Origin of the sequence: Mesorhizobium sp. M0991, from assembly GCF_040318915.1 — a bacterium.
Lineage (GTDB): Bacteria > Pseudomonadota > Alphaproteobacteria > Rhizobiales > Rhizobiaceae > Mesorhizobium.
The window spans coordinates 1-55,803 of sequence record NZ_JAMYNE010000008.1 but is presented as its reverse complement, the minus strand read 5'-3'; the positions used below and the strand labels follow the sequence as shown (position 1 = coordinate 55,803).

At 61.7% G+C, this 55,803-nt stretch carries 56 protein-coding genes, 1 tRNA gene and 2 pseudogenes (1 of these 59 only partly in view); 32 read left to right on the top strand and 27 right to left on the bottom strand.

Annotated elements, in window-relative coordinates; all coding sequences use genetic code 11:
- Positions 1-446 carry the 3' portion of an EF-hand domain-containing protein gene (locus tag NKH70_RS14205; RefSeq protein ID WP_352914571.1) on the top strand. Its footprint begins 34 nt before the window's first position, so 446 of the gene's 480 nt are visible here — the last part of the coding sequence; its start codon lies beyond the left edge, outside the window; it ends in the stop codon at positions 444-446.
- 52 nt (positions 447-498) lie between these two features.
- On the opposite strand, the gene NKH70_RS14200 is transcribed toward NKH70_RS14205, so the two are convergent.
- Both NKH70_RS14200 and pepN read right to left on the bottom strand, forming a co-directional pair.
- The gene (locus NKH70_RS14200; protein WP_352914574.1) at positions 499-2,826 is read right to left on the bottom strand and encodes a PAS domain-containing sensor histidine kinase; all 2,328 of its coding nucleotides are present in this window, start codon (positions 2,824-2,826) and stop codon (positions 499-501) included.
- A 181-nt stretch (positions 2,827-3,007) separates the two neighbouring features.
- Complete coding sequence (pepN, locus tag NKH70_RS14195; RefSeq protein WP_352914576.1) at positions 3,008-5,653, bottom strand: aminopeptidase N; 2,646 nt, start codon at positions 5,651-5,653, stop codon at positions 3,008-3,010.
- A 154-nt stretch (positions 5,654-5,807) separates the two neighbouring features.
- On the opposite strand from pepN, the gene NKH70_RS14190 reads away from it, so the two are divergent.
- Both NKH70_RS14190 and NKH70_RS14185 read left to right on the top strand, forming a co-directional pair.
- The gene (locus NKH70_RS14190; protein WP_352914662.1) at positions 5,808-6,032 is read left to right on the top strand and encodes a hypothetical protein; all 225 of its coding nucleotides are present in this window, start codon (positions 5,808-5,810) and stop codon (positions 6,030-6,032) included.
- Positions 5,999-7,006 (top strand): DMT family transporter, encoded by a 1,008-nt coding sequence (locus NKH70_RS14185; RefSeq protein WP_352914579.1) that lies wholly within the window; start codon positions 5,999-6,001, stop codon positions 7,004-7,006. The genes NKH70_RS14190 and NKH70_RS14185 overlap by 34 nt, the downstream gene beginning before the upstream one ends.
- On the opposite strand, the gene NKH70_RS14180 is transcribed toward NKH70_RS14185, so the two are convergent.
- From NKH70_RS14180 to NKH70_RS14170, 3 genes are all read right to left on the bottom strand, one after another.
- Positions 7,007-7,825 (bottom strand): helix-turn-helix domain-containing protein, encoded by an 819-nt coding sequence (locus NKH70_RS14180; protein WP_352914581.1) that lies wholly within the window; start codon positions 7,823-7,825, stop codon positions 7,007-7,009.
- A 105-nt stretch (positions 7,826-7,930) separates the two neighbouring features.
- The gene (locus NKH70_RS14175; protein ID WP_352914583.1) at positions 7,931-8,812 is read right to left on the bottom strand and encodes a uracil-DNA glycosylase; all 882 of its coding nucleotides are present in this window, start codon (positions 8,810-8,812) and stop codon (positions 7,931-7,933) included.
- 37 nt (positions 8,813-8,849) lie between these two features.
- Positions 8,850-9,494, bottom strand: coding sequence for a hypothetical protein (locus NKH70_RS14170; protein WP_292660026.1), 645 nt, complete (start codon positions 9,492-9,494; stop codon positions 8,850-8,852).
- 240 nt (positions 9,495-9,734) lie between these two features.
- Between NKH70_RS14170 and NKH70_RS14165 the strand changes: the two genes are divergently transcribed.
- Together NKH70_RS14165 and NKH70_RS14160 are read left to right on the top strand one after the other, a co-directional pair.
- Positions 9,735-11,414 carry an electron transfer flavoprotein-ubiquinone oxidoreductase gene (locus NKH70_RS14165; RefSeq protein WP_352717426.1) on the top strand — a complete coding sequence of 560 codons (1,680 nt, stop codon included), beginning with the start codon at positions 9,735-9,737 and terminating at the stop codon, positions 11,412-11,414.
- Positions 11,415-11,524: 110 nt separating this feature from the next.
- Positions 11,525-12,121, top strand: coding sequence for a DUF922 domain-containing protein (locus NKH70_RS14160; protein WP_352717428.1), 597 nt, complete (start codon positions 11,525-11,527; stop codon positions 12,119-12,121).
- Between the two features lie 30 nt (positions 12,122-12,151).
- Here the strand turns inward: NKH70_RS14160 and NKH70_RS14155 are convergent, their stop codons facing one another.
- The 5 genes from NKH70_RS14155 to NKH70_RS14135 form a co-directional block, all read right to left on the bottom strand.
- Positions 12,152-13,189: an endonuclease/exonuclease/phosphatase family protein gene (locus tag NKH70_RS14155; RefSeq protein ID WP_352914587.1), complete on the bottom strand. Its 1,038-nt coding sequence runs from the start codon at positions 13,187-13,189 to the stop codon at positions 12,152-12,154.
- 80 nt (positions 13,190-13,269) lie between these two features.
- The gene (locus NKH70_RS14150; protein WP_352717431.1) at positions 13,270-14,772 is read right to left on the bottom strand and encodes an AMP nucleosidase; all 1,503 of its coding nucleotides are present in this window, start codon (positions 14,770-14,772) and stop codon (positions 13,270-13,272) included.
- Positions 14,773-14,959: 187 nt separating this feature from the next.
- On the bottom strand, positions 14,960-15,154 hold the full coding sequence (locus NKH70_RS14145; RefSeq protein WP_352914590.1) for a hypothetical protein: 195 nt from the start codon (positions 15,152-15,154) through the stop codon (positions 14,960-14,962).
- A 30-nt stretch (positions 15,155-15,184) separates the two neighbouring features.
- Positions 15,185-15,337 (bottom strand): hypothetical protein, encoded by a 153-nt coding sequence (locus NKH70_RS14140; RefSeq protein ID WP_353025481.1) that lies wholly within the window; start codon positions 15,335-15,337, stop codon positions 15,185-15,187.
- Positions 15,338-15,545: 208 nt separating this feature from the next.
- Positions 15,546-15,890: a DUF2147 domain-containing protein gene (locus NKH70_RS14135; protein ID WP_352717433.1), complete on the bottom strand. Its 345-nt coding sequence runs from the start codon at positions 15,888-15,890 to the stop codon at positions 15,546-15,548.
- Positions 15,891-16,349: 459 nt separating this feature from the next.
- Here NKH70_RS14135 and NKH70_RS14130 point away from each other — a divergent pair, with 459 nt between their 5' ends.
- Positions 16,350-16,616 (top strand): SEL1-like repeat protein, encoded by a 267-nt coding sequence (locus NKH70_RS14130; protein WP_352490873.1) that lies wholly within the window; start codon positions 16,350-16,352, stop codon positions 16,614-16,616.
- A 387-nt stretch (positions 16,617-17,003) separates the two neighbouring features.
- Entirely contained in the window at positions 17,004-18,125 is a 1,122-nt protein-coding gene (locus NKH70_RS14125) for a branched-chain amino acid ABC transporter substrate-binding protein (RefSeq protein WP_352914593.1), read from the top strand.
- 98 nt (positions 18,126-18,223) lie between these two features.
- Here the strand turns inward: NKH70_RS14125 and NKH70_RS14120 are convergent, their stop codons facing one another.
- From NKH70_RS14120 to NKH70_RS14075, 10 genes are all read right to left on the bottom strand, one after another.
- On the bottom strand, positions 18,224-20,212 hold the full coding sequence (locus NKH70_RS14120; protein ID WP_352914596.1) for an acetyl/propionyl/methylcrotonyl-CoA carboxylase subunit alpha: 1,989 nt from the start codon (positions 20,210-20,212) through the stop codon (positions 18,224-18,226).
- A 112-nt stretch (positions 20,213-20,324) separates the two neighbouring features.
- Positions 20,325-20,699 (bottom strand): hypothetical protein, encoded by a 375-nt coding sequence (locus NKH70_RS14115; protein ID WP_352717438.1) that lies wholly within the window; start codon positions 20,697-20,699, stop codon positions 20,325-20,327.
- Between the two features lie 411 nt (positions 20,700-21,110).
- Positions 21,111-21,395: a hypothetical protein gene (locus NKH70_RS14110; protein ID WP_352717440.1), complete on the bottom strand. Its 285-nt coding sequence runs from the start codon at positions 21,393-21,395 to the stop codon at positions 21,111-21,113.
- A gap of 205 nt (positions 21,396-21,600) precedes the next feature.
- A complete protein-coding gene (locus tag NKH70_RS14105) occupies positions 21,601-22,131 on the bottom strand; it encodes an O-acetyl-ADP-ribose deacetylase (protein WP_352717441.1) in 531 nt (176 codons plus the stop codon).
- Position 22,132: 1 nt separating this feature from the next.
- A complete protein-coding gene (locus NKH70_RS14100; protein ID WP_352717443.1) occupies positions 22,133-23,740 on the bottom strand; it encodes a carboxyl transferase domain-containing protein in 1,608 nt (535 codons plus the stop codon).
- A gap of 4 nt (positions 23,741-23,744) precedes the next feature.
- On the bottom strand, positions 23,745-24,128 hold the full coding sequence (locus NKH70_RS14095) for a type II toxin-antitoxin system VapC family toxin (RefSeq protein ID WP_352665924.1): 384 nt from the start codon (positions 24,126-24,128) through the stop codon (positions 23,745-23,747).
- Positions 24,125-24,517: an AbrB/MazE/SpoVT family DNA-binding domain-containing protein gene (locus tag NKH70_RS14090; protein ID WP_352914601.1), complete on the bottom strand. Its 393-nt coding sequence runs from the start codon at positions 24,515-24,517 to the stop codon at positions 24,125-24,127. Before NKH70_RS14090 ends, NKH70_RS14095 begins: the two co-directional genes overlap by 4 nt.
- Positions 24,518-24,599: 82 nt before the next feature.
- On the bottom strand, positions 24,600-25,763 hold the full coding sequence (locus NKH70_RS14085) for an isovaleryl-CoA dehydrogenase (protein ID WP_352717446.1): 1,164 nt from the start codon (positions 25,761-25,763) through the stop codon (positions 24,600-24,602).
- Between the two features lie 48 nt (positions 25,764-25,811).
- Positions 25,812-26,474: a TetR/AcrR family transcriptional regulator gene (locus NKH70_RS14080; RefSeq protein WP_352717448.1), complete on the bottom strand. Its 663-nt coding sequence runs from the start codon at positions 26,472-26,474 to the stop codon at positions 25,812-25,814.
- A 149-nt stretch (positions 26,475-26,623) separates the two neighbouring features.
- A complete protein-coding gene (locus NKH70_RS14075; protein WP_352914603.1) occupies positions 26,624-26,902 on the bottom strand; it encodes an acylphosphatase in 279 nt (92 codons plus the stop codon).
- A gap of 199 nt (positions 26,903-27,101) precedes the next feature.
- Here NKH70_RS14075 and NKH70_RS14070 point away from each other — a divergent pair, with 199 nt between their 5' ends.
- Positions 27,102-27,602 carry a MarR family winged helix-turn-helix transcriptional regulator gene (locus NKH70_RS14070; protein ID WP_352914606.1) on the top strand — a complete coding sequence of 167 codons (501 nt, stop codon included), beginning with the start codon at positions 27,102-27,104 and terminating at the stop codon, positions 27,600-27,602.
- 32 nt (positions 27,603-27,634) lie between these two features.
- Here NKH70_RS14070 and NKH70_RS14065 read toward each other — a convergent pair whose 3' ends face one another.
- On the bottom strand, positions 27,635-28,741 hold the full coding sequence (locus NKH70_RS14065) for a pyridoxal phosphate-dependent aminotransferase (protein WP_352914609.1): 1,107 nt from the start codon (positions 28,739-28,741) through the stop codon (positions 27,635-27,637).
- A 121-nt stretch (positions 28,742-28,862) separates the two neighbouring features.
- Between NKH70_RS14065 and NKH70_RS14060 the strand changes: the two genes are divergently transcribed.
- A complete protein-coding gene (locus NKH70_RS14060; protein ID WP_353025477.1) occupies positions 28,863-30,515 on the top strand; it encodes a tetratricopeptide repeat-containing sulfotransferase family protein in 1,653 nt (550 codons plus the stop codon).
- A gap of 63 nt (positions 30,516-30,578) precedes the next feature.
- On the top strand, positions 30,579-32,231 hold the full coding sequence (locus NKH70_RS14055; protein WP_353025476.1) for a tetratricopeptide repeat-containing sulfotransferase family protein: 1,653 nt from the start codon (positions 30,579-30,581) through the stop codon (positions 32,229-32,231).
- Between the two features lie 268 nt (positions 32,232-32,499).
- Here the strand turns inward: NKH70_RS14055 and NKH70_RS14050 are convergent, their stop codons facing one another.
- Positions 32,500-33,651 (bottom strand): porin, encoded by a 1,152-nt coding sequence (locus tag NKH70_RS14050; protein WP_292660091.1) that lies wholly within the window; start codon positions 33,649-33,651, stop codon positions 32,500-32,502.
- A 449-nt stretch (positions 33,652-34,100) separates the two neighbouring features.
- Between NKH70_RS14050 and NKH70_RS14045 the strand changes: the two genes are divergently transcribed.
- From NKH70_RS14045 to NKH70_RS14030, 4 genes are all read left to right on the top strand, one after another.
- A tRNA-Ser gene (locus tag NKH70_RS14045) sits at positions 34,101-34,191 on the top strand.
- Positions 34,192-34,410: 219 nt separating this feature from the next.
- The gene (locus tag NKH70_RS14040; protein WP_352717666.1) at positions 34,411-34,653 is read left to right on the top strand and encodes a GIY-YIG nuclease family protein; all 243 of its coding nucleotides are present in this window, start codon (positions 34,411-34,413) and stop codon (positions 34,651-34,653) included.
- A gap of 134 nt (positions 34,654-34,787) precedes the next feature.
- Entirely contained in the window at positions 34,788-35,966 is a 1,179-nt protein-coding gene (locus NKH70_RS14035) for a porin (protein WP_352717455.1), read from the top strand.
- Between the two features lie 239 nt (positions 35,967-36,205).
- Positions 36,206-37,264 carry a tyrosine-type recombinase/integrase gene (locus NKH70_RS14030; RefSeq protein WP_502908357.1) on the top strand — a complete coding sequence of 353 codons (1,059 nt, stop codon included), beginning with the start codon at positions 36,206-36,208 and terminating at the stop codon, positions 37,262-37,264.
- Between the two features lie 319 nt (positions 37,265-37,583).
- Here NKH70_RS14030 and NKH70_RS14025 read toward each other — a convergent pair whose 3' ends face one another.
- Positions 37,584-38,477: an alpha/beta fold hydrolase gene (locus tag NKH70_RS14025; protein ID WP_352914616.1), complete on the bottom strand. Its 894-nt coding sequence runs from the start codon at positions 38,475-38,477 to the stop codon at positions 37,584-37,586.
- 158 nt (positions 38,478-38,635) lie between these two features.
- Positions 38,636-40,669: a lytic transglycosylase domain-containing protein gene (locus NKH70_RS14020; RefSeq protein WP_352914660.1), complete on the bottom strand. Its 2,034-nt coding sequence runs from the start codon at positions 40,667-40,669 to the stop codon at positions 38,636-38,638.
- 327 nt (positions 40,670-40,996) lie between these two features.
- Here NKH70_RS14020 and dapA point away from each other — a divergent pair, with 327 nt between their 5' ends.
- From dapA to NKH70_RS13995, 5 genes are all read left to right on the top strand, one after another.
- A complete protein-coding gene (gene dapA / locus NKH70_RS14015; protein ID WP_352914617.1) occupies positions 40,997-41,878 on the top strand; it encodes a 4-hydroxy-tetrahydrodipicolinate synthase in 882 nt (293 codons plus the stop codon).
- 25 nt (positions 41,879-41,903) lie between these two features.
- The gene (gene smpB, locus NKH70_RS14010; RefSeq protein ID WP_023768487.1) at positions 41,904-42,383 is read left to right on the top strand and encodes an SsrA-binding protein SmpB; all 480 of its coding nucleotides are present in this window, start codon (positions 41,904-41,906) and stop codon (positions 42,381-42,383) included.
- 106 nt (positions 42,384-42,489) lie between these two features.
- Positions 42,490-43,218: a GH25 family lysozyme gene (locus NKH70_RS14005; protein WP_352914619.1), complete on the top strand. Its 729-nt coding sequence runs from the start codon at positions 42,490-42,492 to the stop codon at positions 43,216-43,218.
- 168 nt (positions 43,219-43,386) lie between these two features.
- Entirely contained in the window at positions 43,387-43,614 is a 228-nt protein-coding gene (locus NKH70_RS14000; RefSeq protein WP_352862677.1) for a hypothetical protein, read from the top strand.
- Between the two features lie 335 nt (positions 43,615-43,949).
- On the top strand, positions 43,950-44,246 hold the full coding sequence (locus NKH70_RS13995; protein ID WP_352914621.1) for a hypothetical protein: 297 nt from the start codon (positions 43,950-43,952) through the stop codon (positions 44,244-44,246).
- 31 nt (positions 44,247-44,277) lie between these two features.
- Here the strand turns inward: NKH70_RS13995 and NKH70_RS13990 are convergent, their stop codons facing one another.
- Complete coding sequence (locus NKH70_RS13990; protein WP_352914624.1) at positions 44,278-44,955, bottom strand: uracil-DNA glycosylase; 678 nt, start codon at positions 44,953-44,955, stop codon at positions 44,278-44,280.
- Entirely contained in the window at positions 44,952-45,533 is a 582-nt protein-coding gene (locus tag NKH70_RS13985; protein ID WP_352848761.1) for a LabA-like NYN domain-containing protein, read from the bottom strand. The genes NKH70_RS13990 and NKH70_RS13985 overlap by 4 nt, the downstream gene beginning before the upstream one ends.
- A 279-nt stretch (positions 45,534-45,812) precedes the next feature.
- On the opposite strand from NKH70_RS13985, the gene rpoZ reads away from it, so the two are divergent.
- The 13 genes and pseudogenes from rpoZ to NKH70_RS13920 all read left to right on the top strand — a co-directional run bounded on the left by rpoZ (position 45,813) and on the right by NKH70_RS13920 (position 55,668).
- Entirely contained in the window at positions 45,813-46,214 is a 402-nt protein-coding gene (rpoZ, locus tag NKH70_RS13980) for a DNA-directed RNA polymerase subunit omega (RefSeq protein ID WP_023719890.1), read from the top strand.
- Positions 46,215-46,325: 111 nt separating this feature from the next.
- Positions 46,326-48,554 carry a RelA/SpoT family protein gene (locus NKH70_RS13975; protein WP_352467217.1) on the top strand — a complete coding sequence of 743 codons (2,229 nt, stop codon included), beginning with the start codon at positions 46,326-46,328 and terminating at the stop codon, positions 48,552-48,554.
- 73 nt (positions 48,555-48,627) lie between these two features.
- Positions 48,628-49,206 carry an orotate phosphoribosyltransferase gene (gene pyrE, locus NKH70_RS13970; protein ID WP_352914627.1) on the top strand — a complete coding sequence of 193 codons (579 nt, stop codon included), beginning with the start codon at positions 48,628-48,630 and terminating at the stop codon, positions 49,204-49,206.
- A gap of 42 nt (positions 49,207-49,248) precedes the next feature.
- Positions 49,249-49,659, top strand: a complete 411-nt coding sequence (locus NKH70_RS13965) for a VOC family protein (protein ID WP_352914629.1) — start codon at positions 49,249-49,251, stop codon at positions 49,657-49,659.
- Between the two features lie 233 nt (positions 49,660-49,892).
- The gene (locus NKH70_RS13960) at positions 49,893-50,474 is read left to right on the top strand and encodes a DUF2062 domain-containing protein (protein ID WP_023677769.1); all 582 of its coding nucleotides are present in this window, start codon (positions 49,893-49,895) and stop codon (positions 50,472-50,474) included.
- The gene (acpS, locus tag NKH70_RS13955; RefSeq protein WP_352914632.1) at positions 50,471-50,884 is read left to right on the top strand and encodes a holo-ACP synthase; all 414 of its coding nucleotides are present in this window, start codon (positions 50,471-50,473) and stop codon (positions 50,882-50,884) included. Before NKH70_RS13960 ends, acpS begins: the two co-directional genes overlap by 4 nt.
- A gap of 77 nt (positions 50,885-50,961) precedes the next feature.
- The gene (gene lepB / locus NKH70_RS13950) at positions 50,962-51,711 is read left to right on the top strand and encodes a signal peptidase I (RefSeq protein ID WP_352914635.1); all 750 of its coding nucleotides are present in this window, start codon (positions 50,962-50,964) and stop codon (positions 51,709-51,711) included.
- A 4-nt stretch (positions 51,712-51,715) separates the two neighbouring features.
- Complete coding sequence (gene rnc / locus NKH70_RS13945; protein ID WP_352914638.1) at positions 51,716-52,441, top strand: ribonuclease III; 726 nt, start codon at positions 51,716-51,718, stop codon at positions 52,439-52,441.
- Positions 52,438-53,364 (top strand): GTPase Era, encoded by a 927-nt coding sequence (era, locus tag NKH70_RS13940; RefSeq protein WP_352914641.1) that lies wholly within the window; start codon positions 52,438-52,440, stop codon positions 53,362-53,364. Before rnc ends, era begins: the two co-directional genes overlap by 4 nt.
- Positions 53,365-53,543: 179 nt before the next feature.
- Positions 53,544-54,014 (top strand): annotated as a pseudogene (locus NKH70_RS35805) (antitoxin Xre/MbcA/ParS-like domain-containing protein); the annotation flags it as partial.
- Between the two features lie 49 nt (positions 54,015-54,063).
- On the top strand, positions 54,064-54,243 hold the full coding sequence (locus NKH70_RS13930) for a hypothetical protein (RefSeq protein ID WP_353025473.1): 180 nt from the start codon (positions 54,064-54,066) through the stop codon (positions 54,241-54,243).
- 103 nt (positions 54,244-54,346) lie between these two features.
- Positions 54,347-54,598 carry a hypothetical protein gene (locus tag NKH70_RS13925; RefSeq protein WP_353025472.1) on the top strand — a complete coding sequence of 84 codons (252 nt, stop codon included), beginning with the start codon at positions 54,347-54,349 and terminating at the stop codon, positions 54,596-54,598.
- A complete protein-coding gene (locus NKH70_RS13920) occupies positions 54,595-55,668 on the top strand; it encodes a porin (RefSeq protein ID WP_353025471.1) in 1,074 nt (357 codons plus the stop codon). Before NKH70_RS13925 ends, NKH70_RS13920 begins: the two co-directional genes overlap by 4 nt.
- Positions 55,669-55,672: 4 nt before the next feature.
- Here the strand turns inward: NKH70_RS13920 and NKH70_RS13915 are convergent.
- Positions 55,673-55,803, bottom strand: a pseudogene (locus NKH70_RS13915) (IS3 family transposase); the annotation flags it as partial.

Below are 55,803 nucleotides of genomic sequence, written 5' to 3'. Positions count from 1 at the left end.
CAGCCCTGGCCGGCGCCGTCGGCACCGCAGCCTATGCAGACGAGCAGTCCGGCGCCGGGCCGCGCGACGGCATGATGATGCGCCTCGGCAAGGTCATGAAGGACAATGACGGCACCATCACCTTCGACCAATTCTCCGACGCCATGAACGTGCGGCTGAAGAAGATGGTCGCCGACAATGGCGGCAAGCTGACCGTGGCACAGCTCGCCGACGCACTGGAGAAGGCGCGCTTCGAGCAGATGGCCAGGCGCATCATCGCCCGTTACGACACCAAGGGCGACGGCACGCTGACCGCCGACGACATCGCCAGCCGTCAGAAGAAGGTCTTCGCCATGCTCGACCGCGACAATGACGGTAAGATCGAGAAGAACGAACTGCCGAAGGTTCCCGGCCGTCACCGCCAATGGGACGGCGAGGGCAATGATGGCGCTGACGGCATGCAGTGAGAATTTGAAAACTGCTCCGGCGCCGCGAGCCGCCGGAGACTTATTTTGTCGTTCAGGCAGCGGCCCTGACCGCCTGCGCGGCTTTCTTGATCGGGATGCGTACCGAGACGATCGTGCCGACGCTTTCGGTCGAGCGGATCTTCAACGCGCCACCCTGAAGCTCGGCCAGCGAGCGCGAGATGGCGAGTCCGAGGCCGGAGCCGGCATGGCTCTTGGAGAACTGGTTTTGCACCTGTTCGAATGGCCGCCCGAGCTTGCTCAGCGCCGCCTTCGGGATGCCGCAGCCATTGTCCTCGATCGTCAGGATCAGCGCGCTGGAAATGCTGCGGGCTCTGACCGAAATGTGGCCGCCTTGCCCGGTGAACTTCACCGCATTGGACAGAAGGTTGATGAGGATCTGCTTGATCGCCCTGCGGTCGGCGAACAGCGTCAGCGAATCGGCGATGCGGGTTTCGACGGTGATCGACTTTTCCGCCGCCTGCAGAGAAACGACGCGAACCGTCTCCCTGATAAGCGGGCAGAGATCGATTTCTTCCTGATCCAGCGCGAACTGGCCGGCCTCGATCTTCGACATGTCGAGGATGTCGTTGATGACGCCGAGAAGATATTTGCCGCTGCCGTTGATGTCGGTGGCATACTCTTCGTAACGCGGCGAACCCAGCGGCCCGAACAGTCGCCGTTCCATCAGTTCCGAGAAGCCGATGATCGCGTTGAGCGGGGTGCGCAACTCGTGCGACATGTTGGCCAGGAATTCGGATTTGGCCCGGTTTGCCGCTTCGGCCCGTTCGGTTTCCTTCATGTATTTGCGATTGAGCTCGACGAGCTCACGAGCCCGTTCCTCTTCCGCGCGGCGGGCAAGGCTGAGGTCATGGATTGTCGCCATCAGCCGGCGCTCGCTGTCGACCAGCTTCTCCTGGTGCAGCTTGATCTGGGTGATGTCGGAGCCGACCGAGACGGTGCCGCCGTCCCTTGTCCTTAACTCGTTCACCTGCAGCCAACGGCCGTCGGCAAGCTGGCGCTCGAAGGTCACGCCACCCTGCGGTCCATTGGTATTGGCAAGCCGCCGCTCCGAGGCGAAGGCCAGCATGCGTTCTTCCAGCACGGCGCGTGGGGCGCCCGGCATCACGTCGCGGTCCGACAGGCCGTTGTCCTGCTGGTATTTGGAATTGCACATGATCAGACGCTCGGACGAATCCCACAAGACGAAGGATTCGTTGATGTTTTCGATGGCCGTCCTCAGGCGCAGGTCCGCGGCTTCGGAGCGCAGCGCCAGGTGCCGCTGCTCGGTGACATCGACGGCGATGCCGATCAGCTGGATCTCCGGCGCTTCCGGATCGATAACCTGTGCTCTTGCGCGCATCCAAACCCATTGCCCGTCGGCATGGCGCATCCGGAACACCTGGTCGATATGGTCGATCTCGCGTGCGACGATCCTGCTGGCGAGTTCGAACAAATCGCCGTCCTCGGGATGAATGATTTCGTCGACTTCGCCGAACGACAGCATCGTGTCGCAAGGCTCGTAGCCCAGCATGTCGTACATCGAGCGCGACCAGTACATCTTGCCGCGCACCATGTCCCAATCCCACAGACCGCAGCGGCCGCGTACCAGCGCCATGTCGATGCGCTGGTGGGCTTCGAGATAGATGCGGTCGGCGGTCTGGGCACGCGCCGCCTGGCCGAAATAGGCGTAGAGGATGATGATCAGCACGCCGGCCGTCAGCACGAACAGCGTGACGTTGAGCGAGACCGTCTTGCGCCAGGCGTCAAAGACTGCCTCCTGCGGCACAAACGCTGCTGCGGCACCCCTTCGGCCATTCGCCAGGCTCACTGCCGCGTACCAGTCCTGTCCGCCGATGCTGACCTCCATCACCCCGGCGCGGTTGCCGAACATGAACAGCGGCTGCCCGCCCTGGACGACTCCATCGAGCGATCGCCCCTCCCAGCGCATCGACTGCGGCGATACGGCAATAATCTTGAAAGCGCTGTCGGTGATCGCCAGTACGTGGCTTCGCCCCATCGCGCCCTGACGACCGGTGCTCTCCAACAGGTCCTGGATTGCGCCGGGCGCGGAAACCACCGTCGCGTCGGCGGCGATCGAACTGGCCAGTTGGCCGGCGGCCAGCGCAAGGATCGCCTTGGCGTCGCGCTCGATCTCGTCGCGCTCGTTCATCAGCGACAGAAAGCGCAGCACTGCGATGATCAACAGAAAGATGATGATGAGGGCCGGTATCGATCGCCGCAACAGCGGCTCGGCTGCCAGCAGCCGTCGGTAGGCAGGTTCGGCGATGAGCCGCGTATTGCCTGCGAGACCGTCGCTTCGCGCCTCGCGTCGCTCAAACGCCGTCCCACCGGGCGCGCCCCACGCGTCCGCCTTCGCCATAAATGGCACTCCCCGATTTTCAATCTGCTTGGCGATCCGGCAACGCCGCACTTCCGAATCGTCAGTAAAGAATCAAACGTGATTCGCCTTGTCCAGAGGCGCGGCGAAAAAAGATTAAAAATCGACTAAAATAACGGGGTTTTCGGGCGGGATGGCATTGTGGTGGTGAGTTGGCGCGTTGTCAGGCGAGGGTGCGCTCGACGATGTCTCGCAAATCGGCCGACAGCTTCTCGGTATTGGCGATCGAAAGCAACGCCTCCCTTGCCTTGGCCTGCCGCACCGGTTCGAGCGAGCGCCACGACCTGAGCGCCGTCGCCAGCCTGGCAGCCACCTGCGGGTTGCGTTTTTCGACCTGCAGCACCGTTTCGACGAAAAGCCGGTAGCCCTCGCCGTCGGCGCTATGGAAGCCGGTCTGGTTGGCACTGCAGAACGTGCCGATGAGCGCGCGTACCCGGTTCGGGTTGGCCATCGAGAACGCCGGATGGCTGGTCAAGGCGCGCACCGCGTCGACGGTTTGCGGGCCGGGCACGCTGGCCTGGATCTGGAACCATTTGTCCATGACCAGCGGATCGGTTGCATATTTCGCCTCGAAATCGGCCAGCGCCTTTGTCGCCTCAGGTGAGCCGTGGTGACGGTGCGCAAGCACGGTCAATGCCGCGGCCCGATCCGTCATGTTGGTCGCCGATTGGAAGTGCCGGGCAGCGAGTTCCGCACCTCCCGGCAACAAGGAGAGATAATCCAGCAGGACATTGCGCAGCGCCCGCCGCCCGGCACTGGCCGCATCCGGGCTGAACGGACCATTGTCGGCGAGCCGATCGTAAAGTTTGGAGAATATCTCGCTGTTGGCCTCGGCGATCGCAACCGTCAGCGCCTCGCGCGCCGTGAAAATGGCGTCAGGGTCGATGTTCTTGCCGATGTCGCGGGCGATATCGGCCTCGCCGGGCAGCGCCAGCGCCAGTGCCCGATAGGCCGGTTCGAGCGCTTCGTCGCCGGCTATCTTGCCGGCAAGCTCGGTCAGCCGGGCGCTGAACTCGGGTTGCCTGCGGTCCAGGACCTGACGGAAGGCTGCAATCAGCGCATCGGTCAAAAGCGTGTTGAACGACTGCCAGCGCGAGAAGGCGTCGCTGTCGTGGCCAGCCAGAAAAAACTGGTCGTCGGGCCGCTGCTCGACCGAAAGCGTCACCGGCGCCGAAAAGCCACGGTTGAGCGACATGGCCGGACGCTCGGCAATCTCGGAAAACCGGACGACATGGCGGCGCTTGCGGATATGGATGACGCCGTCCTCGACATTCGCCCCTTCGACGCCGCTATGGGCTATCGCCTCGCCACCGGCGCCAACCAGGCCGAAGGCAAGCGGAATGTGCATCAGCCGCTTGCGGCTTTCCGACGGTGTTGACGGCACTGACTGCTCGATTTCGAGCGTGAATTCCCGCGCCGCCGGATTATACGCCGAACTGACGGTCAGGTTCGGCGTACCGGCCTGATGATACCACAGCGAAAACTGCGACAGGTCGCGACCCGAGACGTCTTCGAACACTTTGATGAAGTCTTCGATCGTCGCCGCCTGGCCGTCGTGACGCTCGAAGTAGAGGTCCATGCCGGCGCGGAACGTCTCGGCGCCGAGGATAGTATGGATCATGCGCACGACTTCCGAGCCCTTTTCGTAGACCGTCGCCGTATAGAAATTGTTGATCTCGCGGTAGCGGCGCGGCCGCACCGGATGCGCCAGTGGCCCTTGGTCCTCGGGAAACTGATGGGCGCGTAGCGTACGAACCTCGGCTATGCGCTTGACGGCGCGCGAGCGCTGATCGGCGGAGAATTCGTGGTCGCGGAAAACCGTCAGGCCTTCCTTCAGGCAAAGCTGGAACCAGTCGCGGCAAGTGATTCTATTGCCTGTCCAATTGTGGAAGTACTCATGCGCGATGATGGCCTCGATATTGGCGAAATCGGTGTCGGTCGCGGTTTCCTGGTCGGCCAGCACATACTTGTCGTTGAAGATGTTGAGACCCTTGTTCTCCATCGCGCCCATATTGAAGTCGGACACGGCGACGATGTTGAAGACATCGAGGTCGTATTCGCGGCCGAATGCCTCCTCGTCCCATTTCATTGACCGTTTCAAAGCGTCCATGGCGTAGCCGGCGAGCCTCTCTTTGCCCGGTTCGACATAGATTCCGAGCTCGACCTTGCGACCAGACAGGGTAACGAAACTGTCCGAGATCTTGCCGAGGTCGCCCGCCACCAGCGCAAACAAATAGGACGGCTTGGGGAACGGATCGTGCCAGACCGCATAGTGCCAGCCGGCGGCAAGCTCGCCGCCGTCGACCGGGTTGCCGTTGGACAAAAGCAACGGCGCCTCACGGCGCTGAGCTTCGATGCGCACCGTGTAGACCGACAGGATGTCGGGACGGTCGAGGAAATAAGTGATGCGGCGAAAGCCTTCGGCCTCGCATTGCGTGCAATAGACGTCGCTGGAGCGATAGAGGCCCATCAGCGCTTCGTTCTGCGCCGGCGCCAACACGGTTTCAATTCTCAGCTGGAAGCGCCTTGCCGCAGGGGGGCTGATGATTGTCAGTTGATCGGGCGTGGCGAGAAAATCCGCAGGGCTCGGTTCGTGGCCGTCGATGGCGATGCTGCGCAGCGTCAGCCCGTCGCCATCCAGCACCAGTGGCACCGACGCCGCAATCCCGTCGCGACGTTCGACCGTCAGCACGGCGGTGACATGTGCTGCTTCAGGCGAAAGGCGGAAAGTCAGGCTGGTTTCCGGAATGAGATAATCACTGGGGCGATAGTCTTCGAGCTTGAAGACCTGGCCGGTATCTGTGCGCATTCCTTGATTTTTCCTGTCGATCCGGGAGCGGCGGGCGGGTCCGCTGGTCCAAATAATTTGAAGTCTGCGCTCTTTACACGAAACGCTCCCTCGACAAAACTGCAGCGACGTCTATTTCAGGCGATCATTTCCCAAGCATCATCGCGAGGCTTCCATGACCGTCGTCACGCCGAAATTCGGGATGAGCGCCTCTGTGTTGCGTCGCGAGGATCAGGCCTTCCTCAAAGGCGCCGGGAAGGCGGGTACGATCGGGTCGACGCATGCCGCGCTCAATGCGGTGACCGACGCGCTCTACCGCGCCTACGGCATCAGGCATATCGACATGCCGGCAACGCCGGCGCGCATATGGGCGGCGATCGAGGAAGCAAAAGGGGCGTGACAGCCGAACCGGACTTGCCAGTGCTTGCTGCCGGCGACCACGCCGGCGAACACAGCACGCTGACCGGGATCGTGCTCAAGATCGTATCGGTGGCGGTCTTCGTCGGCATGTCGTCCTGCATCAAGGCGGCAGGCACCGTGCCGGCGGGCCAGATCGTCTTCTTCCGCTCCTTCTTTGCCATCTTTCCGATCATCGCCTTCCTCGCCTTCCAGGGAAAACTCGGAACGGCCTTTTCGACAAAGCGCCCGCTCAACCACATTGCGCGCGGCGTCGTCGGTGTCTGTGCCATGGGGCTCGGCTTCTTCGCGCTGACGCGGCTGCCGCTGCCGGAGGCGATCACGCTGAACTACGCGCAGCCGCTGCTGGTCGTGGTGTTCAGTTCGATCTTCCTCGGCGAAGCCATCCGCATCTATCGCTGGAGTGCGGTTGCCGTCGGCCTGGTCGGGGTGCTGATCATCTCGTGGCCGGAACTGACGCTGCTCAGTTCGGGCGCTGCCCTTGGCGATCAGGAGGTGCTCGGCGTCATCGCCGCCCTAATAGCCGCGGCGATCTCGGCCATCGCCATGCTCCTGGTTCGCAACCTCGTCCAGAGCGAGCGGACGGCGACCATCGTGCTGTGGTTTTCGGTAACTGCGAGCGTCATGGCGCTGCTTTCGCTGCCATTTGGCTGGCAGGCGCTGACGCCAGCACAGGCGGGGCTTCTGATTGCCGCGGGTTTTTGCGGCGGGCTTGGCCAGATCCTGATGACCTCGGCCTATCGCCATGCCGAGGCTTCCGTCGTGGCACCTTTCGAATACACTTCGATGATCCTCGGCGTCGTCGTCGGCTATCTGGTCTTTGGCGACGTCGCAACGATCAACATGCTGGTCGGCGGCATGATCGTGGTTGCGGCGGGGATTTTCATCATCTGGCGCGAGCGCCAGCTGGGTCTCGAACGCACCCGCACCCGCAAGGCCGTCGCGCCGGAAGGGTGATCAGCCCTTCGCTGCGTCGGTCCGCTCTTTCGCCAGCCGCATCAGCACCGCCCGCGTCTGCTCGTCGGCGGGGAAAAAAGATTCGATCGCCAGCTCCGACAGCGTTACGTCGAGCGGCGTGCCGAACACGGTGATGGTGCTGATGAAGGACAGCACCGCGTCGCCATGGGCAAGCTTGAGCGGATGGACAATCGCGTTCGGTTCGACCGGCGCCGGCCGGCTGCCTTTAAGGCCGGACGGATAGGCCCGAAGCTCGCGCTCGAGCTCGACCAGAACCGGATCGGCGGTAGCGTCGTTTTGCCGCTTCAGCCGCTCCAGAAGATGCGTCCGCCATTCCGCAAGGTTGACGATGCGCGGTGCGATGCCGCCGGGATGCAGGCTGAGGCGCAACACGTTGACCGGCGGCTTCAGCAGGGAGGCATCGGCGACATTGGCGAGGAACGGGCCGATGGCGGCGTTCGCCGACACCAGGTTCCAATGCCGGTCGACGGCAAGCGCCGGGAAAGGCTCGTGCGCCTTGAGCACGGTCTCGACCGCCGCCATCGCCGGTGCCATCGAGGCATCGTCAAGTGGTCGTTCGCTGAAGCTCGGGGCAAAGCCGGCGGCCAGCAGCAGCTGGTTGCGCTGCCTGAGCGGGATCGAAAGCTGCTCCGCCAGATGCAGCACCATATCACGCGAGGGTGCGGCGCGGCCGCTTTCCACGAAACTCAAATGCCGCTGAGAGATCTCGGCCTCCATAGCAAGGCCGAGCTGGCTCATGCGCCGGCGTGTACGCCATTCGCGAATGAGACTGCCGGCGGAAATCTGGGCTGCTGTCATGACGAGATGACTAGGTCGGCAGTGGGCGCATTTCAATTACCTGCGAGGTCATGATGCCGCCCTTCCTTCCTCGCAAGAGGAGAACGGAAGACGCGCTCGGCAATCTTACCCAAGCGCCCGCAACTTCGCCCTCACTTCGAGGAAATCCCGCCATGCCAGCTTCTTGTGCGCCGGCGTTCTCAACAAATAGGCCGGATGCAGGGTCGGCATGGCCGGAATGGCGACGCCGGACGGGGTCGTGTGGACGCGCCAGTTGCCGCGCAGCCGTAATATGCCTTCGGAGGTGTTGAGCAGGGTCTTTGCCGACGGGCCGCCGAGGTTGACCAGCACCTTCGGATTGACCAGTTCGATCTGCCGCTCGATGAACGGCCGGCAGATCTCGGTCTCGTGCGGCGTCGGCGTGCGGTTGCCCGGCGGCCGCCAGGGAATCACGTTGGCAATGTAGGCAGATGTCCGGTCAAGACCGATCGCGGCCAGCATGCGGTCGAGCAGCCGGCCCGAGCGGCCGACGAACGGCAAGCCCTCTATGTCCTCGTCGCGCCCCGGCGCTTCGCCGACCAGCATCACCTCGGCAGTCGGATTGCCGTCGGCGAACACCAGGTTCTTGGCGGTGAATTTGAGATTGCAGCCGTCGAATGCCGCCATGTGCTGGCGAAGCTCGTCGAGGCTTGCCGCTGATCTCGCCAGTTGCCGCGCCAATGCCGCTTGCGCCTCGTCGGGCACCGTTGACATGGCCGGGGACGTTCGCACTGCCGGTGCTGTATTCGGTCTCTCGCCCATTTCGGCGCGCGACACGCTCGTCGAGCGTTGTGGCGCCGCATTTTCACCGGCCGGCATAGCGGCCGCCGCAGGCACCCGCACCGGTGGCCTGGCTTCTGCAAACCTGTTCACCGGCTGTTCTTCAAGTGCCTCGTCGACGCCGGCGCTGGCGTAGAAGGCCAGCAGCTCGGCGAGATCGGCTCGGCTATTGTGGGGGGCGGCAGTCATGGTTTCACATTCGGCCGCGGCGCTTGAATTTGCAAGTTCAGCTCGACGGTATGCGCGGATCCTGCACCAGATAGAACGTCCAGCGCGGCGTGTAGTCGGTGATCAGGAAATAGAAGCTGGCGGTCTTCAGCGGGTCGATCTTGCCGTTCTTGAACAGCAGGCGGTCATAGGGTTCGAAATTGCGGTCGAAATCGGCGTAGCTGCTCGACCAGATATTTTCGGGGGTTTTGTTACGCTGGTCGAACGACAGGCCGTCGCCGAACACGCTCGGCTGGTCGAGGATCTCCTGGAGTTCGAACTGGAACTCGACCCAGGCCTGGCCGCTATTGTTGAGCACGTCGATGCGCATATACATGAGACCATTGGCGAAGTCTCCCGCCTTGCCGAACGGCTGGATCGGCTTTGTCGTGCGAATGGCCAGCGTTACCGGCGTCGCTGAATTCAGCTCTTCGGTGATGACCAGCGGATCCTCCTTCGTGCCGATGCCGGAAGCCCCGGTGATGCGGAAGCCGCCGCGCTCGTCGGAAAAGGAATAGGCGCCGGTCGCCCAGACCAGTTGCTGCTCGGCATGGGCATCGAGGGCCGTCAGCGACAGAAGCGCCAAGAGTGCCGCACGGCAAATCCGGCCGGGCGTGAAAAAAAAGCGCGTCGATGAAAAGCCAGCCGGCCCGAATATGCGCATGGCGGGAAGTATGGCCGATAAGCAAGCTGTCGAACAATTAAAAAAGGTCGGTGCGACATATCTCTGCAAACGGAATAGGATTGAAGATTGATGCTCGACAAGGCGAATCTGTGCGGCAGGACGTGACTTTTTGACGAAATCGGTATTGTCACGTCCGCGCCGGTTTCCCGTCGCTATTTGATGCGCTATGCAGCGCGTGAGCCAGCAAGATGCCGGGACTAGCGAGCCAGTGAGGGGTCGATGAGCGATATCGAACGCGAAAGCATGGAATTCGACGTGGTCATCGTCGGCGCCGGCCCGGCCGGCCTTGCCGCCGCGATCCGTCTCAAGCAGGTCAATCCCGAGCTTTCCGTCGTCGTGCTGGAAAAGGGCGGCGAAGTCGGCGCGCACATCCTGTCCGGCGCCGTCGTCGATCCGATCGGCATCGACCGGCTGCTGCCCGGCTGGCGCGAAGAGGAGGGTCATCCCTTCAGGACACCGGTCACCGACGACCATTTCCTGGTTCTCGGCCCCGCCGGTTCGTTCCGTCTGCCCAATATCCTGATGCCGCCGCTGATGAACAATCACGGCAACTATGTCGTCTCGCTCGGCAATGTCTGCCGCTGGCTGGCGACAAAGGCCGAAGCGCTGGGCGTCGAGATCTATCCGGGCTTCGCCGCGGTCGGCCTGCTCTACAACGAGGCCGGTGCGGTCACCGGCGTCGTCACCGGCGACATGGGCGTCGAGAAGGACGGCACGCACGGTCCGGGCTTTGCGCCGGGCATGGCGCTGATGGGCAAATATGTCTTGATCGGTGAGGGCGCGCGTGGCTCGCTCGCCAAACAGCTGATCGCCAAATACCGCCTTTCCGACGGCCGCGAGCCCGGAAAATACGGCATCGGCCTCAAGGAACTCTGGCAGGTCAAACCGGAAAACCACCGGCCGGGCCTTGTCCAGCATTCCTTTGGCTGGCCGCTCGATATGAAGACCGGCGGCGGCTCCTTCCTCTACCATCTCGAGGACAACCAGGTGGCAGTCGGCTTCGTCGTTCACCTGAACTACAAGAACCCCTATCTGTCGCCCTTCGACGAGTTCCAGCGCTTCAAGACCCACCCGGCGATCCGCGGCACCTTCGAAGGTGCCAAGCGGCTGGGCTATGGTGCCCGCGCCATCACCGAAGGCGGCTGGCAGTCGGTGCCGAAACTGTCCTTCCCCGGCGGTGCGCTGATCGGCTGCGCGGCCGGCTTCGTCAACGTGCCGCGCATCAAGGGCTCGCACAATGCCGTGCTCTCCGGAATGCTGGCGGCCGAGCATGTCTGTGATGCGATAGCCGCCGGCCGCGCCAATGACGAGCTGGCCTCCTACGAGGCCGCCTGGCGCGCCACCGATATCGGCAAGGACCTGAAGAAAGTGCGCAACGTCAAGCCGCTATGGTCGCGCTTCGGCACCATTGTCGGCGTCGGCCTTGGCGGCCTCGACATGTGGCTGAACACGCTGTTCGGCTTCTCGCCCTTCGGCACGATGAAGCACGGCAGGGCCGACTACGCCACGCTGGAACCGGCCGCCGCGCACCAGAAGATCGCCTACCCGAAGCCGGACGGGGTGCTGACCTTCGACCGGCTGTCGTCGGTGTTCCTGTCCAACACCAACCACGAGGAAAACGAGCCGGTGCATCTGCTCGTCGCCGACATGGACCTGCAGAAGCGCTCCGAGCATGACGTCTATGCCGGGCCCTCGACGCGTTACTGCCCGGCCAGCGTCTACGAATGGGTCGACAAGGACGGCAATGCCGCCGCCGATCCTGCCGCCAAGGATGTGCGCTTCGTCATCAACGCGCAGAACTGCGTGCACTGCAAGACTTGCGATATCAAGGACCCGAACCAGAACATAAATTGGGTGCCGCCACAGGGCGGCGAGGGCCCGGTCTACCAGAACATGTAAGTCACAAGGTTTGCTCCGGACCAAACAAGATGAGGAGCAGCGCAACCGTAGGATTGTTGAATAGACCGCCTGCCTGTGTTTCCTTTCTGTGACGACAGGGAGGAAGGAAAATGCGTCTGGCAGTTCTGACGAGCGTTGTGGCGATCGGGGCGTTGTGCACCCCTTCAGCCTTGGCCGACACTAAAGTATTGGTCAAGACACGAACTTACAACATTGCCGGAACCACCGGCGCGGCACTGATCGAGGCCATGGATCGCCGGGGGCCGAAGCACGGCTTCATGACCCACGCCATCGCGCAGACCGGCTACAGCGTCGATGATTGGACCTTCGACGCCCATCGGGAAAACGGCGTCTGCCGCCTGCGCCGGGCCAACGGGACGCTCAATCTCTTCTATACCTATCCCCGACTAGTCTCAGCCACGTCGCCTGCGCTGCAGAAGCGCTGGAAGCGGTTCTTCGCTGGCGTCCGCGCCCATGAAGAGACCCATGGCCGCATCGCCAGACAGATGATGCGGGCCACCGAAAAGTCGGTTCGGGGGCTGACAGTCGGTGATGACCCGCACTGTTTCGAGGCACGTCGCGAGGCGAAGCGCCGGATCAATGCCATCTATGCCGAATACGAGGCAAAGCAGATCGCCTTCGATGCGCACGAGCATCGCGACGGCGGCCCTGTCGAGCACCTCATCCGCGCTTTTGTGGGCCAGTAATAAGCCAGGTCGAGATTGGACTGCGGATTTTCAGCTTCGCGTCCCGCCAGGCAGCGCCGCAAGCGCGGTCGCCGTCTGGTGCTCGTCGAGCGGCTTTTGTTCATCCGACCGTAGCGAAAACTCCACCAGCACCGGCAGATGGTCTGAGCCGGTGTCTTCCAGCTTCGACGCCGAACGGATGATGATAGCGCCCTTGCTGAAAACCTGGTCGATCGGCAGTCCGGCGAAGCGCAGGAAATCCGGCAGCCTTCTGTAGAGCCAGGTCGGCCCGACCGACGGCATTACAGTCAGCTTGCCAAGCGATGCGACGCGCCGGACGGCGGCGCTCCATGGTGCTGCGTTGCAGTCGCCCGCCAGGATCGACGTCTCGCCAAGCGAGGCGATTTCGTCAGACAACCCTCCAATCTGCCGTGATTGGTTGTGCGGCCATGGCCAAGTGAGGTGGATGGCGGCGACATCGACGTCGGTTCCGCCGAAATCGACCGTGGCGATCGCCATCGCGCCGCGGCTGTCGCAGTGCGGCTCCGTGCCTATGGCAAACGGTCGTCTGGACAGCAGCGCAACGCCGAACACGCCATTGGGATATGGGCAGAGGATCCGGTGGGGATAGGCGCCGGACAGCAGTCCAAGCTTTGCCTTCCACATCTCGGACACCTCGTCGAGGGTGATCACATCAGGCTGGGTCCGGCCGATCAGCGACAGCACCTTCTCAGGCGTTGGATTGTTGAACCTGAGGTTCATCTGCAGCAGGCGGTAGACTGGCTCGTCACCGGGTTTGGCTTCGTAGGCCGCCTGCACCTGCCATAGCCGCGAAAGCGGCAAGGCATTCGACGTGGTGGCAAAGGAGGCTACCGCAAACAGCAATGCGGCCGCCGCCTGCAGGCGAAACGAGGTGGCGAGCAGCGGCAGCGCGCAAAGCGCCATCAGCACGGAAAAATGGACGCGGAAATGAGCAAAGGAATCGAGGGCCGGATGCAGCGATCCGAAGAACCCGGCCACCAGCGCGGCCGAGAGTGCAAGCATTGCGACGAATGCCAGCGCAACCGTCATGTCCAGAACACGTGCCATCGCTTTGTCTATCGGCAGAAATGCGGCTCAATCAAGATGACGAAATGTCCTGACCTGGACCGACACATGCGATTCGGCATCTACTGGAAGGCAGTTTCCGAAAAGCTCCTGAGCTTGCGCGAATGCAGTCGCTCCATCGGCATTCCAGCCAGCTTCTCCATCGCCCTGATGCCGATGGTCAGGTGCTGCGCTACTTGCCGCTTGTAGAACTCGGTCGCCATGCCGGGCAACTTCAATTCGCCATGCAGCGGCTTGTCGGATACGCAAAGCAGCGTGCCATAGGGCACCCGGAAGCGGAAGCCATTGGCGGCGATCGTCGCCGATTCCATATCGAGCGCGATCGCCCGCGACTGCGACAGCCGCTGCACCGGCCCGCGCTGGTCGCGCAGCTCCCAATTGCGGTTGTCGATAGTGGCGACGGTGCCGGTACGCATGATGCGCTTGAGGTCGTAGCCGGAAAGCCCGGTGACCTCGGCGACCGCTTCCTGCAGCGCCACCTGGATTTCGGCCAGCGGCGGAATCGGCACCCAGACCGGAAGATCGTCGTCGAGGACATGGTCTTCCCGCACATAAGCATGCGCCAGCACATAATCCCCCAGCGCCTGGGTGTTGCGCAGGCCGGCGCAATGGCCGAGCATCACCCAGGCATGCGGCCGGAGCACCGCGATGTGGTCGGTGATCGTCTTGGCGTTGGAAGGTCCAACGCCAATATTGACCATGGTGATGCCGCCATGGTTCGGCTTCTTCAGATGATAGGCCGGCATCTGCGGCAGGCGAGGCGGCGCGGCACCCTCACCGGGCGCGCTGTCCCCGACTTTGGTCACGATATTGCCCGGCTCGACGAACTCGACGTATCCGTCACCGCCATTGGCCATCAAATCGCGTGCACGGGCGACGAATTCGTCGATGTAGAACTGGTAGTTGGTGAACAGCACGAAGTTCTGGAAATGCTGGGGACTGGTCGCCGTATAATGCGACATCCGGTGCAGCGAATAGTCGATCCGTTGCGCGGTGAACGGTGCCAGCGGCCGTGCCTCGCCCAATGCCACTTCGAACGTGCCGTTGGCGATCTGGTCGTCGGTGCCGTCGAGATCCGGCACGTCGAACAGGTCACGGATCGGCCGTTTGATGCGTTCCGCGGCAGTGCCGTCGACATGAGTGCCCTCGAGAAAGGCGAAATGCAGCGGGATGGGAGTGGTCGATTCCGAGACCGTGACCGGAACGCCGTGGTTGCGCATGATCAGGCGAAGCTGTTCGGTGAGATAACTCTCGAAAAGAGCCGGCTGGGTGACGGTGGTCGAGAAATGCCCCGGCGTCGGCATGTGGCCATAGGCCTGCCGCGAGTCGATCTGGGTGAATGAACTCGTGGTGACGCCGATCTCCGGATAGAAGGCCCGGTAGCGTTTGTTGTTGTCACCGCCCGCGGCGAGAGCGGTAAATGAATCGCGCAGGAATTTGGTATTGCGATCGTAAAGCACCTGGAGGGCTGCAACCGCCTTCTTGGCGTCGTCGAAGCTCTTTCGGCCAAACGGCTCCGGCGTGACGACTGATTCAATGGCTTGGGGATAGATTCGCTTTTCCATGACCCAATATAGAGAGTTGGGCGCGCAGTTGGGAGGGGGTAAGGTGATCTCAGAACGCCTGTTGGCGTTTTCTTTCCAGCGGCCTTAAGCGCGTCGCGTTCGTCCGGCCTCATGCGACACGCTTTAGGTTCTTGCTTTTATGCATGCCGTTGTCGCAAAACCGCTGCACACTTTTGCGCGACATGCATTAGCCGCGCCGCAAGCTTACCAGCAGCACAAAGCCGATGCCGGACTTCCTCGGCGCAGGCGCCTCGATGGTCGAACCAGCATCGGCGCGCATCGTCGGCACGGCCAGGACCGGGGCCGCCAGGAGCATCAGGATGAGCGCCGTCCGCGGCAGAAGCCGAAGGGTCTTGACGATGTTGGCGGTGAGGCGGGTCATGGCGTGGGTTTCAATATCTCGCTGTCGGGTTCAGTGGCGAAGCTGGTTCGGGCAACCGAGCCGGCAGGAAATGGCGACGTCCCAGGCGCGGGCCGGCCGGCCGGCTTGGGCGACAAGGACGGCGAACAACATGCCGAACAGGCTCATCAGCAGGCAGACGATGGTGAAGCGGCGGGCAAGCATTGCGCGGTGTCTCCTTCAACACGCATGACAATGCCTTGCCCAGGCTGAACCGGCTCTGATGCCGCCGTTCATCTGGGGTTCAAAATGGTTGATGATCTCTGGGCGGGCCGCCTTGAAAGCAGCGACCTATGGCGACGCCGTGGCTGCCAGACCGACAACATGAAAACGGGGCCGACTGGCCCCGCTCACCACGGCAGGAAGGGCTCGATCAGAGCTTGTGCCAGGTCTGGCTTTTGCAGATCAGCCCGCCGAAAACGCAGCCGCTCATCTTGAGTGAACTGCCGGAAAGGGAAGCCTTGCCCGAATAGGTCTTGTCGGTTTCCGGGTCGGTTATGGTGCCGGCATATTTGTTGGCGCCGGCCACCTTCAGTGAACCGATGTTCTTGCCGGCAAATTTGCCGGATTTGAGCGTAATCGAAAATGCCCCGCCGCCACCCGAAATGGCGGCAGTCGATCCGGCTTGCGTTTTCCAATTGCCTTCGATCGGATCGGCCAATGCCGCGCCGGTCATCATTATTGCGGCCGCGAGGGCCAGGCTCACTTGTCGAAACATGTCTCTCCTCCCTCAGGCAAGTCCAATCGGGCTCCGTCCCGGCTGTCTGCCCCTTACGCAAACGTAAGCTAGTCCAGCTCCCGGAAAAACAAAAGCGGTGCCGCGACGGAAGGGTTGCGGGTTTTTGCCCGCTCCCGAACGGCCGCGCTGGCGAAAAATGAAACGGGCCGCACACGTCTTTGTCTTCTGTGGTTAGCGGAGTCTTGATCCGCGCCTCGCAAGTTTTCTTCAAATTTTGTGCAAACCGGCGCGATTGCTGGCTTTGTATCCTTAACGAATTTTCGCGTTTACCTCTTGTTTTAGCTTTGTTTTCTTCAAATTAAGCACGCCATTTAACGACGGATTCAAGCCTCCGCGGCATTCTCGAAAGCATCGAAAGAGCGGCCGCCCCCGAAGGTAATCAAGGACACCGAGGGACAGACGGAGACAGCTCTCGGGAGCCAGAACAGGGGATTTGAAATGGCACGTTTTGAAATGCTTGAAGCCGGCTTCGGCGCCATGGGGGCAACTGCCCAGGCCGATATTCTTTTCGAGTTGGGCATGATGTATGCGACCGGCCGCGATTGCGAGACCGATGTCGTCGCGGCCCACAAATGGTTCAACATCGCCGCGATCAAGGGTTCGGCCCGCGCCGCGGAACTGCGCTCTGAATTGTCGGCCGCCATGTCGAAGGGGGAGATCGCCAAGGCGCTGCGCGAAGCCCGCGAATGGATGACGATGCACTGAATTCGCCGGCATCGACTTCACAGGGGTACTGACCTCACGACAGGGACGCTTCGGATCAAAGCCGCGCAGACGGCTGGACCCGAAAATCAAGGCCGCGCAAGACGGCTGGGCCAACAAGAACACGGCAGGCGGACGAGCCGTGCAATAAACCCTACAAAACAGGGAAGGCGAGCGGATCCCGGTGCTGATACCTCGGGAAGCTCGATGAGAAAAGCTGCGACCGGCCGGAACAAGGCTGGCGCGGCTTTGTCTTTGGGACAGCGTGTTGCAGGCCCAATCGAGTGCCGCCGATGCGTCTAGACAGGCTTGGCGAAGGGTGAAATTCTCCCGCCCACTCTGGAAGAGGCGCGGCCGGGCGGCCGCGCGAGAGTGGAGGAGTGTATCACCATGAAAAAGTTGGGTATTTTGAGCGCGGCCATAGTGGGCCTGATGATGAGTGCGCCGATTGCCTTCGCCGACGACATCACCTTTTCGGTGGTCGGACCGATGACCGGTCAGCTTGCCACCATCGGCGACCAATTCAAGCAAGGCGCGCAAGCCGCCGCCGACGCGATCAACGCGGCCGGCGGCGTCGATGGCCGCCAGATCAAGCTCGACGTCCAGGATGACCAGTGTGATCCGAAACAGGCGGTTTCGGTCGCCAACCGCGTCGTTGCCAACGGCGTCAAGTTCGTCGATGGCCATGCCTGTTCGGGCTCGAGCATCCCGGCCTCCGCGGTCTATGCCGAAGCCGGCGCGCTGATGATGAGCCCGGCTTCGTCGAACCCGGTGCTGACTGACGCAGCGGCGAAAGCCGGCTGGCCGACGATCATGCGTCTCTATACGCGCGACGACGCGCAGGGCGCTTTCATCGGTCCATGGATCGCCAAGAAATATGCCGGCAAGAACGTCGTCATCCTGCACGACAAGAGCGCCTATGGGCAGGGCGTCGCCGATGTCGTCAAGGCAACGATGAACCAGAACGGTCTCAACGAGATCCTCTACGAGGGCATCAACGCCGGTGAAAAGGACTACGCGGCGCTTGTCACCAAGCTCAAGGACCTGAAGGCTGACGTCGTCTATTTCGGCGGCTACCACCCCGAAGCCGGCCTCATCCTGCGCCAGTCGGCGGAACAGAACCTGAAATTCCAGCTGATCATGCCGGACTCGATTGCCACGCCGGAATTCTGGCAGGTTTCCGGCCCGGCCGGCGAAGGCACCATGTTCGTCTTCCCGTCGGATCCGCAGGCGAAGCCCGAAGCCAAAGAAGCCATCGCCAAGATCAAAGCCGGCGGCTTCGTGCCGGAGGGCTTCACGCTGTTTTCCTATGCGGTGATCCAGGCCTTCGCCGAGGGCATCAAGCGCGCCGGCAGCGACGACCCGGCCAAGGTTGCCGAAGCTTTGAAGAGCGGCGAGCCGATCAGCACCGTCGTCGGCGCGGTCACTTTCGACGAAAAGGGCGACCTCAAGAACGTCAGCTACGACATCAACCAGTGGCACGACGGCAAATACGCGCCGATCCAGCCGTAATGGCCGCGGCGCCGCAAGACGCGCTGCTGTAATCGAACATGGCCGGGGTCAAACCCGGCCATGTTGTTTTTGGCGACGCCTTTGTGACGCGTTCGAGATCACTTCGTGGATAGGGAAACAGCAGTCAACTGGGGTTCCTCGGCAAAGCGAACCAGCACGGTCCCGTCGGTGACCTGCGCGCCTTCGGCAGCAATCTCGGCGATAACCCCGTCATGGGGCGCGGCAATGGTGTGCTCCATCTTCATCGCCTCCAGGATCAGCAGCGGCTGGCCCTTGATCACGGACTCGCCTCTGGCTGCACGCACCAATTTGACCAGGCCGGGCATTGGTGCGCGCAGGCTGCCGGAAGCGGCGGCGGCTTCGTCGGCTCGCGCCAGCGGATCCGGCACGGCAAAACCGTAGCCGATTGCGCCATCGAAGACCGTGACGTGGCCCGGCCAGCGGGCGAGGCGAGGCGCCGCGCGAAGATCATGCGAATTGACACGCTCATAGGGCGCATCCAGCACCACCTCGAACCGTCCGTCCGGCCGCACCGACACGCGCGCGACGATCTCCTGCTCGCCAAATTTCAGCAGGGTGCGCCGCGCTACAGCGTGGAAATGCGCATAGCCGGCCAGTGACGACCAGGGATCGTCCGAGGACGGCAAGTCGCCCGCACCAGACGCGGCAAGTGCCGCGGCGGCAATTGTCTCACCGCTCGGCGGCGGGACCGCCGTCAACGCCTGCTGATGCCTGGCGATCAGGCCGGTATCGACATCGCCCGCCGCAAAATCCGCATCAGCGGCCAGCGCGGCAAGAAAGCCAGTGTTGACCGTTGAGCCGGCGATTTCTGTCTGCGACAGCGCCGCGCCAAGTGCTGTGAGCGCCGCCCGTCTGTCCTTGCCATGAACGATCAGCTTGGCGATCATCGGGTCGTAAAACGGCGAAATCGCATCGCCGGCGCGCACACCGGTTTCGATGCGCATGGTTGCACCCTCCGGTGCCGGCTGCGGAAATTTCAAATGGTGCAAGGTGCCAGTCGCCGGCAAAAACCCCCTTGCCGCGTCCTCGGCATAGATACGCGCCTCGAAGGCGTGGCCGGAGAGCGCGATCTCGCTCTGCGTCTTCGGCAGTTTTTCGCCGGAGGCTACCCGCAACTGCCACTCGACCAGGTCGATGCCGGTGACCATTTCGGTGACGGGGTGCTCGACCTGCAGGCGGGTGTTCATTTCCATGAACCAGAAACGGTCGGCCTTCAGACCTTGCGAGGCATCGACGATGAACTCGATGGTACCGGCGCCGGAATAGTGGATTGCCTTGGCGGCTTTCACCGCCGCCTCGGTCATCGCCTTGCGCAGTGCCGGCGTCATGCCCGGGGCAGGCGCCTCCTCGATCACCTTCTGGTGGCGGCGCTGCGCCGAGCAGTCACGTTCGTGAAGATGTACGGCGTTGCCGAAATTGTCACCAAACACCTGCACTTCGATGTGGCGCGGCTTGTCGACATATTTTTCCACCAAGACGCGGTCGTCACCGAACGCGGCTTTCGCCTCGCGCCGCGCGCCCGACAATGCTTCCGAAAAATCATCGGGATGCTCGACACGCCGCATGCCCTTGCCGCCGCCGCCGGCGCGCGCCTTGATCAGTACGGGGTAGCCGATCTCGCGCGCCTTGGAGGCGAGCAACACGATCTCCTGCGCTTCGCCATGGTAGCCCGGAACGACAGGCACGCCGGCCTTTTCCATCAGCCGCTTGGCCGCGTCCTTCAGTCCCATGGCACGGATCGAGGCCGCCGACGGCCCAATGAAGATCAGCCCAGCCGCCGCGACCTGGTCGACGAATTCGGGGTTTTCCGAAAGAAAGCCGTAGCCCGGATGGATGGCCTCGGCACCTGTGGCCAAGGCCGCCGCGATGATCTTGTCGCCGCGCAGATAGCTTTCGTTGGCGGGAGAGGCGCCGATATGCACCGCTTCGTCGGCCATTTCGACATGCAAGGCGTGAGCATCGGCGTCGGAATAGACGGCGACGCTGCGCACACCCATCCTGCGTGCCGTGCGGATCACCCGGCAGGCGATCTCGCCACGGTTGGCGATCAGGATCTTGGCGAACATCGGGCCTCCACAGGCAGAGCTTGCCGCTAACGGCGCGAATTCTCTCTACGCGAGCTGCGGCGATGTCCTGCTTTGTAGTCTGGCGGTCAAAGGGTAGGCAAGCGAGGCCTGCCTACTTTGAGGCCGCGATTTCGCAAGCTCCCCCGGTTGTGACCTTGTAACGGTTGCGGGTGGCCTGGCAGGATTTCATCGCCATATCCTCGGCAGCCTTTTGCGACGGCGCATTCAAGCGTGAGCCGCACAGGATGTACAACGAACGCACCCGGGAATACGGAGTGGTCGCATAAGCTGAATGGCCGCTGGCCGCCACATAGGCCTTATATGCCTTGGTGCATGGCCGATCCGCGGTTGCCGGAAAATACGGGTAGAAGCGGACGTCGCCCTTGCTTCCAGCCAGCGATTCCGCAGCGCCGACACTGGGGCTCGAGATTAGAAGCAACCCAGCTATTAGCGAGAGGACTGCTTGTTTGACGCTGATAGACTTCATTTTTTCCCATCCATTGGAAACGTCGAAGGCCGCCGAGTGTCGGCCTATTTGGAGGCAGCTATGGCGCATGCCCCTGCAGTCGTGACCTTGTACTTGCTGCGCGCGGACTGGCAGGACTTCAACGCCAGTGCTTCAGCAGCCTTCTGGGATGGTGCATTCAGATAAGCACCGCAAATAGTGAATTCGGTTGCCCAGTTGAATGGCGTCATCGCATAGGCCGAGTGACCGCCAGCCGCCACGTAGTCCTTGTAATTTTTGCCGCAGCCTCCGATTGTACCCGGTGCAAAATAGACCGGAAAACGGCTGTCGCCCTTGCACGAGCAGTGCAAGTACCGATATGGCTGTTCGCCTGATGGATAAAGATTTCATTGCCCAACCCATTTGAAAAACCCCAACACTGTAGATATTCGCTTATTTAGAGGCGGCGATTTCGCAGCCCCCACCTGTTGTAACCCTGTAACTGTTGCGGGTGGCCTGACAGGATTTCAACGCCAACTCTTCGGCAGCTTGCTGTGACGGTGCATTCAAGCGCGAGCCGCAGATGATGTACAGCGAACGCACCCGGGAATACGGAGTGGTTGCATAGGCTGAATGGCCGCCGGCCGCTACATAGGCCTTGTAGGCCCTGGTACATTCATCCTTCGGGTTCTGCGGCAAATAGGGATAGAAACGGGTCTCGCCCTTGCTTCCCGCCAACGACTCCGCTGCACCGACGCCAGGCGTCGCTAATATAAGCAACCCCGCAAGTATATGCACAGTTGTTCTCTGAAAAACCCGCCGCCTCATCTTCGCCCAATCCCCATTGGTATTTGCGATGATCAATAGCCGTGATTCTTTCGTCTGGCCAGATCAAGAAGCAAAAAATAGTCGGGAGATGTGGTGGGTTGTCGCCTGCGCAGGATCACACCCTGCCGAGTGCGGCAACGACCCACTGATACAGTTCGGCCGTCGGCTCGTCGAAGCAGCAGAAAATGACGGCTTCCGGAACGACGTTCTGGCCGATGAAGGCACTCACGGTACCGACGGCAATTTGCGTCGCCTGGTCCTTTGGATAGCGGTAGACGCCGGTCGAGATCGCTGGAAACGCCACCGTCCGGCAGTCCTTTGCGGCGGCGATTTCGAGCGACCGGCGATAGCAGGAGGCGAGCAGTTCGGCTTCTCCTTTGCTGCCGCCTTGCCAGACCGGCCCGACCGTATGGATGATGTAGCGCGCGGGCAGCTTGTAGCCCTTGGTGATTTTTGCGTCTCCGACCTTGCAGCCATTCAGCATCCGGCATTCGGCCAGAAGCTCGGGGCCGGCCGCGCGGTGAATGGCGCCGTCCACGCCACCGCCGCCGAGAAGCGAGGTGTTGGCGGCGTTGACGATGGCATCGACCGCCAGCTTCGTTATGTCGCCGGTTTGAATGCGAATCCTCGGGCCGGTTTCGCTCATCTCACATCCTGAACACGCCGAAGCGTGTCTCCTCGATCTCGGCGTTGAGCGCGGCCGAAAGGCTGAGCGCCAGCACCTCGCGGGTCTTGGCCGGGTCGATGATGCCGTCGTCCCAGAGCCTTGCCGACGAATAGAGCGGGTGGCCTTCGTGCTCGTACTTCATCAGGATTGGCTTCTTGAATTTCGCTTCCTCCTCGGCGCTCCATTCGCCGCCCTTGCGCTCGATGCCTTCGCGCTTGACGACGGCCAGCACCGTTGCCGCCTGCTCGCCGCCCATCACCGAAATGCGGGCATTCGGCCACATCCACAGGAAGCGTGGTGAATAGGCGCGTCCGCACATGCCGTAATTGCCGGCGCCGAACGAGCCGCCGATGATCATCGTTACTTTCGGCACCTTGGCGGTGGCGACCGCCATCACCAGCTTGGCGCCGTCCTTGGCGATGCCGCCGGCCTCGTATTTTCGCCCGACCATGAAACCGGTGATGTTCTGTAGGAAAATCAGCGGCACCCTGCGCTGGCAGCACAGTTCGATGAAGTGCGCGCCCTTCAGCGCGCTTTCCGAAAACAGCACGCCATTGTTGGCGACGATGCCGACCGGCATGCCGCTGAGGTGGGCGAAACCGGTGACCAGCGTGGTGCCGTAATTCTGCTTGAACTCATCGAACTCGGAGCCGTCGACGATTCGGGCGATCACCTCGCGCACGTCGTAAGGCTGGCGCAGATCCGTCGGTACGATGCCGTAGAGTTCATGTGGATCGTGAAGCGGCGGAATCGATTTCTTCAGGGCCAGGCTTACAATTTTGTTCCGATTCAGGTTTTTGACGATCCGCCGGCATATGGCCAGCGCATGCTCGTCGTCGAGCGCATAGTGGTCGGCAACGCCGGAAAGCCTTGTGTGCACGTCGGCGCCACCGAGGTCCTCGGCGGTGACGTCCTCGCCGGTGGCCGCCTTCACCAGCGGCGGCCCGCCGAGAAAGATGGTTGCCTGGTTGCGCACCATGATTGTCTCGTCCGACATCGCAGGCACATAGGCGCCGCCGGCCGTGCACGAACCCATGACGCAGGCGATCTGCGGAATGCCGGCGGCCGACATGTTGGCCTGGTTGTAGAAGATGCGGCCGAAATGATCGCGGTCGGGAAACACCTCGTCCTGGTTGGGCAGATTGGCGCCGCCGCTGTCGACCAGATAGACGCAAGGCAGATTGTTCTGTAGCGCGATCTCCTGTGCACGCAGATGCTTCTTCACGGTCAGCGGATAATAGGTGCCGCCCTTCACCGTGGCGTCGTTGACGACGACCATCACTTCGGTGCCTTCGACCCGGCCGATGCCGGCGATGAGGCCGGCGGAAGGGATGTCCTCGCCATACATCGACCAAGCGGCGAACTGGCCAATTTCGAGGAGCGGCGAGCCCGTATCGAGCAATTGCGCGAGGCGTTGCCGCGGCAGGAGCTTGCCGCGAGAGACGTGCCGCTCACGCGCCTCTTCCGAGCCACCGCGCTCGATGGCGGCGGCTTTTTCAGCGATGTCGGCGACCAGCGCCCGCATGCGCTCGGCATTGGCGCGGAAGATATCGGAGGCGGGCGAGATCTGCGAGGTGAGGGGGGCCATGGCGCTACCGGATCAGCTCGATTTTGCAGCCGACATCGAGGTCGCCCCAATCGCGATCGGCGGTGACGGCAATAGCGTTCTCGCGAATTGCCAGTGCGAGGCAGGCCCGATCGCCCAGCGACAAGCCGCGATGCCGCGTCAATTGGCGAAGCTGCCCGGCCGCGATGCCCATCGCGTCGTCGAAAACGGCGATCGGCATGCCGAGACTGGCGAGGTCGTCCGCGGCCTGTTCCATGCTGCGTCCCTTGTCGATCAGCTTGGCGATGATTTCGGCCGCATTGATTGAACTGCATTGTGCGTCCGGCGCGAACCCCAAAGCATTGTCGGTGCCTTGCTCGTTGAGCAGGATTGCGAGCGCCGCCGAGCTGTCCATGACGTAGGGCTTCATTTCGCCCGCTTTCCCGTTGTCCCTTCGGCGTGAAGCCGGTCGAGACGCTTGTCGCTTCGACGCTGCTCTTCCCGCCGCTCCTTCAAAAATTCGTCGACCACGCTTTCACCGGGCTGTTTCAGCGCTGACAATTCGGCCTGGACCCGTCGCAGATTCTGCAGCCACGATCTTACCCGCAGCTCGCCGCTTTCGACATGAAGGATCATGTCCTCGCCAGGCTTCACGCCCATCTCCTCGCGCATCGCGGCAGGGATGACGAAGCGCCCGCCCTCGCCAAGCTTGACACGCTCGCGTTTCGCCGGAACCCGAAGCTGTGGTTGGCGAGCGCCGGCATCGAACTGTGCTTGCGGGTCTTCTTCAAGTCCGGACTTTCCCGTTTTGCCCGCCATGGTCCGTCTCGCCTGTATTGTGGCACATATTCCGAGGTATGCCACATCTTGCGGCTTCTGGCAAAATCTTAAAAAGATGCCATCAGGCGCTCTCCGCCATGATTTCCCGCCCGATCAGCCAGCGACGGATTTCGCTGGTGCCGGCGCCGATCTCGTAGAGCTTGGCGTCGCGCAGCAGCCGGCCGGTCGGGTAGTCGTTGATGTAGCCGTTGCCACCCAAAAGCTGGATGGCGTCGAGCGCCATCAGCGTCGCCTTTTCGGCGGCGAAGAGAATACAGCCGGCAGCATCCTTGCGGGCCGTCTCACCGCGATCGCAGGCGGCGGCTACGGCATAGACGTAAGCACGCGCCGCGTTCATCGTCGCATACATGTCGGCGAGCTTGCCTTGCACCAACTGGAATTCGCCGATCGGCTGGCCGAACTGCTTGCGTTCATGCACGTAAGGTATCGCCACGTCGAGGCACGCCGCCATCAGCCCGATCGGGCCGCCGGCCAGCACGGCGCGTTCGTAGTCGAGGCCCGACATCAGCACCTCGACGCCGCGCCCTTCCTCGTGCAGCACGTTGTCGAACGGCACTTCGACATTCTCGAACACCAGCTCGCCGGTGTTCGAGCCGCGCATGCCGAGCTTGTCGAGCTTTTGCGCCACGGAAAAACCGGCAAAGGCCTTTTCGACGATGAAAGCGGTAATGCCGCGCGAATTGAGTTCCGGATCGGTCTTGGCGTAGACGACCAGCGTCTCGGCATCCGGCCCGTTGGTGATCCACATTTTGGTGCCGTTGAGTACATAGCGATCGTTGCGTTTTTCGGCGCGCAGGCGAAGCGACACCACATCGGAGCCGGCACCCGATTCCGACATCGCCAGTGCGCCGACCTTTTCGCCGCTGCAGAGCGAAGGCAGATATTTTTCCTTCTGCGCCTGCGTTGCCCAGCGGTTGATCTGGTTGACGCAGAGGTTGGAATGGGCACCGTAGGAGAGGCCGACCGAGGCGGAGACGCGCGAAATCTCCTCCATCGCGACAACATGGGCGAGGTAGCCCATGCCGCTGCCACCGAAATCGGGATCGGCGGTGATGCCGAGCAGGCCAAGCCCGCCGAGCTCCGCCCACAGATGTGCCGGGAATTCGTTCGAGCGGTCGATTTCGGCGGCGATCGGTGCGATCTTTTCCTGGGCAAAGCGCCGCACCAGGTCGCGCAGTGCCTCGATGTCTTCGTCAAGCCCGAAGTTGAGCGTATGCGTGTACATGCCGTTCCTCCCGGCGCACGATCCCGAAAATCGGGATCGTGCGCGAAATCAAGTTGCTAGAACGTCCTTTGCGCGCCCGAATAGACGCGCGGCGTCGTAGCTCGTTGACGCGCCGTCGTTCTTTGCTCCAACAAGGCGCAATGTCATTGCTAGATATGTAGCGGTGACTTCGGCGATCGACAGCCGTTCGCCCGGCCGGAACCAGACGATGACGCCGGTCATCATCTGGATCAACGCCATGGCGGTGAGCCCCGTGTCTTCGATACTGAACAAGCCCGCTTCGACGCCGTCGCGCAGGATAGCGCGCAGCTCCTTCTCGTAGGCCGCGCGCATGCGCAGGATCTGCGTTAGTTTTTCGTGCGACAGGCTGCGCAGCTCCATGTTCGAGACATGGGTGGAATGGCGGCGTTCGACATGGAAGGCGATGTGGTTTTCGACATAGGCGGCGAGCCGCGCTGCCGGATCGGCGCCGACAGGGCTTGTTGCGCGCCACGTCTCGATCAAGCCTTCCATATGCTCGCGCATCAGCGTGAACAGGAGGTCCTGCTTGGTCGGGAAATAGCGGTAAAGCGCCGCTGCCTGGACGCCAACCTCGGCCGCCAGCTGGCGCATCGACATCGCCTCGTAGCCGAGACGCGCAATCAGGCTGACCGCCGCCTCGCGGACCGCAGCTTCGGTCTTCTCTCCGTCGGAACCGGTCGTACGCGCCATGACAAGCCGCCTTTTCGCGGACAATAAAACAAACGTTCAATTAATTCAAGGGCCGAGGTATGTCCGGGCAGGGCAATGGCTTCAGGTTTGCTCTATCTGCATCTTGGAGATTTTGTGCGATAGAAGCGAATGAGCAGGATCATGCCTTGCTAGGCAACAATCCTGAAACCCGCGGACATATCGCGAGCCTCGATCTCCTCGACATCGACCTTCGAAACCGCTGCCCCTGGCGGCCCTTGCCAAAGCCGTTCGATCATTGTCGAGACCGCCGCACCCGTCCCTGCAATCAAAGCTGTCACCGAGCCGTCAACTTCGTTGCGCACCCACCCGGCAAGGCCAAGCGCCGACGCCTCGCGCCGCGCCCAGACCCGGTAGCTGACGCCTTGCACCTTGCCGTATATGCGTACCTGCACCGTCCGGTCGTCCATCGCGCTCTCCATCTTTTGAGTCGAGTCTGGCGCAGCGTCTTGCAAATTCAACCGCGCCGCGTGCATCGAAGGTCTCTCTGCCGATCGCGATCCGCCAGCTTCACGTGCGAGATGGGCGGCGTCTCCATCGAATGATTGACTAAGTCAAATAATAGGCGATCATGGTCCTTACGGAGCGATCAGCCCGAAGGAGGTCGACATGCCGGCCGATCGAAATGCCCTTGTCGCGGAGATCCGCGGCTTCAATCGCTTTTACACGCGGCTGATCGGTCTGCTCGACCAGACCTTGACGCACAGCGCCTATACGCTAGGCGAGGCGCGGCTGCTGTTCGAATTGGGCCGCCGATCCCATGCTGCCGCCAATAGCGGCGGTGAGGCAGGGTTTCTTGCGCGGGCATTCCACCTCGATCTCGGACCGGCAGCCTCCGAAATCGCTGCCGAGCTCCGGCTCGATCCGGCGTATGTCGTACGCGTCCTGAGGAGGTTCGCCGCCGCTGGCCTGACCGAGATGCGCACTGACCCAGCCGATCGGCGCAGACGCATCCTGTCGCTGACCGCTCGCGGAAGTGGGGAGCTCGCCAGGCTTCAGGCTGCGGCGGATCGCGACCTCGCGCGGCTGACGGGCGGGCTCGCCGATGAAGCGGCTGCCGAATTATCGGACGCCTTGAAGCGCGTCATGCGCCTGCTCGGGGAGAAATAGCGGGCAGCACTGGGGTCCCGGCGTTGCGCTGTTCAGTTCCCCCGCGCTGCTGCCAGTGCGCCAGGCAGTTCCTCGGCAAAGATGTCGAGCTCGTGGTCGAGGCCGACGCTGACCCGGATGCAGCGGTCGAGCACCGGCACCATCGGCTTGCGGATGAACACGTCGCGTGACAACAGCGCCTGCAGCACTTTTAGTGCGAAAGCGCCGTCGCGGCCGCAGTCTATGGTGACGAAATTGGTCGCCGAAGCCAGCGGCTTCAGCCCGTTCGCCTCGGCTATTGCGGCAATGCGCCGGCGGCCGGCGGCGACCCGCGCCACCACGCTCTCCAGCCAGGCCTGATCGGCAAGCGCCTCGACGCCGGCGATCTGCGCCATGCGGCTGACGCCATAGTGGTTGCGGATCTTCTCGAAGTCCCTAATCACCTGGGCCTCGGCCACCGCATAGCCGCAGCGTATGCCGGCCAGCCCATAGGCCTTGGAGAAGGTGCGCATGCGGATGACGTTCGGCCGCGCCACATCGATCGGCGGCAGCGCTGAGGCTGGCCCCAATTCGCCATAGGCCTCGTCGAGCACCAGCATTGTGGTCTCCGGCAAGGCTTCGATGAAGCGGCTGATCTCGGCGGCTTCCCACCAGCTGCCCATCGGATTGTCCGGATTGGACAGGTAGACCAGTGGCGCCTTTTCGCTGGCCACTGCCCCCAGCAGGCCGTCGAGGTTTTCCCGGTCGTTCTCGTAGGGCACCGCGACCAGCCGGCCGCCGACGCCGGCAACATGAAAGTTGAAGGTCGGATAGGCGCCGCGCGAGGTCACCACCGCGTCGCCGGGCGCCACATACATGCGCGCAACCAGGCTGAGCAGCCCGTCTATGCCTTCGCCGATGACAACATTTTCGGCGCCGACGCCGAGATGCCGGGCTACGGCTACCTTCAAATCGTGATTGTCGGGGTCGCAATACATCCACATGTCGCCGGCAATCTCGGCCATGCGGGCAACGACGCGCGGCGAAGGGCCAAAGCTGCTCTCATTGGCGCCGATGCGGGCGCGAAAGGCGCGGCCGCGGTCGCGCTCCTGCGCCTCCGGGCCGACAAACGGCACTGTAGAGGGAAGCGCATCGACGAGCGGCGTAAGGGGAGGGCGCATGGCAAAGGCTCGTTCGAAAAGGGGCCTTCTTGCTAGCCTGCTGGCTTGGCCTGCGCAAGTTCCATGGCCAGCGGCAATGGTCAGGCTGGGTTCTACCGGATCATTTTGCTAGCGAGACATGATGAGCAACCGACTGCCGCCCGCCTGGTCCAAGCACATAAGATCCCGTTCGGCGCCGAACGTGCAACCGCCGAAGGCGAAACCATTGACGCGCGTGCAGGCCGACGATGCGCTGCTGAAACAGGCGTATGGCTTGCAGCAGGCCAAGCGGTTGGCCGAGGCTGAGGAACTGTGCCGTCGCGTGCTGGAGCGCACGCCCAACCATCCCTTGGCTTTGTATATCATGGGCACGCTATTCATCGGGCTCGACGATGAAATGGCCCTGCGATATTTGGCCCGCGCCGTCGGCGAGGAGCCTCAAAACCCCTTTTATCACCTTAGTCTGGGTGAAGTTTATCTAAAAGTCAGCGAATATTCGCCCGCAATCAGGCATATTCAGCAAGCTTTGAAGTTGAAGCCCGATTTGCTGGAAGCGCTTTGCGCATTGGGACGCGCTTACGTGGAATTCGACAAGGCTGACATGGCTGTGCCGGTTTACGAGAAAGCGCTCAAGATCAACCCCGATCATCCTCGCGTTCGGACGGGGCTGGCCAGCGCACTCACCGGACTCGGTCGCGTGGACGAAGCCGAAGTCTATCTGAAAGAAGCGATCGAACGTCGCATCGCGATGCCCGCTGCCTATAACGAGCTTGTGCATACGCGCAAATTCACCGAAGAGCCGGCCGAACTTAAGTCCATCCTGCGCGAACTGGGCTACCCAAAGCTTGACCCCGAAAGTGCGATGAGACTTCATCACGCTGCCGGCAAGGTGCTGAACGACCTTGGGCGCTATGAAGACGCGATAGATCATTTCAAGAAAGGCAAGCAGGCCACAGGCTACAAGTTTGATCTGGAAGCCTATCGCCGCTGGGTCGACTCCACGATCGAGCTCTTCAACCCGGACATGGTGGCTGCCAAGGCGGGTTATGGAAGCCCATCGGAAGTGCCCGTGTTTGTACTGGGCATGCCCCGGTCGGGGACCACCCTGACCGAACAGATTTGCGCGAGCCACCCGGATGTTCATGGCGCAGGAGAACTGAGCAAGCTAAGGCGAGCCGCAAATGTTATCGGCCTCACGAAGGTTCCGTCACGAGCCTTGGGCCAATCGATTGTGCCGATCACCCCTGACGTGTCCAAAAGGTTGGCCGAGGAGCATTTGTCATACCTTCGTGAGCGTGCGCCGACCGCACTTCGCGTCGTCGACAAAATGCCCCAGAACTTCGAACTGATCGGTCTAATAGGCCTTCTCTTTCCCGACGCGCGGATTATTCACTGTCGCCGCGACGCCATCGACAATTGCCTCTCGTGTTTTTTCCAGAATTTCTCCAAGGGACACAGCTACATCGCCGACCTGCAGACGCTCGGGCTGTACTACCGTGAATATGATCGCCTGATGCGACATTGGGACAAGGTTTTTCCGGGACGCATCTTCGAAAACCGCTACGAGACGCTGGTTGCGGATCAGGAGGCACAATCGCGCCGTCTGATCGATTATCTTGGATTGCCCTGGGACGATGCCTGCCTGCGGTTCTTCGACAAGGAGGGATCGGTCAACACGGCCAGTCGCTGGCAAGTCCGGCAGCCGATCTACAGTTCATCTGTCAAGCGCTGGAAAAACTATGAGAGCGCAATCCAGCCGCTGATCCAATCGCTCGGCGATCTCGCCGGTGCCTGAGTTCCACGGCCGGCGGCAACGGTCTGGCTGGATTCTCCCAGACCATTTTGCTAGCGAGACATAATGAGCAACCGACTGCCGCCCGCTTGGTCCAAACACATAAAGTCCCGTTCGGCGCCGAAAGTGCAGCCGTCGAAAGTGAAATCGCCGTCGCGCGCGCAAGCTGACGACATGCTGCTGCGGCAGGCGCTCGAACTTCAGCAAGCCAAGCGGCTCCCGGAGGCGGAGGAATTATGCCATCGCGTTCTCGCCCGCACGCCCAACCACCCGCTTTCGCTATACATCCTCGGTACGTTGGGGCTCGGTATCGACGACGAGTTGGCTCTCAAATATTTTGCGCGGGCAGTAAGCCAGACGCCTCAAAATCCGTATTTCCACCTCAGCCTGGGAGAGGTCGGTCTGAAGCTTGGCGACAGCTTGCTTGCGATCAGGCACCTGCAGCGCGCCTGCGAATTGAAGCCCGATCTGGTGGAAGCGCTTTGCGGACTGGCGCGTGCCTACGTCAACTTCGACAAGGCCGAGATGGCTTTGCCCCTTTACGAGAAGGCGCTAAAGATCAACGGCGACCATCCCATGGTCCGGATTGGTCTGGCTGGTGCGCTCACCAGCCTCGGCCGCATGGACGAAGCCAGAGCCTATCTCGATCAGGCAATAGAACGTCGCGTCGATCTTGGTGCGGCCTACGACAGCCTGGTCAACACGCGCAAGTTCACCGGAAAGCCTGAGGAACTCGGTTCTATCCTGCGTGAACTCTCCAATCCCAAGCTCAACCCGGATGTTGCATCTCAACTCCATCATGCCGCTGGCAAAGTGCTGAACGATCTCGAGCGCTATGATGAGGCGATGGATCACTTCCAGAAGGCAAAAAAGGCCGCTGGCGATGCTTTCGATCTGGAGTCCTTCCGCCGCAGAATCGATTCCATGATCGAGATATTCAGCCCGTCAATGCTGGAAGCCAAGGTTGGCCACGGTAGTCCGTCCGAAGTGCCTGTGTTTGTGCTGGGCATGCCCAGGTCGGGGACGACGCTGACGGAGCAGATCTGCGCGAGCCATCCGGATGTCCATGGCGCCGGGGAACTCACGAAGCTGCGTCGAATGGCGGGCTTGATGGGTTTCAGAACGCAGTCGGATGAGGCCTTGCGCAGTTCGATCATGTCGATGACGCGGGATCAGTCGAGGGCGCTGGCCGAGGAATATCTGTCCTATCTGCGTCAACACGCGCCAGGCGCGCTCCGCATAGTCGACAAGATGCCTCATAATTTCGAGGTTGTCGGCTTGATCGGAATTCTCTTTCCCAACGCGCGCATCATTCATTGCCGGCGCGATGCCGTTGACAATTGCGTCTCGTGCTTCGTCTTGAGGTTCAACAAGGAGCATGGCTACAACGCCGACCTTAAGACTCTCGGGGTGTACTACCGTGAATATGATCGCCTGATGCGACATTGGGATAAGATTTTTCCGGGACGTATGTTCGAAAGTCGCTACGAGACGCTGGTTGCGGATCAGGAGGCTCAATCCCGCCGTCTCATCGATCATCTTGGATTGCCCTGGGACGATGCCTGCCTGCGCTTTTTCGACAAGGGCGGTTCGGTCAACACGCTCAGTCGCTGGCAGGTGCGGCAGCCGATCTATAGCTCATCCGTCAAGCGCTGGAAAAAATATGAGAGCACAATCCAGCCGCTGATTGACGCCTTGGGCGATTTGGCCGAACTTTGAAGAAGTGGGTTGCGTTCGACAGGCCGAGGCTGACCGTGACTTGCTGCCGAGATCCGTCGACCCTGTAGGCCAGCCCTTCAGATCGGAACAACGTTTTTATTTCTTGCACGTCTGAACAAGCGGGCACAGCGAGCATCGCAATCGCCCAGCCCTGCGATCGGTCTTCAGCCGCAGCCGCATTTTTGCATCGAGAGTTGATAGCTGCGTTCCCCGATGCAAAAACCCGGCGGTTGCCCGCCGGGTTTGGATTTCAGTCAGGCTCGGATTGTCAGAATGAGCGCTGGAAGCGGAGCATGCCGCCGATGCTGTCCTTGTCGTCGGCATTGGTCCAGTTGCGATCGTAGGCTTTATCAAACTGACCGTCGTGGGCCCAATCGACTTCGGCGGTGATCGTGAAGCCGGGAACGATATCGTAGGCGACGTTCGCGGCGACGCCGTAGTTCTTGTCGTCGTCAACCGACGCCTGGAGGTTGAACGAGGTCTTCTCGTTGATGGTGTAGGTGCCACCACCCCAGACTGCCCAGTTGCCGCCCCACTGCTTGTAGAAGTTGCGGTCGATGTTGTCGTCCGAACCGTAACCGGCCATGAGGAACAGTGTCAGGTTCTGTATCGGCGTAACGTCGACGCGAACCTTGCCGGCCCACTCTTCCCAGGTGCTGTCATAGGCGGCGACACCGGTGATCGAGCCCCAGCCCTGCGTGTATTTGATACCGCCGACGACATACGGGACATAGCTGTCGATGGAATCATTGCCGCTGTTGCTGTCTTGGAAAATGCCAGGATCCGCAGCGGCACTGCCCGAACCGGTTTCCAACGAAGCCACGGCCGAGAAGCCGTTTCCGGCATCGAAGTAATACTGGACGACGTTGGTGTCGAAGCCGCCGTAGGGGACCAGCGTATCCTGGATGACGTTGCCGGCGTAGCCGATGAAGGTATCGAAGGCCGATTCGTCCTTACCGACGCGGAGACCACCAAGCTGGACCCAGGCAAAGTTCAGCGAAACGCTCGTACCGCCATTGAAGTTGTCATCAAGGTAATCGTTGTGGTTACCCCAGTTGAAGCGGGTCTCGGTGTAGGTCTTCAAGGTGCCGAGCTCGGTTTCCTGGCCGGTCCAGGTCTTCAGCGTGAAGCGGGCGTGCTTGTAGTAGGTATCCTGCGAGTCGCCGTCCTGCTGATCGGTGGTCTTTGCACCGTCGAATGAGCCGACGTCACCGATGCCGATGTCATAGCGGACGTAGCCGCCGATGCGCAGGCAGGTTTCGGTGCCGGGGATGTAGAAGTAGCCAGCGCCGTAGACGTCGCAAATCTTGACGTATTCAGCGGGTTCCGGCTCGGCGACGACGACGGCGTCGGCGGCGCGCGCACCGGAAACTGCGATCAGTGCCGCAGCGGAGCCGAGAAGAAGGCTCTTGATGTTCATTTTCTGACCTCCAGTCAAAAGTTAAAAAACGGGTCTGGGTATTCTTTGCTGAAGGACAGCGTTCCCTGCCCCATCCCCACTACCGAAAAAGATGCGCACCGCGCCGCTCCTTCAAACCCGACATTACCCATGACACGGCGGCGTTCAACCACGATCGTACCGGCAAAAGGTTTGTGTTGGCGCTATACCCCGGCGTTGTTGCACAAATGACACGATTTGGCCTCACTCCGAAAGCTCCTGTTAACCAACACCCCTTCGCAAGCCGTTGCAAACGGCGGATTCCGGCGATGGTCGGCCCGAAATGTGACCATGGCCCGAGTCGCGAACCAGGGAATTGCCGCAGAATCGCCACATCGCTGGGCGGCGCTTTGGCGAAGGGTCGATTTTTCAAGGATAATAGCGCCAGCTTGTTGATTGTGCCGGCGCTTTTCTTTATCCACCGGCGCAACGGAGAGGTGGCCGAGTGGTCGAAGGCGCTCCCCTGCTAAGGGAGTAGAGGTCAAAAGCTTCTCGTGGGTTCGAATCCCATCCTCTCCGCCACCCTTCGCCCTGCGGGCTTCGGGTGGCAGGCCATCCTGCTTCGCGCTGAGCGCTTCGCAGGACAAGTCCAGCGAAACCCTCTCCGCGCGAAGCGGGATGCCCTCCGAAGCCGTGGCGAAGGAGGACTGCAACCTCTTGGAACGGTTGCAAAATCAGGTTGGCATATCCTTCCTTGCAAAGGAGGATGTACTCCGATGCCTTGGCGAGGGAGGCCGGTTCGTGTGGTATGTGTACCTGCTGGAAAGCAAGAGCGCGGAAGGCGAACGCTATATCGGTGTGACCTCGGACCTGAAGCGACGGGTCGCCGAGCACAACGCCGGAAAATCCAGCCATACGTCCAAATTCCTGCCGTGGCGGGTCGTGACCTGTATCGCCTTCTCGAACCAAGCCAAGGCGACTTCATTCGAGCGTTATCTCAAATCCGGTTCCGGGCATGCGTTTGCCAGCAAACGCCTCTGGTGAACGTCTGCGGCTGTTCACGTGATCTCACAAAAATCAACGATTTTCCGAAATAACGACGCAATCCCAGATACTTACTACCGAAACACACGGCGCCAATTCCGCACTTTGGTTCGATTCTGACTGGAGGTCAGAAAATGAACATCAAGAGCCTTCTTCTCGGCTCCGCTGCGGCACTGGTCGCAGTTTCCGGTGCGCGCGCCGCCGACGCCGTCGTCGTCGCCGAGCCGGAACCCGCTGAATACGTCAAGATCTGCGACGTCTACGGCGCTGGCTACTTCTACATCCCCGGCACCGAAATCTGCCTGCGCATCGGCGGCTACGTCCGTTATGACATCTCCGCCGGCCAGGCTGGCTCGTTCGACGGCGCCAGGTACCAGGACCTGTCGGATGCCCTCGATGGCGAAGACAACGTCAACGACGGCTACTACAAACAGGCTCGCTTCACGCTGAGGACCTACACCGGCCAGGAAACCGAGATGGGCACCTTGAAGACCTACACCGAGACCCGCTTCAACTGGGGAACGGGTCACTATGACGACACCCTCTTTTCCAACTTTGGCAGCAGAGGCGTTTCGCTGAACTTCGCCTGGATCCAGCTCGGTGGTTTGCGCGTCGGTAAGGACGAAACGGCCTTCAATACGTTCACTGGCTACGCCGGCGACGTCATCCAGGATACGATCGTTCCCTACGGCGGCTTCGACACCAATGTCGTCCAGTACTACTTCGATGCCGGCAACGGCTTCTCGGCGGTGGCTTCGTTGGAAACCGGTGAAGGCTTTGTCGTTGACGGCGGCGCCCTCAATCTCGGTCACGACTCGATCGACAGCTATGTTCCGTATGTAGTTGGCGGCGTGAAGTACACGCAGGGCTGGGGATCCATCAGCGGTGTTGTCGCCTATGACAGCAGCCTCGAAGAATGGGCCGGCAAGGTTCGCCTCGACGTGACGCCGATGCAGAACCTGTCGCTGTTCTTGATGGCCGGCTACGGCTCTGACGACAACCTCCCGCGCAACTACTACAAGCAGTGGGGCGGTAACTGGGCAGTCTGGGGTGGTGGTGCCTACACCATCAACGAGAAGACCACGTTCAACCTCCAGGCGTCGTATGACGAAGCCAAGGAAGCTGGCGTCGCGGCCAATATCAAATACGAAATCGTTCCCGGCCTGGTGATCACGGCCGAAGTGGACTGGGCTCATAACAGCCATCACATCGATAGCGACTCGCTGCCCGGCTATGAATACAACTGGACCGGCATCCCGGGCGACAAGAAAAACGCCGTTGGCGGTATCCTCCGCTTCCAGCGCTCGTTCTAAGGGCTGGACTTAAAGCAAGTGAAATCCAGCCCGGGCGCTTAAACGTCCGGGCTGTTTTTGTTTTCGCGACTGGTAGGCAAACAGAAGGAAAGGGGGTTCGGTAGCTGAACAGGGTTGTGGAACGATGTCGTTGGGATCCGCCAACTGGTGGATGAAATCGGCCGCAACGCTTAAAACTCTTGAAAGGGCACCGCCAAGCAGGTAGGTCTAGGCCTATCCACTCGGGGGTGTGGCGAATAATGACGAATGATGCGATTCAAGAGGGAGGAACCTCTGATCATTTTTCGATGTTTTCTTCTCAAACTGCAAAGATAAAATACAGTTATAACAAGATACGAGAAGTAAAGTCGCACAGGATCGGAGAACTGTTTTCAGTATACCGGGACATACTTTGGGATGATGGGCGGCATAAATACAATGTCAGCTCCTTCATCGGCGAAATAGACGAGATCCTCCTTGGGGAGCGTTTCAGCGCCTTTGACCAAAGCACCCTCGACAACCTTATCGGCACCTTGCGCCAGCGCGGCAACAGCAACGCAACCATCAACCGGAAGATGGCTGCCCTCAGCAAACTGCTGCGCAAGGCTCATAAGATGGGGGATATCCACAGCCTGCCCGAGTTCCGCCGCCAGAAGGAGCGGGCGGGACGGATTCGTTTCCTCGAAAGAGACGAGGAGGCCCGGCTGTTCGCCGCCATCAAAAGCCGCAGCGAGGACGCTTATCGGCTTTCCGTCTTTCTCGTCGACACCGGCTGCCGTCTCGGCGAAGCGCTGGGCTTGATCTGGAACGATATCCAGGAGCACCGCGTCAGTTTCTGGATCACCAAATCCGGCCGCAGCCGCACCATCCCGATGACCGAGCGGGTAAAAGAAGTGATCAAGCTGCCGGCCACCGAGGGCCGCCGGCCCAAAGGCCCGTTCACCAAGCTCAGCCAGGCGCAGTTTCGCGCTATCTGGAACGATGCCAAGGCCGAAGTCGGGCTTGGCGCCGACGATCAGGTCGTGCCGCACATATTGCGCCATACTTGTGCCTCGCGTCTTGTCCAGGGCGGTATCGACATCAGGCGCGTGCAGATGTGGCTCGGCCATCAGACGCTGTCGATGACCATGCGTTACGCCCATCTGGCCACCAACGACCTCGACGGCTGCGTCACCGTGCTGGAGACGCCGCGGTGCAGTGGCGCGGACAGCGGCGGGGCAAGCGCTTTGTCTTCTCCACCTCCGCCAAGGCGGCAACCAAAAAGCGAGCCGGCCGCAAGCAAGGCCCCAAAGCCCGCGAAGAGAAGCGCCAAATCCTGACGGTTTGGGTGGATCTGGCATTGGGTTTCAGGGCAGTTGCTTCAGGTTAGCGCTGCCGCTCATTGCCCTGCCGGGCATTTCTCCCCGTATAGTGACGGGGAGAAAGGTACCCTCGCGAAAGATTTCGCTAGTCGCCAGCGTTCCGGCTAGCCCCTTCTCCCCGTCGCTATACGGGGAGAAGGTGCCGGCAGGCGGATGAGGGGCAGCGCCAACATCGATAAAATTATTTCACCCCTAATTCCAACGGAACTGTCAACGGCCGTCGGAATGCTTTGATCGACGCAAACCCTGCGCGTGAATTACTTCACTCGGTCGAGATTTACTTCCCGCCACCCCGTCGCTCCGCCCGATCGAAAAAGCCAGCGACCTTGCCCGGCAGGCCGCCGGTTTCGAGAAACGGTGCATGCCCCTGGTCGTCGGCGGTGATCGTCTCGATATCGGTATGGCGCGTCCGCATCTGCTCGAGCGTTTCGGCGGACAGCAGCTTCGAGTTGGCGCCGCGTATGACGAGCAACGGGATCGCCGCCAGCGCGTCGAACTGCGGCCACAGGTCGGGCAGCGGCGAGGAGAGGTCCAGGCCGGCCAGCGTGTCGACCAATCTCGAATCGAAATCGGGCAACAACCCTTCCTCGGTCTTGCGGTAAAGGGCTGACGCCATCCGCTCCCAATCCGCATCGGTCAGCGCCGAAAAATCCGCGCCATGGGTGCTGCGCAAGTCGCGGACCACCTCCGCGTACGTCTTCGGCCTTGGCGCGAGGTCGATATAGGAGCGGATATGGGCGAGACCTTGCGCCTCGATCACCGGGCCGATGTCGTTGAGGACGATGGCCTTCAGCACGGCCGGCCGCATCGCCCCGAGCACATGGATGATCAGTCCACCGCGCGAGGTGCCGATGAAGCCAGCCTGCTCGATGCCAAGTGCTGCCAGCCCGGCGAGAATATCGCCCGCTTCGATGCCGATATTGTAATGGCCGATGTCGGCATCGTAGGCGGACTGACCGCGCCCGCGATAATCGAAGGCGACGACCTTGCGCTTCGTCTGCGCTGACAGATAAAGCGCCAATTCGTGAAAGTCACGGCAATTGCGGGTCAGGCCGGGCAGGCAAACGACTGGCCAGCGGCCGGAATTCGCTTCGCCGTAGATGCGGGCGTGCAGGCACAGCCCGTCCGGCGCGGCGTAGAAGAAATCGGAAAAACCCTGCTCGGTTGGCATGTGGACCGCTTCCTCGCAGTTGCCGGATCGTTCCCGACTGCTACAGGCGATGGCAGAGACGGTCAAATCGAAGCATCGGCGCTGAGAATCTTCGAGACATCGGCGGGACAGAGGGGGGCGCAAAGGATCGCAGCCCGACTTAGCTTGAAGCCCGGTCGTCACCCCCGGCCGTTCACCAAATCCCCGACAATATCGTACTTGCCGGAGATACGCATCTTGTAGACCTCGTAATTCTCCATCACGCGCTGAACGTAACTTCTTGTTTCCGTATAGGGAATCCGCTCGATCCAGTCGACGACGGCGTCGACGTCCTTGCCGCGCGGATCGCCGTATTTCGCCACCCACTGGGCGGCGCGGGCGGGGCCGGCATTGTAGCCGGCGAAGGTCAGCACGTAGGAGCCGTCGAAACGGCCGAGCTGCTCGCCGAGAAAGGCGGCGCCCAGCGTTGCATTGTAGCCGGCATCGGTGGTCAGCCGGGCCTGCGAGAAAGTCACGCCGGCCTTCTTCGCCAATTGCTTGGCCGTGGCCGGCATTAGCTGCAGCAGCCCGCGCGCGCCGGCGCTGGAGATTGCGCCGATGTTGAACTCGCTTTCCTGGCGGGCAATCGCATAGGCCAGCGCCTTCCCGGAGCCGGAGATGTTGGCGGTGTCGGGAATGACGCCGAGCGGATGCGACAGCGCGCCGACATCGATGCCGCGGGCGCCGGCGATCTTGCCGACCTTCAGCGCCATGAAATGGTTGCCTTGTTTTTCCGCCAGCACCGCAAGCAGCGCCAGTTCGCCGGGGCTGTTCAGCTGCCCGGCGAGGTCGCGGTAGAGCGTCTCGGCATAGCGGTCATAGCCGGCCTCCTGCAGCCGCTCGATGGCGCTGACCGCCTCGCGGGTGGCAAAATTCTGGCGGTCGGCGGCACTCGGCTGTGGGTAGACGATGTTGAGGGTCTGCCGGCCGACCCGTTCGCCGGCAAGCTGGCCGTAAAAGGTCGTGCCGTAGCTGGCGGCACGGCTGAAGTAATCCTTGGCATTGCCGGGGCCGCCGACTTCGGCGGCGCGGCCGAGCCAATAATAGGCGCGCGACAGCGACATCGGCCCTTGGGCGAGCTCCGCGATTCGCACAAAATGCTTGGCGGCGGTGCTCGGGTCGTTGAGGCCGCGCAGCGCGTACCAGCCGGCATGGAATTCCGCCTCGGCAGCATTGGCGGGACTTTCGGCGGCATGCGCGGCGACTATTCTGTAGGCGGTCTTCATGGCGCCCTGGTCGACCAGCTCGCGCGACAGCACCCGGCGCTCCACCCACCAGGCGTCCGGATCGACCAAAGCGTCACGGTCGCCCGGCGCCTTCATCACCAGCGCGGCAGCGTCGGAAAATTTCTGTTGCTTGCGCAGATATTCGGCTTCGGCAAAGAGATAGCCGGCCGCCCGCTGCGCTGCCGGCACCGCCTTCAGCAGCTTGGCCGCGTTCTTGTCGCCTTTGGTGACTGCCGCCCAGGCATCGGCCAATTGCTGGGCGCCCGCGAGACCGGCGACGCGCAGCGCCGAAGCGACCCGGTCGGCATAGAACATGCGCTCCATGCGGAAGCGATGGTCGGCGGCCGGGATCAGCGCGCCGAACTCGCGGATGACCGTCGCCTCGTCCCTGGCTTCGAGCTTTTCGGTGCGCCAGAATGGCGACAGCACCGAGCGCGCCGCTTTGGTATCGCCCAGCGCTACATAGGAGCGGGCTAGGATCACCACGCCCTCGAAGGTCAGCGGCTGGCTGCCATCGAACGCCCGCACCACCACCTGTGGCGCGGGGTTCTCGCGGTAGAGCGCGCGCTCGCTGTTCTTGCGCAAGGCGATCGTGCCCGGCCAGTTCGGCAGCATTTTTGCCGCATCGGCGATGTCGCCGCTCGGCACCTGGTCGCCGCCATAGAGCGCGATCGCCCAGGCAAGGATGTGCCGGTCGAGCGATTTGGCCGGCAGCGCCTCGCGCACCTGGCGCGCGCGCTGAATGTCGTTTGCCGCCAGCGCATCGAGACCGCTCTTCAGCGCCGCGACGCTGGCGGACGGCGACTGCTGCAGCGCATCGTTCTGCGGCTCGGTCATCGGAATCGCCGACGTGACCTGCACATCGACGCTGCTGCCGATCGCGGCGCCGGGAATCAGCGCGACGATCGCGCTGATAAGCGCGAAAAGATGAGGCCGCCTGATCGGCATGGATTTGGTCATCCCCGTTCTTCGACGCTACAACAGGCACAGATGAATTGAAGCCTATTCGTCTGTGATGAAGGGCCCGTAAAGAAAACCCCATCGAGGTCGTTCGAATTGCAATTGCCGGCGCAATGCTTGCCGCGCAACAATGTCGAGACTATGGTGCGCCGCTTCGCTTTCGGCTAGAAGGCGCGCACGACAAACACCTACAGCGCCGCGCGTCTTCTCAGACGCGCAAAGGACGCTGTAGCACTTTAAATTTGGCGCATGATCCTTTCTGAAAATCGACTGCGATTTTCGGGGTCATGCGCTAGTCCCAAGGAGTTGGACGACATGCTGAGAGGCTCGCTGACCGCGCTCGTGACACCGTTCGAACAGAGCGGCCGTTTCGACGAGAAAGCCTTTCGCGCGTTTATCGCCTGGCAGATCGCCGAAGGCACGACGGGCGTGGTCCCGGTCGGCACCACCGGCGAGTCGCCGACGCTGTCGCATGACGAGCACCGCCAGGTCGTCAAGGTCTGCATCGAGGTCGCCAAGGGCCGGGTTCCGGTCGTCGCCGGCGCCGGCTCCAACAACACCGAAGAGGCGGTTGGCCTGGTCCAGTATGCCGAGAAGGCGGGCGCCGACGCGGCCCTGGTCGTCACGCCCTATTACAACAAGCCGACGCAGCGCGGCCTCTATGCGCATTTCGCCGCCGTCGCCAGGGCGACCAGCCTGCCGATCATCATCTACAACATTCCGCCGCGCTCGGTGATCGACATGAGCCCGGAGACGATGGGGCAATTGGTGCACGACTTCAGGAACATCGTCGGCGTCAAGGATGCCACGGGCAAGGTCGAGCGGGTTTCGGAGCAGCGCGCCACCTGCGGCAAGGATTTCATCCAGCTCTCCGGCGAAGACGCCTCGGCGCTCGGCTTCAACGCGCATGGCGGCGTCGGCTGTATTTCGGTGACGGCAAATGTCGCGCCCAGGCTCTGCGCTGAATTCCAGGAGGCGACGCTTTCCGGCGACAGCGCCAAGGCGCTCGACCTGCAGGACCGTCTGTTGCCGCTGCACAAGGCGATTTTCCTGGAACCCGGCGTTTCCGGCGCGAAGTATGCGCTGTCGAAGCTGGGCAAGGTCGAGAACGTGCTGCGCTCGCCGCTAGTGACGGTCGAGCCGTCGACTGCCGAGAAGATCGACGCGGCGATGAAGCACGCCGGCTTGATAAACTAGGGATGAGGCGCCACCTCTCCGCATCATGAATCAAGTCAGAAAAGCCGATCCCAACAACAAGACCGTTGCGGAAAACCGTAAGGCGCGGTTTTCCTATGAGGTGCTCGACACGATCGAGGCCGGCCTGGTGCTGACCGGTACCGAAGTGAAATCGCTGCGCCAGGGCCAGGCCAACATCCAGGACAGCTACGCCTCGGTCGAGGGCGGCGAGATCTGGCTGATCAACTCCTATTTGCCGGAATACCTGCAGGCCAACCGCTTCAACCACGAGCCACGCCGCCGCCGCAAACTGCTGCTCAACAAGCGCGAGATGGCCAAGCTGGCGCAAAGCGTCGACCGCGAGGGCATGACGCTGGTGCCGCTGAAGATCTACTTCAACGACCAGGGTCGTGCCAAGCTGCTGCTCGCCGTTGGCCGCGGCAAGAAGCTGCACGACAAGCGCGAGACCGAAAAGCAGCGCGACTGGTCGCGCGAGAAGGGCCGGCTGCTGAAGGAGCGAGGGTGAGGAGCAGTCCGCGAAGCGGACGAAAAGTCAATGATTTGGCTTTTCGAGCGGCGAACGTCCGGAGCCATAGCGGCGGGCAGGGTGGACCAATGGGGATAGATCTCTGTTGAAAAACCGGATCGTCTTGTGGAGCGCGGCCGGTCTGCTCCTGGCGGGCCTCGTCCTGGCCGGCGGCTATACCTACTTCAAGACGTTTTCTCCGGACCGCGGCAAATATCCGGTGAGGGGCATCGATGTTTCCCATCATCAGCGGCAGATCGACTGGCGGCGTGTTGCCGCCGACGATGTCGCTTTCGCCGTCATCAAGGCGACTGAAGGCGGCGACCATGTCGACGATGCCTTCGCCGCCAATTTGCGCGCGGCCCGCGCCGCCGGCCTTGCCGTCGGTGCCTATCATTTCTTCACCTTCTGCAGGCCGGGTGCCGATCAGGCACGCAACTTCATCTCGGTGGTGCCGCGCGATCAGCCTTTGCTGCCGCCGGTGGTAGACATCGAGTTCGGCGGCAATTGCCCGCAGCGGCCAACTCCCGAACAGCTGAGTGCCGAGCTTTCCGCCTTCCTCGGTCCGGTCGAGGCGGCGTTTGGCAAGACGGCGATCCTCTATGTGACCGACGAGGCGGCGCAAGCCTATGTCGGGCAGCTAGCCGGCCGCCCGCGCTGGCTGCGTTCGCTGGCGCTGCGGCCGGGCCATGACGACTGGATCTACTGGCAGTACCACAACCGGGGCCGCGTCGACGGCATCAGCGGCGACGTCGACCTGAATGTTCTCCAGGGTGGACCCGCGACGCTGGCCGCGTTGTTTGCCCCAGCGCCTGAAGCGATGTCGACGAATTGACGCTATTCCCGTCCACTAAAACACCCTCAATGGCCCGAAGACGGAACGACGAAGCCTTGACAAATACGGCTATTCGATAGCGTCTCAGTTTTGAGTTCAGCTTACGACCGTTTGCAGAGTTCATCGGCGGAGATACGCTAGCTTGGCCGCATAATTTTGGATTAGCCAATGGCCGCAGCACCAAAAAAATCTTGGATAGTCGCAAGCGACGTAGCCGACCGGGACGGAATCGGCATCGAGCTTTGGATTGAAGGCGACCTCGTGTTGGAGATTTTCCGTGACGACACAAGGCGAACCCGAGAGGTAACCCTCTACCGGAAGGAGATTCCTTTGGAGTTAGTCGAGGAGGCCATTGCGAGGTTCAAAGGTGACATTCCAAGGGATTTTGTAGATTGATCAATCGCCGCCCGATTCATTGTTTCCCCTAAAAGTTGAACGTCACCGTCCCGCCTTTTACGCTTCCGCTAACTATTCATATCGCAGGCGGCGCCGTGCTAAGTGCATTTGATGCCGGAGCGCCCTTCATCAACCAATGACAGCAACGCCCCGCCTGCTGCGACGGATGGCGGCGACCCCCGCCTAGCATTTGTCTATGCGGAGGCGGTGCGTGGCCTCCAGCACCAGCAGGGCGTGGTTGAAAGTCTCAATGCGCGCGCCGGCAATCTGATCTTCGCAACGGCGTTCGCGAGTTCTCTCCTTGGAGGCAGGGCGCTCCAGGATGGCGTAGGGCCTTGGGACTGGCTGGCGCTGACATTGCTTCTTCTTATCGGACTGCTGGTGCGATTATGGTGTGGCCATATTATAACTATACGTTCCGTTTCGATCCCGAGAAGCTGCTCCAGGATTTCGTCGATCAGCATCCTCCCGCAACCATGGATGGGATGCACCGAGCACTTGCGCTGCGCATCAAATCCGACATGGCCAGCAATTGGCGGATCATCCAACGCCTGCGCGTCGCGCTGCAGCTTGCACTGTTTCTGTGGTTGCTGGATCTCCTGGCCTGGTTGTTCGCGATTGCCCGAATCTAGGCGCTTGTGCGCCGGCGCGCCTCGTCTGACTCTATGTCTTCAGAAAAGCTTCTATCTGACTGAAGATATTAACGAACATCGTTTCCGTCAGCACGCCGGTATTGGTGTTGTAGCGCGAGCAATGATAGCTGGAAAATAGCGTGATGCCATTGGCCTGCTGCTGCCCGCCATGCCGGAACGGATAGGCGGCGACGCGTTGGCCGAGCGCCCGCACGGTCGACTGGTGCGCGATCGAGCCCAGCGCCAGCACGGCGCGCAGGTTTGGAAACCGCGCAATCGTCGGCACCAGGAACGTCCGGCAGGTCGCTATCTCGGCGCCAACCGGCTTGTTATCCGGCGGCACGCAGCGCACCGCATTGGTAATCGCCGTACCAACAAGCTCCAGCCCGTCATCAGGTCGCGCCTTGAATTCGCCGCGCGCAAAGCCGTGCGCGATCAGCGTGTTGTAGAGCAGGTCGCCGGCAAAATCGCCGGTGAAGGGGCGCCCCGTCCGGTTTGCCCCGCGCAGGCCAGGCGCCAGCCCGACGATCAGCAAGCGCACCGCATCCTCGCCTTCCGGCGGCAAAAAGGTCGGCACCGGCGCGTTGAACCAGGACGGCTCGCGCCGCCGCCACTCGGCGATGAAGTCGTGCAGCCGTGGGCAGAGCGGGCAGTCGCGATCGGGTTCGGGCGAGACGACCAGGGGCGCGGTCAAGGCAACGACCGTCAATAGTCTTCCTCGTCGACTTCGGCCGGCTCGGGCCGGCGTACCGGCCGCTCCGACGGATCGCGGCCGACTTCATTCTTGAGCGCCATCAAGTCGATGAAATGGTCGGCCTGGCGGCGCAGATCGTCGGAGATCATCGGCGGCTGCGAAGCCATGGTCGAGACGATCGAAACCTTGCGCCCGCGCCGCTGCAGCGCCTCGACCAGCGTACGGAAATCGCCGTCGCCTGAGAAGATGACATAATGGTCGACGACGTCGGCAAGCTCCAGCGCATCGACGGTCAGCTCGATATCCATATTGCCCTTGATCTTGCGCCGGCCGGTCGAGTCGGTGAATTCCTTGGCCGGCTTGGTCACCACCTTGAAGCCGTTATAATCGAGCCAGTCGATCAGCGGCCGTATCGAGGAGTATTCCTGATCCTCGACCAGCGCGGTGTAGTAATAGGCGCGCAGCAGATAGCCGCGTTTCTGGAAGCTCGACAGAAGTTTGCGGTAGTCGATGTCAAAACCCAGCGCGCGCGAGGTGGCGTAGAGATTGGCACCGTCGATAAAGAGAGCGATTTTTTCACGAGGATCGAACATGGAAAAATGTCCTTTTTCGAAATAAGCGGTCGTCTAAATGCGTGGCGACTATCGGCCGGTCTGATAATAGACCTGTTGGCCTTCATCGTTCGAGATAACGCCAGTTTTACGGCAATCCAAGGCACCATGCGGCACCGCAAGCAATTGTGATCGGCGCTGCGTCGTCGCAGGCGGCCCGCGTCAGAGCTGCGCACCGCCATAAAAGCTTGTATTTTGGCGGCGTTCGGGTTATGGACCGCGCCTGTTTTCCATCAAATCCAGGCATGAAAGGGGCAACTCATGGCCCGCGTAACCGTTGAAGATTGCATCGACAAGGTCGACAACCGCTTCGAGCTGGTGCTCCTGGCCGGCCACCGCGCCCGTCAGATCAGCCAGGGCGCGCAGATCACTGTACCGCGCGACAACGACAAGAATCCGGTCGTTGCGCTCCGCGAAATCGCCGACGAGACGCTGTCGCCGGACGACCTCAAGGAAGATCTCATCCATTCGCTGCAGAAGCATGTCGAGGTCGACGAGCCGGAAGCCGACGGCGAGGCGATTGCCGACCAGACCGGCAGTGCCGTTGCGGCCACCGATGCCGACGACGCCGAGGACAACGTCACCTTCGATCGCATGACCGAAGAAGACCTGTTGGCCGGCATCGAAGGTCTGGTACCGCCGGAAAAAAGCGACGATTATTGATCTTAGCAATAACTGCCGACACTTTCGCGTCGGCAGTTTCGTGGCTATCTATGACATGCGCCGTACGCCAGTGCGGCGCATGATTCATTTCAGCATTGCGAGATCCCGCCCATGATGCGTCAGTATGAGCTTGTCGAGCGCGTCCAGCGCTACAAGCCTGACGTCAACGAGGCGCTGCTCAACAAGGCCTATGTCTACGCCATGCAGAAGCATGGCCACCAGAAACGCGCCTCCGGCGACCCCTATTTTTCGCATCCGCTCGAAGTCGCCGCCATCCTCACCGAAATGCACATGGACGAGGCGACGATCGCCGTTGCGCTGCTGCACGACACGATCGAGGACACCACGGCGACCAGAGCCGAGATCGACGAATTGTTCGGCCCCGAAATGGGCAAGCTGGTCGAAGGCCTGACCAAGCTGAAGAAGCTCGATCTCGTCTCCAAGAAGGCCGAGCAGGCGGAGAACCTGCGCAAGCTGTTGCTCGCGATCTCGGAAGACGTGCGCGTGCTTCTGGTCAAGCTCGCCGACCGCCTGCACAATATGCGCACCCTCGACCATGTGCCGGAAGCCAAGCGCCTGCGCATTGCCGAAGAGACGATGGACATCTACGCGCCGCTGGCCGGCCGCATGGGCATGCAGGGCATGCGCGAGGAGCTGGAGGAGATCGCCTTCCGCTTCATCAATCCCGAAGCCTATCGCGCCGTCACCGCACGGCTCGCCGAAATCTTCGAGCGCAACAAGGGCGTGCTGTCCGAGATCGAGAAGGCGCTGTCCACGCTGTTCGACAAATATTCGATCAAGGCCGAGGTCAAAAGCCGGCAGAAGAAGCCGTGGTCGGTATTCCGCAAGATGGAAGCCAAGGCGCTGTCGTTCGAGCAGCTGTCCGACATTTTCGGCTTCCGCGTCGTTGTCGAGACGGTCGAGGACTGCTATCGCGCGCTTGGCGCCATCCACACCACCTGGTCGATGGTGCCCGGCCGCTTCAAGGATTACATCTCGACGCCGAAGCAGAACGACTACCGCTCGATCCACACCACCATCGTCGGCCCATCGCGCCAGCGCGTCGAATTGCAGATCCGCACCTACCAGATGAACAAGATCGCCGAATACGGCGTCGCCGCTCATTCGATCTATAAGGATACCGGCGGCAAGATGAATGGTGCCGCCCATGCGATCTCGAAGGAAACCAATGCCTATGCGTGGCTGCGGCGGACCATCGAGCAGCTTGCCGAAGGCGACAATCCCGAGGACTTCCTCGAAAACACCAAGCTGGAACTGTTCCAGGACCAGGTATTCTGCTTCACGCCGAAGGGCATGCTGATCGCGCTGCCGCGCGGCGCCACGCCGATCGACTTTGCCTATGCCGTCCACACCGATGTCGGCGACACTTGCGTCGGCGCCAAGGTCAATGGCCGCATCATGCCGCTGATGACGGAGCTGAAGAACGGCGACGAGGTCGAGATCATCCGCTCGAAGGCGCAGGTGCCACCGGCGGCGTGGGAATCGGTGGTCGTTACCGGCAAGGCGCGCTCGGCCATCCGCCGCGCCACCAAGAACGCTATCCGCAAGCAATATTCGGGTCTCGGTATCCGAATTCTGGAGCGTGCCTTCGAACGGTCCGGCAAGACCTTTACCAAGGAAAATCTGAAGCCGGTGCTGCACCGGCTGGCGCGCAAGGATATCGAGGATGTGCTGGCCTCGGTCGGCCGTGGCGAACTTGCCTCCACCGATGTCATGAAGGCGGTATTTCCCGACTACAAGGACGAGCGCGTCACGCTGGTCGCGCCCAAGCAGCGCGAGGAGGGTTGGTCGAAGATCCGCAACGCCGCCGGCATGCTGTTCCAGATTCCAGGCCGCGCCGCGCGCAAGGACAAGAACCAGCAGCGCGACGACGCGGTGCCGATCCGCGGTGTGCGCGGCGATCTGCCGGTGCGCTTCGCGCCGGAGGGGGCAGTGCCAGGCGACCGCATCGTCGGCATCGTGCAGCCGGGAACCGGTATCACCATCTATCCGATCCAGTCGCCGGCGCTGCAGGCCTTCGACGACCAGCCAGAGCGCTGGATCGATGTGCGTTGGGATATTGACGAGCGCACCAAGGAGCGATTCCCGGCGCGCGTCTCGGTCACCGCCATCAACGCACCGGGTTCGCTGGCCGACATTGCACAGGTCGTCGCATCCAACGATGCCAACATCCACACTTTGTCGATGGTGCGCACCGCGCCCGATTTCACAGAAATGCTGATCGATCTCGAAGTGTGGGATCTGAAGCACTTGAACCGGCTGCTGTCGCAGCTAAAGGACAATTCGAGCGTCAGCGACGCGCGACGCGTGAATGGGTGAATCGTGAATAGTGAAAGAGGGTGCTCTCACTACCATTCACCATTCACCATTCACCATGGGCATGGAGCGAACAATGAACACCGATGAAGTGCTGGGCATTTTCCGCGAGGCAGGCGCCGTTCTCGAAGGGCATTTCATCCTGACGTCGGGCCTGCGCAGCCCGGTCTTCCTGCAAAAGGCGCGCGTTTTCATGCATGCCGACAAGACCGAGCGCTTGTGCAAGGCGCTGGCCGAAAAGATCCGCGCTGGCGTGCCCGGCAGGATCGACTACGTCGTCGGTCCCGCAATCGGCGGGCTGATCCCGGCCTATGAGACCTCGCGCCATCTTGGTGCGCCGGCGATCTGGGTCGAGCGGGAAGGGGGCGAATTCAGGCTGCGCCGCTTCGAGATCGCCAAGGGATCGCGCGTTGTCATTGTCGAGGACATCGTCACCACCGGCCTGTCGATCCGCGAGACCATCGACTGCCTGCGCGGCCTTGGCGCCGATGTCGTTGCCGCTGCATGCATCATCGACCGCTCGGCCGGCAAAACCGATGTCGGCGTGCCGCTGATCGCGCTCGCCGAATATGAAGTTCCGGCCTATCCGGCCGACAGGCTGCCGCCCGAACTCGCCGCCATACCGGCGATCAAGCCGGGCAGCCGCAATATCTAATGCATGTCGCCCAAAAGTGTGCGGTGGTTTTGGGACAACGACATGCATAAAAACAAGTCAAGAGGCGCTGCCGTGATTGCCGGCATCGATCATTTCGTGCTGACAGTTCGTTCGGTGGACGATACCTGCGCCTTCTATCAGCGCGTGCTTGGCTTCGAGCGCCTCGACGAGCCGGACCGACCAACGGCGCTGCTGTTTGGAACGCAAAAGATCAATGTGCATCAGGTCGGGCGTACCTTCGAGCCGAAGGCCAAGGCGCCGACGCCGGGCGCCGGAGATTTCTGCTTGATTGCCGCCCGGCCGCTCGTCGAGATATGTGCCAGCCTCGCCGCCAATGGCGTGGTGATAGAGGTCGGCCCCGTCGAGCGTGTCGGCGCTCGTGGCGCGATGATGTCGGTCTATTTCCGTGACCCGGATGGCAACCTCGTCGAGGTCAGCGAATATCGATCCTAAGCGGCGCTCCTTAAATTCGCCGCGATCATACCCTGTTCAGAACGGCGACACCCAGGGCTGGCGCGACCGGCCGCCGAGCGGATGCCCTCGGCCTCGTTGTTCTTCGGCCAGCGCATCGCTATATCAAAGTCGTAGTTGCTTTTCGGCGACCGCAGAGCGCAGCATGGGGCTGTCGCGCCCTGGCTGGGAAAAGCCGGCGCGAAGTCATTAATGGAACTAGGAACAGGAACAGAGTGCTTTTTCGACGGCGCAAGCCTGATGGTTTTTTCGAGCGGGTGCGTACCTATTTGTGGCCGCGCCGCTCGTTCTCGCGCTCGCTGCGGTATTTCTCCAAGCGCATCCTGCGGCTTAGGGCCACGCCGCACGCCGTGGCCGCCGGTGTTGCGGCGGGCGTATTCGCGTCGTTTTTCCCGCTTGGCTTCCACTTCATCATTGCCGCCATCCTGTGCTGGCTGATCGCCGGCAATCTGGTCGCGGCAGCACTTGGCACGGTGTTCGGCAACCCCCTGACCTTTCCGCTGCTATGGGCCGCCTCCTGGGAGGTCGGCAAGCTGATCCTGCATGAACACCTGCCGGCGCATGGCCCGCCCGCCCATCTTGGCGACATGCTGCATAATCTTTCCTTTGCGCAGTTGTGGGGACCGGTGCTGAAGCCGATGACAATCGGCGCGATACCGCTCGGCCTGGTTTTCGGCCTGCTGTTTTACGGCATCACCCGCTGGGGCATGGTCACTTTCCACGAGCAGCGCCGCAAGCGTCTGGCCGAAAGAGCCGCAAAGGCTGGAAAAACCGGGCCGGAAGTTCCTGCCGAATGATTATCGGTATCGGCAGCGACCTCATCGACATCAGACGCATCGAGAAGTCGCTGGAACGTCATGGCCAGCGCTTCATCCAACGCATCTACACTGAGATCGAACAGGCGCGCTCCGAAAACCGCGCGGCGCGTGCGGCCTCCTTCGCCAAGCGTTTCGCCGCCAAGGAAGCCTGTGCCAAGGCATTGGGCACCGGTATGGCGCAGGGTGTGTTCTGGCGCGACATGGGGGTCGTCAACCTGGCCAGCGGCAAGCCGACCATGGCGCTGACCAACGGGGCGGCAGCGCGGCTGGACGAAATCCTGCCTGAAGGGCACCGCGCCGTGATCCACCTCACAATAACCGATGATTTTCCGCTCGCTCAAGCCTTTGTGATCATTGAAGCGTTGCCGGTCGAAGAAGCGCCACATTGATTGCATCTGACCACCGGCATGACGTTGCCCAGCGCGCGCCGAGACTCTATACCATCCAACGCACAATCGAGGACGACATGAGCGTGGCTGAAAAAACCCAGAAGAAATCCGGCGGACTTGGCGAAACCGTCAGCGTCATCGTCCAGGCCCTGCTGCTTGCGCTGGTGATCCGCACGCTCCTGTTCCAGCCGTTCTCGATCCCGTCCGGGTCGATGCGGCCGACTTTGCTCGAAGGCGACTATCTCTTCGTCACCAAATGGTCCTACGGCTTCTCCCGCTATTCACTGCCGTTCGGGCCGAACATCTTTTCGGGCCGCATCTGGGGCTCAGAGCCGAAGCGCGGCGACGTGGTGGTGTTCAAGTTTCCGCCGGATCCTTCTGTCGATTATATCAAGCGCGTCGTCGGCCTGCCGGGCGACAAGATCCAGGTCAAGGATGGCCAGCTCTTCATCAACGACGTGAGCGTGCCGCGCGTCAAGGTCGGGCAGATCGACAACCGCGACATCACCGAGGAGAACGGGCCGGTCGATGTCTATCGCGAGACGCTGCCGAACGGCGTCACCTACGACACGCTCGACCTGACGCAGGCCTCGATCGGCGACAATACCAAAGAGTTCAAGGTGCCGCCCGGTCACTATTTCATGATGGGCGACAATCGCGACAACTCGTCGGACAGCCGCTTCACGGTCGGCTTCGTGCCGGAGGAGAACTTGGTCGGCCGCGCCAACCTCATCTTCTTCTCGATCGCCGGCAGCGCCAGCCCGCTCGAAATCTGGAAATGGCCGTCGCAGATGCGCGCCTCGCGCCTGTTCCATTTCGTCAATTAGGACCATGGCGGCGACGAAACGGCTGACCGCCGATGCGCTCGCCGAGGCGCTCAAGGAGCGCACCGGCCACAGTTTTGGCAACCACCAGCGCCTGCAGCGGGCGCTGACACATGCCAGCGCTCGCGGCAGTCACGCCGGCATCGACTACGAACGTTTCGAATTCCTGGGCGACCGCGTTCTCGGCCTTGTCGTTGCCGATATGCTGCTGGCGGCATTTCCCGATGCCGCCGAGGGTGAGCTATCGCTGAGATTGAACGCGCTGGTCAACGCCGAGGCCCTGGCGGAGATCGCCGAGGAGATCGGCCTGCCGGAACTTATTCGCGCCGGTTCGGACGTACGCGGCCTCGATGGCCGCAAGCGCGTCAATCTGCGCGCCGATGCATTGGAATCGTTGATCGCCGTGCTCTATCTCGACGGCGGGTTGGAAGCGGCCCGCGCCTTCATCCACAGATACTGGCAGCCGCGCTCGCAAGCCATCGACGCCGCCCGCCGCGATGCGAAGACCGAACTTCAGGAATGGGCGCATCAGGCGGCGGGCGCAGTGCCAGTTTACATAATCGACAGCCGCGAGGGACCGGACCACGATCCGCTGTTCACCGTCAGCGTCAAGGTCGGCGCCTATCCGCCGGCGACCGGCAGCGGGCGCTCCAAGCGCGAGGCGGAGCAGGCTGCAGCCGCGGCACTTCTGCAGCGGGAAGGCGTCTGGCTCAATCAAGGGAGTGCCGCATGATCGCCACCGAAGCTCCGGCAACAGAAGCTCCCGCTACCCGCTCCGGCTTCGTCGCGCTGATCGGCGCGCCCAATGCGGGGAAATCGACGCTGGTCAACCAATTGGTCGGCGCCAAGGTGTCGATTGTGACGCACAAGGTGCAGACCACCCGCGCCATCGTGCGCGGCATTGCCACCCACAACAACGCGCAGATCGTCTTCGTCGACACGCCGGGCATATTCAAGCCGAAGCGCCGGCTGGACACCGCGATGGTGACCACAGCCTGGGGCGGTGCCAAGGACGCCGATATCGTGCTGCTCTTGATCGATGCCGAGCGCGGCATCCGGGGCGATGCCGACGCCATCCTCGAGCGGCTGAAGGATGTTCGGCAGCCGATGGTATTGATCCTCAACAAGGTCGATCGGGTCAAGCACGAGACGTTGCTGGCATTGTCGGCGGCAGCCAACGAAAGGGTGCCGTTCAAGCGCACCTTCATGGTTTCGGCGCTGACCGGGTCCGGCTGCAAGGACCTGCTCGACTATCTCGCCGAGACCTTGCCGGCCGGACCCTGGTACTACCCGGAAGACCAGATCTCCGACCTGCCGATGCGCCAGCTCGCGGCCGAGATCACCCGCGAAAAGCTCTATCTCAGGCTGCATCAGGAACTGCCTTATTCCTCCCACATCGAGACCGAGAAATGGGAAGAGAAGAAGGACGGCTCGGTGCGCATCGACCAGACCATCTATGTCGAGCGCGACAGCCAGAAGAAGATCGTGCTCGGCCATAAGGGCGAGACGATCCGCGCCATCGGCCAGGCGGCGCGCATGGAAATAGCAGGCATACTCGAGCAGAAGGTGCACCTCTTCCTGTTCGTCAAGGTGCGCGAGAACTGGGGCGACGATCCCGAGCGCTACCGTGAAATGGGGCTCGAATTTCCGCAGTAGAGATCGGCTAAGGTCAAACCGCGCGGCTCTGATACAACAGGCGGTCAGACCGGTCCTTACGTCGCCGCTTGGACGGTTCTCGTTCGTCGTCCCTCCGTCATACACGCTCCTTATAGGCTCTGCGAAAGACCCACTTCCGAGCAACACGGAACCGACGGGCAAGCAGCCAGATTTAGGACATGACCAGGACTTGGAATCGCATCGACCCCAACCGTCAGACCGAGTTTGCAAACGCCGTCGCTGTTGAGATCCAGCGCGTGCTGGCGCGGCAAAATGAGGTGACGAACAGTGATGCGATCGTCGCAGCGGGCAGGGTCGCCGGCGCCGTTGCCGCCGCCGTCGCCTTGCTTGCGCCGACGGACATCAGGGCGATCGATACCATGCAGGAGAGATTGCCTGACAGGGTATTGCAGCTGGTGAGGCTCCTGGCAGCGGAAGCCGCCGGCCAAACCACCGAGGCGTCCGCCTCATCGGCGTTTGGAGACCGGAGCATACAGGTCCCAAGCCGGCCTGCCGGAAGAGACGACATCGATTCGATGCGGGTGGAGGACTGGGCGGGGCGGGTGGCTGGACCGACATTCCTGGAAGACAATTTCGGCATATCGCGTTCGACCCTGCATCGTTGGCAGCGGAGCTGTAGGGTTGTCGCCTTGCGGACCGGTGGCCGCAAACATGTGTTTCCGCTGGCGCAGTTCGTCGATGGCAGGCCGGCATCCGGAAGTGTTGTCTGCAATGCCGAATCCGCGGCGCGCATGGCACTGGCTGATCGGCCCCGCCGCCGTGCTCGACGGCCGTATTCCAATTGAGTTGCTTAAACAGGATTTGGTGGCGGATGTTGTCGTTGCTGCTCAGCACGAAGCACGTATGAAGCTGGCTTAACTTCCTTCTGCCCTTCGAATTTTCTAGATGGACAGATAAAACGTTGGGCTGCAATTGTACAGCCGGCTAACGTAAAAGTACTCTTCTAACTTAAGGTGACAATGTGCCATTTGTGTCATTTCAGTCTGGGGAATTAAATGCACGTGATATTTGTGCAACACGGAGTTATTCTGTTGCAAAAACCATCATTATTTCTGGAATAGTCATTGAGGATCAAGCGCGGATGGGTATGTTCGCCGCCGAAAAGGGGGAGCGGTGCGAGCCTTTTTCGATCTGGGGTGAGGCGGGGAATGCTGCTGTTCAGCCACAAAATTCGAAACCATTTTTAACTTTGACTGGAGAGGTCAGAAAATGAACATCAAGAGCCTTCTTCTCGGCTCCGCTGCGGCACTGATCGCAGTTTCCGGTGCGCGCGCCGCCGACGCCGTCGTCGTCGCCGAGCCGGAACCCGCTGAATACGTCAAGATCTGCGACGTCTACGGCGCTGGCTACTTCTACATCCCCGGCACCGAGACCTGCCTGCGCATCGGCGGCTATGTCCGTTACGATATCGGCGTGGGTGATGTCGGCTCGTTCGATGGTGCAACGTCCGGCGACCACGAGGACGGCGACGAGAACGACACCTACCGCAAGAACGCCCGCTTCACGCTGAAGACCTGGACCGGCCAGGAAACCGAACTCGGCACCTTGAAGACCTACACCGAGACCCGCTTCAACTTCGGCAACAGGCAGGGGTACGCCACCGTCAATAACAACGGTACTCCGGCTGATTCTACCGACGATTTCTTCAACCCTAACGCTGCCGGCAACTCCGGCGTTTCGTTGAAATTCGCCTGGATCCAGCTCGGTGGCCTGCGCGTCGGTAAGGACGAATCGGCATTCGACACCTTCATCGGCTACGCCGGCAGCGTCATCCAGGACACGCTGGTTCCGTATGGTGCCTTCGACACCAATGTCGTCCAGTACTATTTCGACGCCGGCAACGGCTTCTCGGCCGTGGTCTCTCTCGAAGAAGGCGCGGGCGACATTGGCACAATCGACAGCTACGTTCCGCATGTCGTCGGCGGCGTGAAGTACACGCAGGGTTGGGGCGCCATCACCGGCGTCGTCGCTTACGACAGCAACTATGAAGAAGTGGCCGGCAAGGTTCGCCTGGACATCAAGCCGATGGACAACCTGTCTCTGTTCATCATGGGCGGCTACGGCACCGACGACAACCTCACGGATGACGCCGGCAACGCGATCGACGCCCACGGTCGTGGCTTCTACAAGCAGTGGAGCGGCAACTGGGCGGTCTGGGGTGGTGGCACCTACACCATCAACGAGAAGACCTCGTTCAACACCCAGCTTTCCTATGACGAAGGCAAGAACTTCGGCGTTGCAGCGAACATCGCCTATGAAATTGTCAAAGTGACCTGCCACTGAATTTTCATCCGGCTGCAGTTAGAGCCTCGGCGGGTTTTACGCCGTATGGCGCGGGTTGAGCAACGGGTGATCGGCGGAGCTGGTCGGGGTTGCGCAGCCGATCGTCCGTTGCGGTGAGATTGGCGGCATAAGCCG

Coding starts and splice junctions, on each gene's coding strand:
- NKH70_RS14200 (WP_352914574.1), bottom strand. CDS start 2,826: ATGGCGAAGGCGGACGCGTGGGGCGCGCCCGGTGGGACGGCGTTTGAG.
- pepN (WP_352914576.1), bottom strand. CDS start 5,653: ATGCGCACAGATACCGGCCAGGTCTTCAAGCTCGAAGACTATCGCCCC.
- NKH70_RS14190 (WP_352914662.1), top strand. CDS start 5,808: ATGACCGTCGTCACGCCGAAATTCGGGATGAGCGCCTCTGTGTTGCGT.
- NKH70_RS14185 (WP_352914579.1), top strand. CDS start 5,999: ATGGGCGGCGATCGAGGAAGCAAAAGGGGCGTGACAGCCGAACCGGAC.
- NKH70_RS14180 (WP_352914581.1), bottom strand. CDS start 7,825: ATGACAGCAGCCCAGATTTCCGCCGGCAGTCTCATTCGCGAATGGCGT.
- NKH70_RS14175 (WP_352914583.1), bottom strand. CDS start 8,812: ATGACTGCCGCCCCCCACAATAGCCGAGCCGATCTCGCCGAGCTGCTG.
- NKH70_RS14170 (WP_292660026.1), bottom strand. CDS start 9,494: ATGCGCATATTCGGGCCGGCTGGCTTTTCATCGACGCGCTTTTTTTTC.
- NKH70_RS14165 (WP_352717426.1), top strand. CDS start 9,735: ATGAGCGATATCGAACGCGAAAGCATGGAATTCGACGTGGTCATCGTC.
- NKH70_RS14160 (WP_352717428.1), top strand. CDS start 11,525: ATGCGTCTGGCAGTTCTGACGAGCGTTGTGGCGATCGGGGCGTTGTGC.
- NKH70_RS14155 (WP_352914587.1), bottom strand. CDS start 13,189: ATGGCACGTGTTCTGGACATGACGGTTGCGCTGGCATTCGTCGCAATG.
- NKH70_RS14150 (WP_352717431.1), bottom strand. CDS start 14,772: ATGGAAAAGCGAATCTATCCCCAAGCCATTGAATCAGTCGTCACGCCG.
- NKH70_RS14145 (WP_352914590.1), bottom strand. CDS start 15,154: ATGACCCGCCTCACCGCCAACATCGTCAAGACCCTTCGGCTTCTGCCG.
- NKH70_RS14140 (WP_353025481.1), bottom strand. CDS start 15,337: ATGCTTGCCCGCCGCTTCACCATCGTCTGCCTGCTGATGAGCCTGTTC.
- NKH70_RS14135 (WP_352717433.1), bottom strand. CDS start 15,890: ATGTTTCGACAAGTGAGCCTGGCCCTCGCGGCCGCAATAATGATGACC.
- NKH70_RS14130 (WP_352490873.1), top strand. CDS start 16,350: ATGGCACGTTTTGAAATGCTTGAAGCCGGCTTCGGCGCCATGGGGGCA.
- NKH70_RS14125 (WP_352914593.1), top strand. CDS start 17,004: ATGAAAAAGTTGGGTATTTTGAGCGCGGCCATAGTGGGCCTGATGATG.
- NKH70_RS14120 (WP_352914596.1), bottom strand. CDS start 20,212: ATGTTCGCCAAGATCCTGATCGCCAACCGTGGCGAGATCGCCTGCCGG.
- NKH70_RS14115 (WP_352717438.1), bottom strand. CDS start 20,699: ATGAAGTCTATCAGCGTCAAACAAGCAGTCCTCTCGCTAATAGCTGGG.
- NKH70_RS14105 (WP_352717441.1), bottom strand. CDS start 22,131: ATGAGCGAAACCGGCCCGAGGATTCGCATTCAAACCGGCGACATAACG.
- NKH70_RS14100 (WP_352717443.1), bottom strand. CDS start 23,740: ATGGCCCCCCTCACCTCGCAGATCTCGCCCGCCTCCGATATCTTCCGC.
- NKH70_RS14095 (WP_352665924.1), bottom strand. CDS start 24,128: ATGAAGCCCTACGTCATGGACAGCTCGGCGGCGCTCGCAATCCTGCTC.
- NKH70_RS14090 (WP_352914601.1), bottom strand. CDS start 24,517: ATGGCGGGCAAAACGGGAAAGTCCGGACTTGAAGAAGACCCGCAAGCA.
- NKH70_RS14085 (WP_352717446.1), bottom strand. CDS start 25,763: ATGTACACGCATACGCTCAACTTCGGGCTTGACGAAGACATCGAGGCA.
- NKH70_RS14080 (WP_352717448.1), bottom strand. CDS start 26,474: ATGGCGCGTACGACCGGTTCCGACGGAGAGAAGACCGAAGCTGCGGTC.
- NKH70_RS14075 (WP_352914603.1), bottom strand. CDS start 26,902: ATGGACGACCGGACGGTGCAGGTACGCATATACGGCAAGGTGCAAGGC.
- NKH70_RS14070 (WP_352914606.1), top strand. CDS start 27,102: ATGCCGGCCGATCGAAATGCCCTTGTCGCGGAGATCCGCGGCTTCAAT.
- NKH70_RS14065 (WP_352914609.1), bottom strand. CDS start 28,741: ATGCGCCCTCCCCTTACGCCGCTCGTCGATGCGCTTCCCTCTACAGTG.
- NKH70_RS14060 (WP_353025477.1), top strand. CDS start 28,863: ATGAGCAACCGACTGCCGCCCGCCTGGTCCAAGCACATAAGATCCCGT.
- NKH70_RS14055 (WP_353025476.1), top strand. CDS start 30,579: ATGAGCAACCGACTGCCGCCCGCTTGGTCCAAACACATAAAGTCCCGT.
- NKH70_RS14050 (WP_292660091.1), bottom strand. CDS start 33,651: ATGAACATCAAGAGCCTTCTTCTCGGCTCCGCTGCGGCACTGATCGCA.
- NKH70_RS14035 (WP_352717455.1), top strand. CDS start 34,788: ATGAACATCAAGAGCCTTCTTCTCGGCTCCGCTGCGGCACTGGTCGCA.
- NKH70_RS14030 (WP_502908357.1), top strand. CDS start 36,206: ATGACGAATGATGCGATTCAAGAGGGAGGAACCTCTGATCATTTTTCG.
- NKH70_RS14025 (WP_352914616.1), bottom strand. CDS start 38,477: ATGCCAACCGAGCAGGGTTTTTCCGATTTCTTCTACGCCGCGCCGGAC.
- NKH70_RS14020 (WP_352914660.1), bottom strand. CDS start 40,669: ATGCCGATCAGGCGGCCTCATCTTTTCGCGCTTATCAGCGCGATCGTC.
- dapA (WP_352914617.1), top strand. CDS start 40,997: ATGCTGAGAGGCTCGCTGACCGCGCTCGTGACACCGTTCGAACAGAGC.
- smpB (WP_023768487.1), top strand. CDS start 41,904: ATGAATCAAGTCAGAAAAGCCGATCCCAACAACAAGACCGTTGCGGAA.
- NKH70_RS14000 (WP_352862677.1), top strand. CDS start 43,387: ATGGCCGCAGCACCAAAAAAATCTTGGATAGTCGCAAGCGACGTAGCC.
- NKH70_RS13985 (WP_352848761.1), bottom strand. CDS start 45,533: ATGTTCGATCCTCGTGAAAAAATCGCTCTCTTTATCGACGGTGCCAAT.
- rpoZ (WP_023719890.1), top strand. CDS start 45,813: ATGGCCCGCGTAACCGTTGAAGATTGCATCGACAAGGTCGACAACCGC.
- NKH70_RS13975 (WP_352467217.1), top strand. CDS start 46,326: ATGATGCGTCAGTATGAGCTTGTCGAGCGCGTCCAGCGCTACAAGCCT.
- pyrE (WP_352914627.1), top strand. CDS start 48,628: ATGAACACCGATGAAGTGCTGGGCATTTTCCGCGAGGCAGGCGCCGTT.
- NKH70_RS13965 (WP_352914629.1), top strand. CDS start 49,249: ATGCATAAAAACAAGTCAAGAGGCGCTGCCGTGATTGCCGGCATCGAT.
- acpS (WP_352914632.1), top strand. CDS start 50,471: ATGATTATCGGTATCGGCAGCGACCTCATCGACATCAGACGCATCGAG.
- lepB (WP_352914635.1), top strand. CDS start 50,962: ATGAGCGTGGCTGAAAAAACCCAGAAGAAATCCGGCGGACTTGGCGAA.
- rnc (WP_352914638.1), top strand. CDS start 51,716: ATGGCGGCGACGAAACGGCTGACCGCCGATGCGCTCGCCGAGGCGCTC.
- era (WP_352914641.1), top strand. CDS start 52,438: ATGATCGCCACCGAAGCTCCGGCAACAGAAGCTCCCGCTACCCGCTCC.
- NKH70_RS13930 (WP_353025473.1), top strand. CDS start 54,064: ATGGCAGGCCGGCATCCGGAAGTGTTGTCTGCAATGCCGAATCCGCGG.
- NKH70_RS13920 (WP_353025471.1), top strand. CDS start 54,595: ATGAACATCAAGAGCCTTCTTCTCGGCTCCGCTGCGGCACTGATCGCA.